Origin of the sequence: Celeribacter naphthalenivorans (genome assembly GCF_020524585.1) — a bacterium.
GTDB lineage: Bacteria > Pseudomonadota > Alphaproteobacteria > Rhodobacterales > Rhodobacteraceae > Celeribacter > Celeribacter naphthalenivorans.
This window is the reverse complement of record NZ_JAIVLK010000006.1, coordinates 113699-171369: the sequence shown is the minus strand read 5'-3', so window position 1 is coordinate 171369 and position 57671 is coordinate 113699. Positions and strand designations below refer to the sequence as shown.

The 57671-nt window shown below is 59.2% G+C and carries 53 protein-coding genes and 1 pseudogene (2 of these 54 running past the window's edge); 24 read left to right on the top strand and 30 right to left on the bottom strand.

What is annotated here, in order from left to right:
* Window positions 1-457 carry the beginning of a cytochrome b/b6 domain-containing protein gene (locus LC094_RS14235; protein WP_226553461.1) on the bottom strand. 710 nt of this gene lie to the left of the window's left edge, so 457 of the gene's 1167 nt are visible here — the first part of the coding sequence; the start codon lies at window positions 455-457; its stop codon lies off the left edge, out of view.
* A 318-nt stretch (window positions 458-775) separates the two neighbouring features.
* Here LC094_RS14235 and LC094_RS14230 point away from each other — a divergent pair, with 318 nt between their 5' ends.
* The 4 genes from LC094_RS14230 to LC094_RS14215 all read left to right on the top strand — a co-directional run bounded on the left by LC094_RS14230 (window position 776) and on the right by LC094_RS14215 (window position 3569).
* On the top strand, window positions 776-1192 hold the full coding sequence (locus LC094_RS14230; protein ID WP_226553460.1) for a DUF7282 domain-containing protein: 417 nt from the start codon (window positions 776-778) through the stop codon (window positions 1190-1192).
* Window positions 1193-1299: 107 nt separating this feature from the next.
* Complete coding sequence (locus tag LC094_RS14225) at window positions 1300-1848, top strand: sigma-70 family RNA polymerase sigma factor (protein WP_226553459.1); 549 nt, start codon at window positions 1300-1302, stop codon at window positions 1846-1848.
* A gap of 27 nt (window positions 1849-1875) precedes the next feature.
* Window positions 1876-2562 carry an anti-sigma factor gene (locus LC094_RS14220; protein WP_226553458.1) on the top strand — a complete coding sequence of 229 codons (687 nt, stop codon included), beginning with the start codon at window positions 1876-1878 and terminating at the stop codon, window positions 2560-2562.
* A 65-nt stretch (window positions 2563-2627) separates the two neighbouring features.
* On the top strand, window positions 2628-3569 hold the full coding sequence (locus tag LC094_RS14215) for an NAD(P)-dependent oxidoreductase (RefSeq protein WP_226553457.1): 942 nt from the start codon (window positions 2628-2630) through the stop codon (window positions 3567-3569).
* 3 nt (window positions 3570-3572) lie between these two features.
* On the opposite strand, the gene LC094_RS14210 is transcribed toward LC094_RS14215, so the two are convergent.
* From LC094_RS14210 to LC094_RS14200, 3 genes are all read right to left on the bottom strand, one after another.
* On the bottom strand, window positions 3573-3767 hold the full coding sequence (locus LC094_RS14210; protein ID WP_226553456.1) for a hypothetical protein: 195 nt from the start codon (window positions 3765-3767) through the stop codon (window positions 3573-3575).
* Between the two features lie 169 nt (window positions 3768-3936).
* A complete protein-coding gene (ade, locus tag LC094_RS14205) occupies window positions 3937-5631 on the bottom strand; it encodes an adenine deaminase (RefSeq protein WP_226553455.1) in 1695 nt (564 codons plus the stop codon).
* A gap of 23 nt (window positions 5632-5654) precedes the next feature.
* Window positions 5655-6644 carry an NAD(P)-dependent oxidoreductase gene (locus LC094_RS14200; RefSeq protein ID WP_226553454.1) on the bottom strand — a complete coding sequence of 330 codons (990 nt, stop codon included), beginning with the start codon at window positions 6642-6644 and terminating at the stop codon, window positions 5655-5657.
* 233 nt (window positions 6645-6877) lie between these two features.
* Here LC094_RS14200 and glpD point away from each other — a divergent pair, with 233 nt between their 5' ends.
* Entirely contained in the window at window positions 6878-8461 is a 1584-nt protein-coding gene (gene glpD, locus LC094_RS14195; RefSeq protein ID WP_226553453.1) for a glycerol-3-phosphate dehydrogenase, read from the top strand.
* A 135-nt stretch (window positions 8462-8596) separates the two neighbouring features.
* Here glpD and xylA read toward each other — a convergent pair whose 3' ends face one another.
* The 5 genes from xylA to xylF all read right to left on the bottom strand — a co-directional run bounded on the left by xylA (window position 8597) and on the right by xylF (window position 14546).
* Complete coding sequence (xylA, locus tag LC094_RS14190) at window positions 8597-9901, bottom strand: xylose isomerase (RefSeq protein WP_226553452.1); 1305 nt, start codon at window positions 9899-9901, stop codon at window positions 8597-8599.
* Window positions 9898-11337: a xylulokinase gene (xylB, locus tag LC094_RS14185; RefSeq protein ID WP_226553451.1), complete on the bottom strand. Its 1440-nt coding sequence runs from the start codon at window positions 11335-11337 to the stop codon at window positions 9898-9900. The genes xylA and xylB overlap by 4 nt, the downstream gene beginning before the upstream one ends.
* Window positions 11338-11349: 12 nt before the next feature.
* A complete protein-coding gene (locus tag LC094_RS14180; protein WP_226553450.1) occupies window positions 11350-12117 on the bottom strand; it encodes an ATP-binding cassette domain-containing protein in 768 nt (255 codons plus the stop codon).
* Between the two features lie 12 nt (window positions 12118-12129).
* A complete protein-coding gene (locus LC094_RS14175) occupies window positions 12130-13437 on the bottom strand; it encodes a sugar ABC transporter permease (RefSeq protein WP_226553449.1) in 1308 nt (435 codons plus the stop codon).
* Window positions 13438-13517: 80 nt separating this feature from the next.
* On the bottom strand, window positions 13518-14546 hold the full coding sequence (gene xylF, locus LC094_RS14170; protein WP_226553448.1) for a D-xylose ABC transporter substrate-binding protein: 1029 nt from the start codon (window positions 14544-14546) through the stop codon (window positions 13518-13520).
* Between xylF and LC094_RS14165 the strand changes: the two genes are divergently transcribed.
* The 3 genes from LC094_RS14165 to LC094_RS14155 all read left to right on the top strand — a co-directional run bounded on the left by LC094_RS14165 (window position 14545) and on the right by LC094_RS14155 (window position 17564).
* Window positions 14545-14721: a hypothetical protein gene (locus LC094_RS14165; protein ID WP_226553447.1), complete on the top strand. Its 177-nt coding sequence runs from the start codon at window positions 14545-14547 to the stop codon at window positions 14719-14721. The two genes, xylF and LC094_RS14165, sit on opposite strands and share 2 nt — an antisense overlap.
* A gap of 78 nt (window positions 14722-14799) precedes the next feature.
* Window positions 14800-16038, top strand: a complete 1239-nt coding sequence (locus tag LC094_RS14160) for an ROK family transcriptional regulator (protein WP_226553446.1) — start codon at window positions 14800-14802, stop codon at window positions 16036-16038.
* Entirely contained in the window at window positions 16035-17564 is a 1530-nt protein-coding gene (locus LC094_RS14155) for a CRTAC1 family protein (RefSeq protein ID WP_226553445.1), read from the top strand. The genes LC094_RS14160 and LC094_RS14155 overlap by 4 nt, the downstream gene beginning before the upstream one ends.
* Window positions 17565-17566: 2 nt before the next feature.
* Here LC094_RS14155 and LC094_RS14150 read toward each other — a convergent pair whose 3' ends face one another.
* The 3 genes from LC094_RS14150 to LC094_RS14140 all read right to left on the bottom strand — a co-directional run bounded on the left by LC094_RS14150 (window position 17567) and on the right by LC094_RS14140 (window position 19933).
* The gene (locus tag LC094_RS14150) at window positions 17567-18928 is read right to left on the bottom strand and encodes a cytochrome-c peroxidase (protein ID WP_226553444.1); all 1362 of its coding nucleotides are present in this window, start codon (window positions 18926-18928) and stop codon (window positions 17567-17569) included.
* Complete coding sequence (locus tag LC094_RS14145) at window positions 18909-19742, bottom strand: TolB family protein (protein ID WP_226553443.1); 834 nt, start codon at window positions 19740-19742, stop codon at window positions 18909-18911. The genes LC094_RS14150 and LC094_RS14145 overlap by 20 nt, the downstream gene beginning before the upstream one ends.
* Window positions 19743-19819: 77 nt before the next feature.
* Window positions 19820-19933, bottom strand: coding sequence for a D-lyxose/D-mannose family sugar isomerase (locus LC094_RS14140; RefSeq protein ID WP_226553442.1), 114 nt, complete (start codon window positions 19931-19933; stop codon window positions 19820-19822).
* 179 nt (window positions 19934-20112) lie between these two features.
* On the opposite strand from LC094_RS14140, the gene LC094_RS14135 reads away from it, so the two are divergent.
* Genes LC094_RS14135 through LC094_RS14125 form a run of 3 tightly spaced genes read left to right on the top strand, consistent with a single transcriptional unit; the run spans window position 20113 to window position 22669 of the window.
* On the top strand, window positions 20113-20637 hold the full coding sequence (locus tag LC094_RS14135) for a TRAP transporter small permease (protein ID WP_226553441.1): 525 nt from the start codon (window positions 20113-20115) through the stop codon (window positions 20635-20637).
* Window positions 20634-21956, top strand: coding sequence for a TRAP transporter large permease (locus LC094_RS14130; protein ID WP_226553440.1), 1323 nt, complete (start codon window positions 20634-20636; stop codon window positions 21954-21956). The genes LC094_RS14135 and LC094_RS14130 overlap by 4 nt, the downstream gene beginning before the upstream one ends.
* Window positions 21956-22669, top strand: a complete 714-nt coding sequence (locus LC094_RS14125; protein ID WP_226553439.1) for a phosphotransferase — start codon at window positions 21956-21958, stop codon at window positions 22667-22669. The genes LC094_RS14130 and LC094_RS14125 overlap by 1 nt, the downstream gene beginning before the upstream one ends.
* Window positions 22670-22674: 5 nt before the next feature.
* Here LC094_RS14125 and LC094_RS14120 read toward each other — a convergent pair whose 3' ends face one another.
* Window positions 22675-23166, bottom strand: a complete 492-nt coding sequence (locus tag LC094_RS14120) for a MarR family winged helix-turn-helix transcriptional regulator (RefSeq protein ID WP_226553438.1) — start codon at window positions 23164-23166, stop codon at window positions 22675-22677.
* 81 nt (window positions 23167-23247) lie between these two features.
* Here LC094_RS14120 and LC094_RS14115 point away from each other — a divergent pair, with 81 nt between their 5' ends.
* Complete coding sequence (locus LC094_RS14115; RefSeq protein WP_226553437.1) at window positions 23248-24141, top strand: DMT family transporter; 894 nt, start codon at window positions 23248-23250, stop codon at window positions 24139-24141.
* A gap of 34 nt (window positions 24142-24175) precedes the next feature.
* Here LC094_RS14115 and LC094_RS14110 read toward each other — a convergent pair whose 3' ends face one another.
* From LC094_RS14110 to prfB, 7 genes are all read right to left on the bottom strand, one after another.
* Complete coding sequence (locus tag LC094_RS14110; RefSeq protein WP_226553436.1) at window positions 24176-25942, bottom strand: SulP family inorganic anion transporter; 1767 nt, start codon at window positions 25940-25942, stop codon at window positions 24176-24178.
* A 56-nt stretch (window positions 25943-25998) separates the two neighbouring features.
* A complete protein-coding gene (locus LC094_RS14105; RefSeq protein ID WP_226553435.1) occupies window positions 25999-27675 on the bottom strand; it encodes a bifunctional protein tyrosine phosphatase family protein/NAD(P)/FAD-dependent oxidoreductase in 1677 nt (558 codons plus the stop codon).
* 98 nt (window positions 27676-27773) lie between these two features.
* Window positions 27774-28187: a TIGR01244 family sulfur transferase gene (locus LC094_RS14100; RefSeq protein ID WP_226553434.1), complete on the bottom strand. Its 414-nt coding sequence runs from the start codon at window positions 28185-28187 to the stop codon at window positions 27774-27776.
* A gap of 54 nt (window positions 28188-28241) precedes the next feature.
* Window positions 28242-29132: an MBL fold metallo-hydrolase gene (locus LC094_RS14095; RefSeq protein WP_226553433.1), complete on the bottom strand. Its 891-nt coding sequence runs from the start codon at window positions 29130-29132 to the stop codon at window positions 28242-28244.
* Window positions 29133-29166: 34 nt separating this feature from the next.
* A complete protein-coding gene (locus tag LC094_RS14090) occupies window positions 29167-29610 on the bottom strand; it encodes a DUF6691 family protein (RefSeq protein ID WP_226553432.1) in 444 nt (147 codons plus the stop codon).
* A gap of 1 nt (window position 29611) precedes the next feature.
* Window positions 29612-30061 carry a YeeE/YedE family protein gene (locus LC094_RS14085; protein ID WP_226553431.1) on the bottom strand — a complete coding sequence of 150 codons (450 nt, stop codon included), beginning with the start codon at window positions 30059-30061 and terminating at the stop codon, window positions 29612-29614.
* A 271-nt stretch (window positions 30062-30332) separates the two neighbouring features.
* Window positions 30333-31454 (bottom strand): peptide chain release factor 2, encoded by a 1122-nt coding sequence (gene prfB / locus LC094_RS14080; RefSeq protein ID WP_226553430.1) that lies wholly within the window; start codon window positions 31452-31454, stop codon window positions 30333-30335.
* Window positions 31455-31592: 138 nt separating this feature from the next.
* Between prfB and LC094_RS14075 the strand changes: the two genes are divergently transcribed.
* Window positions 31593-32069: a GNAT family N-acetyltransferase gene (locus tag LC094_RS14075; protein WP_226553429.1), complete on the top strand. Its 477-nt coding sequence runs from the start codon at window positions 31593-31595 to the stop codon at window positions 32067-32069.
* 62 nt (window positions 32070-32131) lie between these two features.
* On the opposite strand, the gene LC094_RS14070 is transcribed toward LC094_RS14075, so the two are convergent.
* The gene (locus tag LC094_RS14070; RefSeq protein ID WP_226553428.1) at window positions 32132-34639 is read right to left on the bottom strand and encodes a penicillin-binding protein 1A; all 2508 of its coding nucleotides are present in this window, start codon (window positions 34637-34639) and stop codon (window positions 32132-32134) included.
* 203 nt (window positions 34640-34842) lie between these two features.
* On the opposite strand from LC094_RS14070, the gene LC094_RS14065 reads away from it, so the two are divergent.
* A complete protein-coding gene (locus tag LC094_RS14065; protein WP_226553427.1) occupies window positions 34843-35451 on the top strand; it encodes a class I SAM-dependent methyltransferase in 609 nt (202 codons plus the stop codon).
* Window positions 35452-35614: 163 nt separating this feature from the next.
* Complete coding sequence (locus LC094_RS14060; RefSeq protein ID WP_226553426.1) at window positions 35615-36286, top strand: ZinT family metal-binding protein; 672 nt, start codon at window positions 35615-35617, stop codon at window positions 36284-36286.
* A 36-nt stretch (window positions 36287-36322) separates the two neighbouring features.
* Here LC094_RS14060 and LC094_RS14055 read toward each other — a convergent pair whose 3' ends face one another.
* Both LC094_RS14055 and LC094_RS14050 read right to left on the bottom strand, forming a co-directional pair.
* Window positions 36323-37564, bottom strand: a complete 1242-nt coding sequence (locus LC094_RS14055; RefSeq protein WP_226553425.1) for an N-acetylmuramoyl-L-alanine amidase — start codon at window positions 37562-37564, stop codon at window positions 36323-36325.
* A 93-nt stretch (window positions 37565-37657) separates the two neighbouring features.
* A complete protein-coding gene (locus LC094_RS14050; RefSeq protein ID WP_226553424.1) occupies window positions 37658-38797 on the bottom strand; it encodes a pyridoxal phosphate-dependent aminotransferase in 1140 nt (379 codons plus the stop codon).
* A 213-nt stretch (window positions 38798-39010) separates the two neighbouring features.
* Here LC094_RS14050 and LC094_RS14045 point away from each other — a divergent pair, with 213 nt between their 5' ends.
* On the top strand, window positions 39011-39805 hold the full coding sequence (locus LC094_RS14045; protein ID WP_226553423.1) for a DsbA family protein: 795 nt from the start codon (window positions 39011-39013) through the stop codon (window positions 39803-39805).
* A 204-nt stretch (window positions 39806-40009) separates the two neighbouring features.
* Here the strand turns inward: LC094_RS14045 and ispG are convergent, their stop codons facing one another.
* From ispG to hemA, 4 genes and pseudogenes are all read right to left on the bottom strand, one after another.
* Complete coding sequence (gene ispG / locus LC094_RS14040) at window positions 40010-41137, bottom strand: flavodoxin-dependent (E)-4-hydroxy-3-methylbut-2-enyl-diphosphate synthase (RefSeq protein WP_226553422.1); 1128 nt, start codon at window positions 41135-41137, stop codon at window positions 40010-40012.
* A gap of 149 nt (window positions 41138-41286) precedes the next feature.
* Window positions 41287-42063 (bottom strand): DUF4115 domain-containing protein, encoded by a 777-nt coding sequence (locus LC094_RS21705; RefSeq protein ID WP_404815025.1) that lies wholly within the window; start codon window positions 42061-42063, stop codon window positions 41287-41289.
* 177 nt (window positions 42064-42240) lie between these two features.
* A pseudogene (locus LC094_RS21700) lies at window positions 42241-42405 on the bottom strand (helix-turn-helix domain-containing protein); the annotation flags it as partial.
* Between the two features lie 202 nt (window positions 42406-42607).
* A complete protein-coding gene (gene hemA, locus LC094_RS14030; protein ID WP_226553420.1) occupies window positions 42608-43837 on the bottom strand; it encodes a 5-aminolevulinate synthase in 1230 nt (409 codons plus the stop codon).
* Window positions 43838-44122: 285 nt separating this feature from the next.
* Here hemA and LC094_RS14025 point away from each other — a divergent pair, with 285 nt between their 5' ends.
* Complete coding sequence (locus LC094_RS14025) at window positions 44123-45508, top strand: dipeptidase (RefSeq protein ID WP_226553419.1); 1386 nt, start codon at window positions 44123-44125, stop codon at window positions 45506-45508.
* Between the two features lie 287 nt (window positions 45509-45795).
* On the opposite strand, the gene LC094_RS14020 is transcribed toward LC094_RS14025, so the two are convergent.
* The 3 genes from LC094_RS14020 to LC094_RS14010 are packed head-to-tail and all read right to left on the bottom strand — an operon-like array spanning window position 45796 to window position 50570.
* Window positions 45796-46329 carry a chemotaxis protein CheD gene (locus LC094_RS14020; RefSeq protein WP_226553418.1) on the bottom strand — a complete coding sequence of 178 codons (534 nt, stop codon included), beginning with the start codon at window positions 46327-46329 and terminating at the stop codon, window positions 45796-45798.
* Window positions 46326-47360, bottom strand: coding sequence for a protein-glutamate methylesterase/protein-glutamine glutaminase (locus LC094_RS14015; RefSeq protein WP_226553417.1), 1035 nt, complete (start codon window positions 47358-47360; stop codon window positions 46326-46328). The genes LC094_RS14020 and LC094_RS14015 overlap by 4 nt, the downstream gene beginning before the upstream one ends.
* Window positions 47361-47420: 60 nt before the next feature.
* Window positions 47421-50570 (bottom strand): methyl-accepting chemotaxis protein, encoded by a 3150-nt coding sequence (locus LC094_RS14010; protein ID WP_226553416.1) that lies wholly within the window; start codon window positions 50568-50570, stop codon window positions 47421-47423.
* A gap of 513 nt (window positions 50571-51083) precedes the next feature.
* Here LC094_RS14010 and LC094_RS14005 point away from each other — a divergent pair.
* From LC094_RS14005 to qatC, 7 genes are all read left to right on the top strand, one after another.
* Complete coding sequence (locus LC094_RS14005; protein ID WP_226553415.1) at window positions 51084-51563, top strand: hypothetical protein; 480 nt, start codon at window positions 51084-51086, stop codon at window positions 51561-51563.
* Window positions 51526-51975, top strand: coding sequence for a hypothetical protein (locus tag LC094_RS14000; protein ID WP_226553414.1), 450 nt, complete (start codon window positions 51526-51528; stop codon window positions 51973-51975). Before LC094_RS14005 ends, LC094_RS14000 begins: the two co-directional genes overlap by 38 nt.
* A 563-nt stretch (window positions 51976-52538) precedes the next feature.
* Complete coding sequence (locus LC094_RS13995) at window positions 52539-53609, top strand: AAA family ATPase (protein ID WP_226553413.1); 1071 nt, start codon at window positions 52539-52541, stop codon at window positions 53607-53609.
* 453 nt (window positions 53610-54062) lie between these two features.
* Window positions 54063-54605, top strand: a complete 543-nt coding sequence (locus LC094_RS13990) for a recombinase family protein (RefSeq protein ID WP_226553412.1) — start codon at window positions 54063-54065, stop codon at window positions 54603-54605.
* Between the two features lie 317 nt (window positions 54606-54922).
* A complete protein-coding gene (locus LC094_RS13985) occupies window positions 54923-56683 on the top strand; it encodes a KAP family P-loop NTPase fold protein (protein ID WP_226553411.1) in 1761 nt (586 codons plus the stop codon).
* Window positions 56680-57441: a hypothetical protein gene (locus tag LC094_RS13980; RefSeq protein WP_226553410.1), complete on the top strand. Its 762-nt coding sequence runs from the start codon at window positions 56680-56682 to the stop codon at window positions 57439-57441. Before LC094_RS13985 ends, LC094_RS13980 begins: the two co-directional genes overlap by 4 nt.
* Window positions 57407-57671, top strand: the 5' portion of a protein-coding gene (gene qatC / locus LC094_RS13975) for a Qat anti-phage system QueC-like protein QatC (RefSeq protein ID WP_226553409.1). 1079 nt of this gene lie beyond the right edge of the window; only the first 265 of its 1344 coding nucleotides appear in the window; the start codon lies at window positions 57407-57409; its stop codon lies off the right edge, out of view. Before LC094_RS13980 ends, qatC begins: the two co-directional genes overlap by 35 nt.

Here is a 57671-nt window from a genome sequence, read left to right as displayed (position 1 = left end):
GCCGTGGCCGATGACGCCCTGCCGTGGACCAGTCCCAATAGGTCTTAGTCGCCACGCCACCGCGCGCGAACTCCGGGATGTGACAGGTCTGACAGGCAACTTTATCGACGTGATCATTGAGCTTGATCGCCATGAGATCGCCCTCATGCGGGTTGTCGCTGTGACAGCTTTCGCAAGAGGCCGAGAACCGCTCCTCTCCCGGATGACCGAGGCCCACTGTGTCCTTCGCGTCCATAAGGTAACGCGATCCGGCCCAGCTGTGGCTCTCTTCCCGGTGGCAATCGGAGCAGACCATATTGGCGCTGTCTTTTGACATATGTACATCGGTGTGGATGTCCGGGTCATAAAGCACAGAACTCAGATCGCCGTGTTTCACATTGTCGCCGCCGCCACCGAAGAAATGGCACTGGCCGCAATTCTCGCGCGTCGGCAGGCCCACCGATTGCGCCGATTTCATGAGATCGACCGCCCAAGCGTCGGCACCTGTGATCGTCTGCCCCTTGACCGGCAGGCCGGAGATGTCGCCCAGAGGCGGGTGCCCTGCCCCGGTCGCGAGTTTCGTATATTGCCCGGATTGTCGAACCGACTTTGATTTATCGCAAATGCTTCTTTGAAATCGACTTGATGGGAGGCATTGGCCCGGCACCATTCGAAAAAATCACCCCGTCTGAATTTTTTTTGAAACTTTCCCGAAACGCCGTCGTGACTCTGGGCAAGAGCGGCTCACGAGCTGGCTCGAAACGCGAAACAAACGCACTTTATACGGAGACGACCCATGAAATTTCTGATGACCGCCGCCGCCATGACGATGAGCCTGACCGCCACCGCCGCTTTCGCAAGCGACGACATGATGCAAAAGGTCGAGGCCGCCGATCAGTCCGTCGCCAACGGCATCGTCAGCGCCGACAGCATCACCGCTGCGCAAAACGGCTGGCTCGTCGTGCATCGCACCGATGAGACCATGAAACCGGGCCCGGTCGTCGCCTATGCGCCGCTGCGTGCGGGCGAAACGAAAGACGTCGCCGCGATCCTGACCGAAGAGGTCAAGCCGGGCGAGATGCTTATGCTGATGATCCACGCCGAAGAAGGCGGCATGCATACCGGCGTGTTCGAATACACGCTGGGCGCCAAGGAAGACGGCCCGATCCGCGTCGACGACAAGCTGGTGATGACCACCATCACCGCGATGTAATCCGCGCCAAACGGTGACAACACCCGGCGCGTGATCCGTGCCGGGTGTTTTTATGTGTCCGGACGCTATATGCTTTCTGAAACTGGTGTTTGGTACAGGATTCAAAGATGCGCACACGGGCAGAGATCGAAGAGATGATCGCACGGATCGCGCTCAAGGATCGTCACGCCTTTTCAGAGCTTTATGACGCCACGAATGGCAAGCTGTTCGGCGTCGTGCTGCGCGTCTTGAACAACCGCGCAGAGGCAGAGGATGTGTTGCAGGAGGTCTATCTGCGCGTCTGGCACAAGGCGGACCGCTATGCCGTGACGGGTCACAGTCCGATCACCTGGCTCGTCACCGTGGCGCGCAATCTGGCGATCGACCGGCTCCGCGCGAAACAGCGACAGGGCCATCCGCGCGACGTGAGCGAGATGTCCGATCTCGCCGATCCCGGCCCGAGCCCTGAGGCGCAAAGCATCGCAGCCTCGGAAAATGCCCGGCTGAACGTTTGCCTCGACGCGCTGGAACCCGACCGCAAAGACGCCGTGCGCGGCGCCTATCTTGAGGGCCATAGCTACGCCGATCTGGCCGAGAAATTTCGCGTGCCGCTGAACACCATGCGCACTTGGCTGCGGCGCAGCCTGATCTCCTTGCGCGACTGCCTGAATGCTTAACCTGAACCTCTAACCGAGGATGGCCCAATGACCGATGAGAGCGATCACATGGATCACACGGAAAGCAACGACCCAGCACTTGCCGGGGAATATGTGCTGCGCCTGCTCGATGCGGTCGAGGAGGCCCGGTTCAAAGCGCGTCTGAAAGACGACCCGGAGCTTCAGCGCATGGTGCATGAATGGGAGCGCGAATTGGCGGTTTTCGCGGGCGATCTGGCCGAAGTGCGGCCTTCGAAAGCGCTGAAATCCCGGATCATGGCCCAGATCGCCCCCGCGCCCACTGGCCCGAAACGCTCGATCTTCGGGCTTTGGGTCTCGGGGGCGGCCGCCGTCGCCATGATCGGTTTTCTCGCCTTCGCCCCAGTGCTGAACGCTCCCGGTCCGAAATTCCACGTCGATCTGGTGAGCGGCGATCTGGTGGTCGCCGCAGGGTTTATCCCTGAAACCGATGTGATGATCGTGCAGTTGAACCAAGGCGCGCCGCGCCCCGGTCGAGTGCTCGAACTTTGGCTCATCGCAGATGGGTCTGAGACGCCCGTCTCCTTGGGCCTCGTGCCCTCAGAGATCGGCGAGATTCGTGTGACCATCCCGCCCGCGCTTTTGGCACAGGTCGAAGGCGCCACCATGGCCGTCTCGGATGAGCCTCCGGGCGGCTCGCCCACAGGCCAACCGACAGGCGACATTTTGGCCTCTGCGGCGGTGTTTGAACTCTGAGAGGCTGGAAATCTGGGGCAAGGCTCGCTACCAAGGCTTTGAAACCTCGACAGAAAGAGCCTCGCATGTCCTCCCCCGTGATCGTCAACCAAATCGACGAAGACTTTGGCCGCATCCTCGCCGCGCATCCAAGCGCGCCGCGGGTGATCGATCATTTCGACCGCGAGCGCCCTTGGGAGTTGCCGCAGGAGGCGGAGGTCTTGGTGACGCGGGCGTTTCGCACTTGGGCCGAGGCGCCGCAAATGGCGTATCCGCATCTCAAATGGGTGCAAACCTTTTCCGCCGGGATCGAGATCTATCCCGAGTGGCTGATGCGCGCCCCGATCGTCACCAACGGTCGCGGCCTGACCGCGCCGCAGATTGCCGAATATGTCTTGGCGGCGATGCTCTTGGTGGAAAAGGATATTTTCGCGGCGCGCACCACCTCTCTTGCGGATTGGGGGGCCCGGGAATTTGGCACTCTAGAGGGCAAGACGCTGGGCCTCATCGGCTATGGCGCCATCGGCGATGCGGTGGCAAAGCGCGCGCGGGCTTTTGATATGCGGGTGCTGGCCGCGCGGCGTGGCGTTTGGGAGGCGGTGCCAGAAGAGATCACCCCCTGTGCCAGCGCCGAGGAGGTCATGGCGGGCTCCGATCACGTCGTTTTGGCGATGCCGCACACGCCGGAAACCGAGGCGATGGTCAATGACGCTCTGTTGTCCCACGCAAAGCCGGGGCTGCATCTGATCAATGTGGCGCGCGGGGCGTTGGTGGATCAGCCAGCACTATTGCGGGCGTTGGATGCGGGGCAGCTGAGCAAGGCGACGCTCGACGTCACCCATCCCGAACCGCCCGAGGCCGATGATCCAATATGGACCCATCCGAAGGTGCTTTTGACCCCGCATGAATCCTACAAAGGCGGCACGGCGGAACGCGGACGCTTCGAGCAAAAGACGCTCAACAATCTGAGCGCCCTGCTCGCCGGCGCGCCGCTGTCAGATGTGGTCAATCTGGCACGCGGCTATTGAGGCCTAAGCGCCTGTAAAAGCGGGCACTTGCATCGGTTCGAGATCGGCCGGGCTTTCACCCTCTTCGATGTTTTGGCAGGCCACCGGATAATGGTCGGCGGTGGTGCATTGCGACACCGGGTATTTGCCGTCTGCGCAGCCCGAAAGCGTCAGCAGGACCACCACGGGAAGCAGTGCGGGCAGTATCAGCTTTTTCATGACTCTCTCCTTTCGAAAGCGTTCTGTCTTGCCTCTAATGCGGTCGTTTTGACGGCTTCGTCAATATGTAGAATGCCTAAAAGTGAACTGATTAGTTCACTTATTGTGACAAAGCCAAAACCCGCCCCTCTTTGCAAAGGGCGGGCTGTTTTTCAGGCATCAAACAGTGTCAGGCAATGATCTCGAATTTCGTCACATCGACCATACCCCGGTCGGTGATTTTGAGCGCCGGAATGACCGGAAGCGCCAGAAAGGCCAGTTGCAAAAACGGCTCTTCCAGCGTGACCCCAAGAGAGGCCGCCGCCGCGCGCAGATCGACCAGATCATCGCGCACCACCTCAAAAGGCTCAAGGCTCATCAGCCCCGCGACCGGCAGCGCCAACTCGGCGAGAACCTGGCCGTCTTTCACCACGACAAAGCCGCCTTCGATCTCCGACAGGCGGTTCGCGGCCAGCGCCATATCGGCGTAATCGACCCCAACGCAGGCGATATTGTGGTGATCGTGACAAACGGTCGAGGCAATCGCGCCTGCTTTGAGGCCAAAGCCTTTGACAAAACCGCTCGCGATATTGCCGTTCTTGCCGTGGCGTTCGATGACGGTGATCCGCGACAGATCGCGCGCGGGGTCCGGCGCCTTATCGCCATCGACGATGGGCACGGTCTCGCGCAGGTGTTCGGTGATGATTTTGCCCTCGATGATGCCGATCACATCAACCTCTTCGCGGTTGCCGGAGGTGCGGAACTGCTCCGGCGTGACCTTGGGCGCTTTGACCGAACCACGCCCCACGGGCGCCACATGACCACGCGCGGCGAAGGCCGCGTCCGTCACCTCAACTCCGCCCGCGAAGACCATGGATGCATTGCAGTTTTCCAGACTGTCGAGCACCACAATATCGGCGCGTTTGCCCGGCGCGATCATGCCGCGATCCTTGAGCCCAAAGGCCTCAGCCGCCGACAAAGTGGCCGCGCGGTAAACCGCCAGAGCCGGGCTTCCAAGCGCAATCAATGTGCGGATCACGTAATCCAGATGACCATGCTCGCCGATGTCCAGCGGGTTGCGATCATCGGTGCAGAGGCACATGTAGGGCGCGCTCAGTTGGGTCAAAAGCGGTTGCAACGCGTGCATGTCTTTGGACACAGAGCCTTCGCGGATCAGCACCCGCATGCCTTTGCGCAATTTCTCACGCGCTTCCTCGACGGTGGTCGCCTCATGTTCGGTGCGAATGCCGGCGGCGATATAGGCGTTCAAATCCATGCCGGAGAGCTGCGGACAGTGGCCGTCGATATGGGCGTCCTCAAAAAGGCGAAGTTTCTTCATCGCCTCCGGGTCGCGGAAAATCACGCCGGGATAATTCATGAATTCCGCCAGACCGATGCCCGAGGGATGCCCCATAACCTCTTGCAAATCCTCCGCCAAAAGCTCGGCCCCTGCCGTCTCCATATGCGTGGACGGCACACAGGACGACAGCTGCACGCGGATCGACATCAGCGTATGCTCGGAGGCCTGTTGGAAATAACGAATGCCCGGCAGGCCGATCACATTGGCAATCTCATGCGGGTCGCAGATCGCCGTCGTCACGCCGCGCGGCAAGACGCAGCGGTCGAACTCAAAGGGCGTCACCAGAGAGCTTTCGATATGAAGATGTGTGTCGATAAAGCCGGGCACGATCACCTTGCCGGTCACGTCGATCTCGCGTTTCCCCTCGTAACGCTCGTAAACGCCCGCGATCCTGTCCCCCACGATGGCGACATCGCCGACGATCAACTCACCGGTCATGAGATCAAAGATCGAGCCGTTCTTGAGCACAATATCCGCAGGCGCCTCGCCGCGCGCCACGGCAATTCGATGTTCCAAATCGCTCATGATCTTCTCCTTAAACTCACGCCTTAAACCCGGACTGCGGGAACGCGTTCAATGTCTTCCGGCAGGCCCAAAGCCGCGCGTTCAGCGTCCCGGCGACTGACCAGCCAGACCACGCGCCCGCCCGCCTCGCATTTCGCCGTGATCACCTTGCGCTGATCCGACAAAAGCCAATCTTCTGTGCCGTAACTTTGGCCCACGATGACCCGCTCCGCATCGCGGCGGGCAAGCTCCAGCATGGGCGCAAACTCGGCCTCGGCGCAGATCACCAGATCGGCCTCTTGAAGCCGCTGCACGGCCCGCAACGTCATCAGGTCGGGCTCGAGGCTTCCGACCGGCAAAAGCGTAATGGCGCCCTGCCCGCCCTTTGTGCCACTCTCCGGCGCACCGCCCTCGGCAATCGCGGCCTTGATCACTTTTGCGGCCTCGCGCTCGGCGCCTTTGGCAAAGAGCCGTCGCGGCGTCTCTGCATAGACCCAGCGCCAAAACGCCCGACGTTTGGCGCGCGGCACTTCTTCGGCCACATGGTCCCGCAGTCGCCCGCCAAGCGCCACGAGATCGCCCAAACGCGGCTCGAGCATCTCCTCCAGACGGGTCTTGATCTGACGCGCCAAAACCGGCGCGGCCCCTTCGGTGCCGATCGCCACCACCAAGGGATCGCGGTCCACCAGAGAGGGCGTGTTCGCCTCGCAGAGATCCGGCCTGTCGACGACATTGACCAAGGCGCCCGCCGCCCGCACCACATGATAAAGCTCGGAATCGCGCGCGTCATCCTCGGTGCAAACGAACACCAGCGCGGCATTGGCAAAAAGGTCATCGGTGATCTCGCCCGCATGCTGAACGGCGCGGCCTTCGGCCACCAAAGCGGCCAGTTCCGGCTCCAGCTCCGGCGCCACCAAGACGATCCGCGCCTCGGTCTTGAGCATCAGGCGGGCCTTTTGTGCCGCCGTTTCACCGCCACCAATGATGACGACATCGCGCTCGATCATGCGCAAGAACATGGGGAAGAATTTCATAAGCACCGCCTCTTTGTGGACTTTCTCGCAGGGTCTCCGATCAGCCCGGAAATGACAACCTGAAATGACAGGACTGTCTGGCTCCCCAACCGGCGTTAACTTTGCCTTTACGCAGCCTTTTTGGGGCTCCCGCCTAAATATTTGGTCAAAAAACCTTTTCTTGACAATTTTCAGTGCAGGGTCACCGTCAACAGAAGAAAGTTTCATTTTGCAAAGCGTGACATGACCTCCCCATGACCCAAGCTCAGAAAATCGAACCTGAAAACGACGACCTCCTCGACCTGTTCATCATCGGCGGCGGGGTCAATGGCTGTGGCATCGCCCGCGATGCGGCGGGGCGCGGACTTGAGGTCGCGCTGGCTGAGATGGGCGATCTGGCGCAGGCGACTTCTTCGGCCTCCTCGAAACTCTTCCACGGCGGGCTTCGCTATCTCGAATATGGCGAAGTCCGTCTGGTGCGCGAGGCTTTGGAAGAGCGCGAAGTGCTGCTTCAGGCCATGCCGCATATCTCCTTCCCAATGCGCTTTGTCCTGCCGCTTTCGAAAGAGATGCGCTTCGACGCCGACACGCCAATCTCGAAGCTGTTGAAATACACCATGCCCTGGCTCAAAGGCCAGCGCCCCGGCTGGATCATCCGCGTCGGGCTTTGGATGTATGACCATCTGGGCAAGCGCAAAATTTTGCCCGGCACCACGGGCTATAACCTTGCCGGGCGGCCCGAGGGCGCGCCCTTGAAGGACATGTTCAAACACGCTTTTGAATATTCCGACGTCTGGGTGAATGACGCCCGCCTTGTGGTTTTAAACGCCATGGATGCGCGCGATCTGGGCGCCCGGATCATGACGCGGGCCAAGGTCACCTCGGCCCGGCGTGAGGTGGATCATTGGGTGATTGAGGTCGAGGGCCAAGGAAACTTCCGCGCCAAAGCGCTCGTGAACGCCGGTGGGCCTTGGGTCGCCGACATTGTTACCGGCGTGATCGGCATCAACTCATCCGAGCGCATCCGCCTCGTGCGCGGCTCACATATCGTCGTCAACCGCCTCTATGAGCACGACAAGGCCTATTTCCTGCAAGGCTCCGACGGGCGCATCATCTTTTTCCTGCCGTATCAGCGCGATTTCACCATGATCGGCACCACCGAAGCCCCGCATGAGGCCGATCCTCTCGTGGCCGAGGCAACCTTTGAAGAGAAACGCTACCTCCTTGATTTCGCGAACCAATATCTCAAGACACCGCTGACCCAAGCCGATGTGGTACATTCCTTCGCCGGTGTCCGCCCGCTCTATGAGGACGGCGCCTCGACGGCCACCGCCGCCACCCGCGAATACGTCCTTTCGCTCGATGAAAACGGCCCGCCTTTGCTTAATGTTTTCGGCGGCAAAATCACCACCTACCGCAAATTGGCCGAGGCCGCTCTGGACAAGCTCAGCGGGCATTTCACCATGTCCCACCCCTGGACCAAAGGCGCCGCCCTGCCCGGTGGTTTCACCTATGGTCGGGACAAAGAACAGGCGACCTCGCTCATCCTGCAATTCCCGTTTCTGAGCTTTGAGGCCGCCGAACGCCTCGTCCATCTCTACGGGCGCAATGCGGCGGGGATTTTCGAGGATGTGGTCGGCGCTTCCGACATGGGGCGGGATTTCGGCCATGGGCTGACCGAGGCGGAGCTGCGCTATCTGATCCGCGAAGAATTCGCCCGCGAGGTCGAAGATGTGATCTGGCGGCGCACCAAATTGGGTCTGCGCCTCACCGCCGCCGAGATCGCCGCCATCGACGACTGGATGCGCCAAAACGTGCCTCTGCTTGTCGAAGCATGAAAACCACGCCATCACCAAATGCGTGATGCCGGTAAGGCGGACCGCACGGTGCGCCTTTGTTTTGGACAGGGCGTTTCGCTGGTCAAATACTCAAAAAGGCGGGGAATTTCCCCGCCTTCTTTCTGATACTCTGTTTCAGACGAATGAACTGACCAGATTTTCCAACCGCTCCTGCCGCCCCGAGCGCGGCTCAGGGTTGATGTCCTCGGCCAGTACCCGCGCATGAATGCTGTCCAAATCGCCTTTTTTCAGCATTTCTGCGTTTTCCGGCTTGTCCCAATCGCCATAGCGCGCCGTCCGCGCGTCCTCCAAACGCCCGTCTTCCAGCATGGCCGCCGCCGCTTTCAGCCCCCGCGCGCACATATCCATGCCGCCGACATGGGCCAAAATAAGGTCTTCCGCGTCCAAGGATTGCCGCCGGATGCGCGCATCGAAATTGGTGCCGCCAGTGGTGAAGCCGCCCGCTTTCAGTACCTCGTAATAGGCCAGCGCCACCTCATGCGGCGCGTTCGGGAATTGATCGGTGTCCCAGCCGGATTGGTAATCGTTGCGGTTCATGTCGATGGAGCCGAGGATGCCCAAAGAGCCCGCAAGCGCCAACTCATGCTCAAACGAATGCCCGGCCAGAATGGCGTGTCCCTGTTCGATGTTCATTTTGACTTCATTCTCAAGCCCGTAACGCTTGAGAAAGCCATAAACCGTCGCCACGTCGAAATCATATTGGTGCTTCGACGGCTCCTGCGGCTTCGGCTCGACCAGAATGGCACCGTCCCAGCCCATTTTGTGCTTATACTCGACCACCATTTCGAGCATCTTCGCCGCCTGATCCGCCTCTTTGCCGAGGTCGGTATTGAGCAGCGTCTCATAGCCTTCGCGCCCGCCCCAAAGCACATAGTTCTGGCCGCCGAGTTTGATCGTCGCATCCATGCAGGATTTGATCGTCGCGGCGCTGTAGGCAAACACGTCCGGGTCCGGGTTGGTGGCCGATCCGGCCATGAACCGGCGATGGGTAAAGAGGTTCGCGGTGCCCCACAGAAGCTTGGTTTTCGAGCCTTCCATCTTTTCCGCAAAATAATCGACAATTTCCTCGAGATTGCGTTTGTTTTCGGCAAAACTCGCGCCTTCGGGCCGCACATCGAGGTCGTGGAAACAAAAGAACGGCGCTTGCAGGATGTCGAACATCTCGAAGGCCACATCGGCCTTCATTTTGGCCTTGTCCATGCCCTCGCCGAACCACGGACGATCAAAGGTCCGCCCGCCGAACGGATCGCCGCCCTCATAGGCAAAGCTGTGCCAATAGGCCACGGCAAAGCGCAGATGGTCCTCCATCCGCTTGCCCATCACCACCTCATCGGGGTTGTAATGTTTGAAAGCAAATTCATTGGCACTCGTTGGGCCTTCATATTTGATCTGCGGAATGTTTTTGAAAAACTCTGTCATGTCAGCCTCTTGAGTGCATGTTGTGCGGATTTAAAACGAGCGAACCCGTCCTCATATGCCGCCGTCAAATCGGAAATCGGGTCGATGGTGGCCTGAATGCGCGGTGCGGTGGCGATCTCTGCCCCGCCACCTGTCGCGGCCATCATGCCCAGACGCGCAGCGCCAAAGGCACCGCCAAAATCACCAGCGACCGGAAGGTCCACCGGCACGCCCAAAGCGGTGGCGATGGCCTCCAGCCAATAGTGCGATTTCGAGCCGCCGCCGACGGCCAAAAGCCGGTCGATCTTGGTGCCGGTGGCGGCCAGTGCCTCGGCGCAGTCCTTGATGGCGAAAGTGACGCCTTCGAGCACCGCGCGGGTGCCCGCCACCGTGTCTGTGGCGTGTTCGAGGCCCGTAAAGGCGCCGCGGATGGCAGCATCGTTCAAAGGCGTGCGTTCGCCGCCAAGATAAGGCAGGAATTGCGTCTTGGTGGGCGCTTTGAGTGCGCCGAGGTTGGCGGTCAGCTCCGCCGCACCCTTGCCCACGAACCGCCCGTACCAATTGAGCGCATCGGTGGCGGCCAGGATCACGCCCATCTGGTGCCAAGTCTCAGGCAGGGCGTGGCAAAAGGTGTGAACAGCCGTGTCGGCGTCGGGTTGATAGCCATCGTTGGCCGCGAACAACACGCCGGAGGTGCCGAGCGAGACAAAAGCCTGCCCTGCTTTGACGACGCCCACACCGATGGCCGAAGCGGCATTGTCGCCGCCGCCGCCCGCGATCACACAAGATGGGGACAGGCCCCATTGGGCCGCAAGCTCCGGGCGCAATTGGCCGGAGACTTCGGAGCCCTCGACCAGACGCGGCATGTAGCTACGGTCCATATCGGTGGCTGCCAAAAGCGAATCCGACCAATCCCGCGCCGATGTGTCGAACCAGGCGGTGCCCGCGCTGTCGGACATCTCACCGACGAACTCTCCGGTCAGGTAGAGGCGCAGATAATCTTTGGGAAGCAAGACCTTGGCGGTCGCTTTGAAGGTCTCCGGCTCATGATGTTTGACCCAAACGAGCTTTGGCGCAGTGAAGCCCGGAAAGACGATGTTGCCGGTAATCGCCCGGAACTGAGGATCGGCATCGAGCGCCGCCGCTTCGCGATAAGACCGCGTGTCATTCCACAGGATGCAGGGGCGCAACACCTGATCGGAAGCATCCAAAAGCGTCGCGCCATGCATCTGCCCCGACAAGCCGATGCCCGTCACGCCCGACAGATCCGCCTGCACTTTCAACGCCGCCATGACGGTGTCGCAGGCCGCAAGCCAACTGGCCGGGTCCTGTTCAGACCACCCGTCATGTGGACGCTCATTGGTGAGAGCTGCATTGGCCTCCGCAACGACGCTCTGATCCGCGTCCATCAGCAAGGCTTTGAGACCGGAGGTCCCGAGATCAAGTCCGATATACATGTGTCATCCGTTTCAATAGGCCTGAGGCGGCTTTTTTCCCATGATGATCATGCCGAGAATGTCCTCGTCCGTGACCTCATTCACGTTCACCGTCCCGACTTTCTGGCCGTTCTTCATCACCATCGCCCGGTCGCACAGCCGCATGACGTTGTGGATGTCATGCTCGATCAGGAAGATGCCAAGGCCTTGGGCTTTCAGCTCCTCGATCAGCTCCGCGACCATCTGGGTCTCATGCGGCCCCAACGCGGCGGTCGGTTCGTCCATGATCAGGATTTTGGCGTTGAAATAGACCGCGCGGGCGATGGCGACGGACTGACGCTGACCACCAGAAAGCGCGGAAACCGGCACTTTGAATTTTTTGAAGTTCGGATTGAGCCGTCCCATGATCTTGCGGGTTTCGGCCTCCATCGCGGGTTCGTCGACAAAACCAAGAGGCGTCACCAATTCGCGGCCCAGAAAGAGGTTCGAAGCCGCATCGAGATTGTCCGCCAGCGCCAGCGTCTGGTAGATCGTCTCGACATTGTAGCGCCGCGCGTCTCGGGTGTTGCGGATCTCGGCATGCTCGCCGTTGATCACGATCTCGCCCGCGTCCTTTTGATAAGCACCGGAGAGGCATTTGATCAGCGTCGACTTTCCCGCGCCATTGTGCCCCAAAAGTCCAACAACTTCGCCGGGATAGAGGTCGATGCTCACGTGATCCACCGCCTTGACGCCGCCGAAGGCGATGGAAATATCCTTGAGTTCGACAAGAGGCGTGCCGGTGTTCGGATTGCTGCTCATGATCATCTCTCCTTACACTTTGATGCCGAGGCGTTTGCGATATTGGATGTCGATCCAGACCGCGAAGACCAGAACAGACCCGACGACGATGTTCTGAAGCGGCGCATCGACGCCCACCATCGCCATGCCGGATTGCAGCGACTGCATGATCAGCGCGCCTAGAATGGCCCCGTGAATGGTGCCGATCCCGCCGGACAAAGCCGTCCCCCCGATCACCGCCGCCGCAATCACGCGCAGCTCGTCCAAAGTGCCGATGTCATTGGAGTGCACCGACAGACGCGCCGAGGCGATCACTGCAGAGAGACCAGACAGAAAGCCCATCAGCGCGAAGATTTTGACCGTCAGAAGTTTGGTGTTGATCCCCGACAATTCCGCCGCATCCGGGTTGCCCCCGGTGGCGAAGATATATTTGCCCAGCCGCGTCTTCTTGGCGACCATGGTCATGGCAATCGCCACGACGATCAGCACGAGAACCGAGATCGGCAGGCCGTAGGCTTCGGTATAGCCATCGGGCAAGACGTCACCGCGGGCTTCGAACAGGCGGCGCAGCTTGCCGGTCGGGATGTCATAGGCGTTGAGTGTCGCGACATAGCCGATGATGACGGCGACAATTAGCCCGCCGACGGTGAATTCGGCCCAGAGCGGCTTTGTCGGAAAACCGTGATTTTTCTTGGCCTTGCGGGCATTGTAGAGGGCAAAGATCGCGCCTGCGACGGCCAGTGCGCAGATGATCCAGGACAGGGTGGCGCCAATGGTGCCTTCCGCCCCACCCAAGACGAGAAAGTTCTGATCCAAAGGCGCAATCGTCTGGCCATCGGTGACATACCAGCCGACAAAGCGCCAGATCAGCAGACCGCCAAGGGTGACGATGAAGGCCGGGATGCCCTGATAGCCGATCAGCCAGCCGTTGAAGGCACCTATGAGGGTGCCGACAACAAGACAGGTCACAATCGCCAGCGGCGCAATCATCGGGTTGCCATACTCAAGACCCACCACCTGCGGTAGCCAACGCGCCTGCATCATAGCGCCCATGGCGGAGGCGATGGCCAGCACGGCGCCGACAGAAAGGTCGATGTGACGCGTGACGATGACAAAGACCATGCCGGTCGCCATGATCGCCACGGAGACGGTTTGAACCGTCAGATTGAAGGTGTTGCGCGGCGTGATGAACCGCCCGTCGGTGAAAAAGTTGAACACCAGCGCGATGGCGATGAAGGCCCCCACCATCCCCATGAGCCGCATGTCAAGTTCGAGCTGGCCAAACAGACTCTTGCCGCTTTGACCCGTTTCGATCCGGTTGCTATCTGCCTGATCTGACATGAGATTTGCCTTTTTCCTGGGGCACGACCCGCGCCCGTTGAATGGTTCGGGTCGTGCGAAAAATCCGATTTCGGATCAGATCAGTTACAGGGCGACGGACCGTCGGTGACGCCTTGGCACAGCGCATCCTTGGTGATCCAGCCGGCGTCTACCACCACGTCGAGATTGGCGGCGGTGATCGGAATGGGCCCGAGGAATTTCGCATCCATCTCCTGACCGCCCGGCGTGGTAAATTTCACCGTATCCGCGACGTCAGAGGCCATATCTCCACCGGCCAATTGCAGCGCGATCTCGGCAGCGTTTTTGCCCAGCTCGCGAGAGTCTTTCCACACCGACACGGTTTGCGTGCCAAGCGCGATACGGTTCAAAGCGGCGTGGTCGCCGTCCTGACCGGAGACCGGAATGCCCGCCATGCCCTGCGCCGCGAGTGCGGCCACAGCGCCACCGGCAGTGCCATCGTTGGAGGCCACGACCGCGTCCACATTGTTGTCATTGGCGGTCAGGATCGATTCCATGTTGCGCTGCGCATTGGCCGGAAGCCAACCGTCGGTATAGGCCTCGCCCACGATGGTGATGTCACCCGCGTCAATCGCCGCTTGCAGAACCTCTTGTTGACCGCCGCGCAGGAAATCGGCGTTCGGGTCGGTCGGCGAGCCTTTGATCATGACGTAATTTCCGGTCGGCTGGGCGTCGAACACGGCCTGCGCCTGAAGACGGCCCACTTCGACGTTGTCGAAGGTCAGATAGAAGGCGCGCGGGTCTTCGATCAGGCGGTCATAGGCGATCACCGGGATGTCTTCGTCAGCGGCCATTTGCACCGCCGGGATCACCGCCTGAGTGTCTTGGGCCAGAACGATGAGCGCATCGACGCCCTGAGCGATCAGGCTTTCGATGTCGGAAAGCTGTTTGGCGGAGGACGACTGAGCGTCCGCCGAGACATAGGTGGCGCCCGCCGCATCGAGCGCGGCCTTGATGGCGCCCTCGTCGGTTTTCCAGCGTTCTTCTTGGAAATTGGACCAGCTGACGCCGACCGTGAGACCCTCTGCCATCGCAGATGTCGTGAAACCGGCCGCCACGATCGTGGCCGCCATCAACATGGATTTACGCATGAATATCCTCCCAAATCTCCACGCCGATGCCGCCTCTCCTCCTCAAGAGCTGCGCAGGGCGGGGCCGACTCATCGTCGGCTGCTCAAATCATGGCATATTTATTTCGGCTGTCAAAAAAATAATCTCGCTTTTGCTCAAATATTGGGTGTAAATGAATCGAAAACCCATGATTAACGTCATATAATTCCTCTGATTTTATGCTGCAGGGCGGCATTTAATTAGGCAGTCAAACTATACAAAAAGGCAGGTGCCATGCCCGACACGGACCTCAAAACCGAAGATTTGGACGGCTGCGGCCCGCTGCTGCCCGAGCAGGACAGTCAGGCAAAATCCAACCGGCGCCAGGTCTTCGAGGCGGTGCGGGCCAGCGGCATCATCCCCCGCGTCGAATTGGCCCGCCAACTCGCGCTCTCGCCCGCAACGGTGACCCAGATCACCACGGAGCTGATCGAGGCAGGCCTCATTCAGGAAAGCGAATTGCCGCGCGAAGGCGACAGTCCGCGCGGGCGCCCGCCTGTGGGGCTTCGGGTGCAGGCCACGGCGGCAACGGTCGTGGGCATCAAAATCTCGGATCGGTCAAACTCCGCCGTCGTGCTGGACATGGCGGGCAATCTTTTGGGCTCAGCCACCCTGCCCGCACCGCCCACCGCGCGCAGCACGGAAGAGGTTTTGTCAGAGGCCGAAGCCATCATTCAGGCCGCTTTGGACGACGCAGGACCGGGCATCGAACCGCAGACCATCGCGCTCGGCCTGCCGGGCATGGTCGATTTCATCACCGGGCGCGTGCTTTGGTGTCCCTTTATGGAAGAGACCGACGTGCCTCTGCGCGATCTGTTGCAAAACCGGCTGCACCGGCCCGTGCGGATCGACAATGACGCCAACCTTTTGGCGCTGGCCGAGCTTTGGTTTGGCGAAGGCCGCGCGCTCGACAACTTTGCCGTGGTCTCGATTGAGCATGGCTTGGGGATGGGGTTGGTGATCCGCAATCAGCTTCATCGCGGCGGCATGGGCCACGGGATGGAATTGGGCCACACCAAGGTGCAACTCGACGGCGCGCTCTGTCGCTGTGGGCAACGTGGCTGTCTTGAGGCCTATGTGGCCGACTATGCGCTGGTGCGTGAGGCCCATACCGCGCTCAATCTCGGACATCAAAGCACCTGTGCCGATGTGATGCTGGAAACGCTCTATGCGCAGGCCAAGGACGGCAACGCGCTTGCGCGCACGATCTTTGCCCGCGCCGGACGCTATCTGGCGGCGGGGCTCGCGAATGTGGTGACGCTTTATGACCCCGCATTGATCCTTCTCTCCGGAGACCGCTTGCGCTACGACTATCTCTATGCCGAGGATGTGCTCAGCGAGACTCATGCCTTGACCTATCGCCCCGGACGCCCGCCGACCCCGGTGGAAATCCATGCCTGGGGCGATCTGGTCTGGGCGCGCGGTGCCGGGGCCTTGGCGCTTGATTTTGCGACGGAGATGCGTGTGGGATGAGCCGCCCGGTTGTGTTGAATACCAAAGCCTTGATTGCCAGTTTGAGCCTTGTGCCACTGCCGCTTTGGGCACAGTCGATCCCGCAGTTTCAGAACCGTTCCGATGCCCTGCCCGCACATATTTACGGTGGCGGCTGGGAACATTTTGTTGGCGGCGGCTTGGCGGTTTTCGACTGTAACGGCGACGGCATGCCGGAGATTTTCGCAGCCGGTGGGGAAAACCCGGCCAGCCTGATGTTGAACCGGTCTTTTCAGGGCGAAGACCTGTCCTTTGAGCCGGGCGAAATCATGGAGATGACCGGCGTCACCGGCGCCTATCCTTTGGACATTGACAGCAACGGCGTGACCGATCTGGCGGTGCTGCGCGTGGGTGAAAACCTTTTGCTGCGGGGCTTGGGCGACTGTGCGTTCGAGCGCGCCAATGAGGATTGGGGCTTTGACGGTGGCGATCGCTGGACCACGGCATTTACGGCCGGATGGGAAGACGGAGCCGCGCGCCCAACGCTGTTTTTCGGCAATTACGTGGATCGCGACAACCCGGACGGGCCGTTCGAGGCCTGTGACGTGAACGAGCTGCACCGACCTGTCGCGGGCGGCTATGAGAAGACCGTCTTGGAGCCGGGGTTTTGCACGCTCTCAGCACTGATCTCGAAAGGCGCGCGAGGCACGCAGAGCCTGCGCCTGTCGAATGATCGGCATTACTATGTCAAAGGCGGCTATGAGCAGTTGTACGACCTGCAAGAAAACCGGTTTCTGAATGATGCGGACGGTTGGGAAAAGGTTTCGCTTTGGGGCATGGGCATTGCCGAACGTGACATCGACGGCGACACCATCCCGGACGTGATGCTGACCTCCATGGGCGATCAGCTTTTGCAATTCGGCCAAGAGGACGGTCATTACAAAGCGGCGCCCTATGAGATCGGCACCTATGCGCATCGGCCGCATCTGGGCGGTGATGGGCGGCCCTCGACCGGCTGGTCGGCGGATTGGGGCGATGTCGACAATGACGCCCGCGCCGATCTGTTCATCGCCAAGGGCAATGTCGAACAGATGCCCAACAACGCCGCCCACGACCCCAACAACCTGTTGCAGCAAAAGCCCGACGGCACATTTCGCGAGGTCTCGATTGCGGCGGGTGTCGCCTCGATGGAGAAATCGCGCGGGGGGCATCTGGTCGATCTCAACGGCGACGGTTTGCTCGATTTGGTGGTGGTCAACCGGCAAAGCGCGATGGAGTTGTATCAGAACGTGACGCCGGGTGCGGGGCACTCTCTGGCCGTCAGCCTGCGCCAGCCGGGGCTGAACCCGGCGGCCGTGGGCGCCACGGTGGAGATTTTGACCAATCGCGGGTTGCAGCGGCAGGATGTTACTGTGGGCGGCGGACATGCTTCGGGTAAAGCGGTGCCTTTGCATTTCGGACTGGCGGATGCCGAAGTGGCGCAGGTCAAGGTGACATGGCCCGATGGCGAAGAAACCGGCTGGGTGGAGATCACGCAGTTCGACCGCTGGGTCGAGTTGGCCCGCTAAGGTTATTTCTCGAAGGTGAGGCCTGAGGGCACGGTGTCGGGAATACCCAACCGGCGCGGATCATCTTCAAGTGCCGCCAAAAATGCCATGAGAGCGTCGATGTCTTCGCCGGGCAGAATGCGATCTTCGACCTCGATGGCGGCCAGGATCGCCGCGCGGTCTGTCTCGCTGTTCATCACATTCCAATCGTCCTCAAGCCCCGGCACCTCCGGCAGCGTGGCGTGAAATCTCTCGTAATGCGCGAGGCTGTCGGCGGGGGCGAGATGGGCCACCACAAAAGACCGCAAATCGCTATAGGCTCCAGCGTGGCCATAGGGCGCGCTCAGGGTGACATTGCGCAGCGCGGGCGTGCGGAAGGCGTAGAGATCCTCGGCCTGCCCCGTCACCCGGTAGCGGCCTTCGTCGCGGTTGCCGCGTTCGAAATCGAGCGTCTTTCCGGGGCCAAGCTGCGGCTGTCCCATGGCGTGAAAATCGTGATCTGTCTGGAACTTACCGCTGTGACAGGTGGCGCATTCCGCCTCGCCGTAAAACAGCGCCATGCCCTTTTGCGCCGCCTCAGAGAGAGCCGCGTCATCACCGCGCAGGTAACGGTCAAAGGCACTGTCATCAGCGCGGAATTCAAACGCCATGAAGGCGGCAATGGCGTTGGAAATATCGGCAAAATGGACCCTGCGACCAAAGGCAATTTCCGGATAGACTTGCTCGAACCGGGCTTGATAGTCGGGGATCGCGGCGACTTTTTCCGCGATCATGTCCCAAGCGCCGCCCTCGCCCGAAAACCGACCCTGACGGATGGCTTTCGACAGCGGATTCTCACTCACCTGCCCGCCCATTTCATCGGGCGAGAGCACCGGGAAAGCGGCCTGCGTCGCCAGCACACCTGAGACGCGGGCAAAGAAATCGTCCTCGATGGGCACACGCAGCTCATCCCCAGTCATCTCCACGCGGCCGTCATGAAACATCACCGTGTATTCGCGCGCACCGAGATTGTAGAGCACCGGCGCGTTTCGCGGGATGCGATCCTCTGGAAGATTATCAGGGTTGGCGACACGGCTCGGGGCCAATCCCACACCGCCCTCGCCCATGCCCAATGACAGCCCATCGGAGGTTCCCAGACGCGGGTGATGACAGGTCGAACAGGAGATATTGTCGTTGCCCGACAGGATCGGATCGAAGAACAACAGCTGGCCCAATGCCGCCTCCGCCGGGTTTACAGTTACGTAATCTGCGTCCGTGATCGGATCGGGCAGCAGGGTACGATCAAACCCGTCCGCCACAGCTGGGCTCGCCAAACAGAGGGCGAGGAGGATCAGATAACGGCACATATACTCACAGGGCATATTTTCACGGTGCATATTCGACATAGGCAAAGGCCTGTCCATCGGGCGACCATGAGGGCGAATTGATCGTGCCCTGCCCACCGGTCAGCTGCACCAGAGTTTCCGTCGGCCGATCTGTCCCAGTCCAGAGCCGCAGCTCCACATGCATCCCCGGCGGATGGCCGACCGTGCCCTCGGGATAGGCAAGATAGACCACGCTGTCGCCATCCGGCGAGGGATGCGGGAACCAATTGACCATGGCGTCCTCGGTCATCCGCTCCAAACCAGAGCCATCGGGACGCACACGCCACAGCTCAGAGGCCCCAGTGCGGTCGGAATTGAACCAGATCCATTGGCCGTCGGCGGAGAAATCCGGTCCGTCGTAATGATGGGCGCCCGCGATCACGCAGGTCTCATGTCCGCCATCCGCCTGCGCCGTGTAGATGCCGAACAGCCCCTCACGCACGGCCGTGTAACAGATCGTGGCTCCGTCTGGCGAGATGCCGTGAAACCAGGACGGTTCTTTGCGGCTGACCTCGACAGGATCGTCATCCGTGTCTAGGTCCTGCCGCCAAATGCGCGCCGCGCCGCCAAAGGAATGATCGGTGAAATAAAGCGTTTCGCCGTCGGGCGACAGGCCGTGATCGTTGTTCAGATTGATGCAGAGCCCGGTGTCAATCTCGAGCAATTCCGGCTGGTCGAGATCGATCCAGAACAGGCTTCCATCGCCATTCACGATCAGCGCCGAACCGTCCGGCACCCAATTGGGCGCGGCAATTTCCATGTCGGTTTCAAGGACCGGAAAGGCCGCCTGCTCCTCGAGATCGTAAATCATCACACGTGAGACCCAGCCCGACATATCACCCCTCCCGGCACTTCTTTCAAAGCCACGCTACACCTTGGTTTGAGTGTCGACAATCACCTCAAACCATCCTCTCAAAGCCGACGCTCATATTCGCTGACCAAAAGACGCCGCTGCGCCTCCCCTTCCTCAATCTCGAAAAACCGCCCGTTGGGGTTGCGAAAGATATTGTCGGTGGCGCATTTCATTCTGGCTCTCTCATGCGAAACAGAGGGGGTCGACACCTGTTCCTCTCTCCCACGACAAGCAAATTTCACTCCCGGTCAAACCTCTTTCAAAGCGATTGGAGACGCATAAGAGCGATGATTTTCGGTTGACCGGAAAGGCGCAGCCGCTAAACCCGACATAGGTTTTGAGGGCAGGACATATGTATACCACAGTGTCGAAGCGGATCGGCCAATTGGCGCAGATCACGGCGCTTCTGGGCGGCATCGGGTTGTTCGCGGTGATCATAGTCACCTGTGTCTCCGTCGCGGGCCGGGCGCTCGATGGCTTGGGGCTGGGTCCCGTGCCGGGCGACATCGAACTCGTGGAGCTGGGCATCGGGTTTGCGGTCTTCTCCACCCTGCCCTACGCGCAGTTTTTCCGTACCCATGCCCGCGTCGATCTCTTCAAACCGGCCTTTGGTGCGCGGCCAAACCGGGTGCTCGATGTGATCGGAGAGCTGTTGATGTGCGCACTCACGCTGGGGCTGAGCTGGCGGCTTTGGTTCGGCATGCTCGACAAGGCCGCCTATCACGAGACCACTTTTATCCTGCAAATTCCGCTCGTTTGGGGCTACCGCGCTGCGATGGCGGTGATGGTGGTGGCCTGTCTCGTGGCGCTGTTTTCTGTGCTGCGCGCGATCCGTGCGCTCATCCTGCCCGAACCGCAGATGGAGGCCCCATCATGAGCCGCATCGAGATCGGCCTCTGGTCCTTCCCCGTCCTTCTCCTCTTGCTGTTCCTGCGCATTCCGATCGGGGTGTCGATGGCGGTGGTCGGCTTTGGCGGCGCCTATTTGCTCAACGGCAATTCCATCATGATGCTGAGCCAGCTCAAACATCTGACCTATGGTGAGTTCTCCTCCTATTCCTTTTCGATCATCCCGCTGTTTCTCCTGATGGGCCATTTCGCCACGTTGGGCGGCATGTCGACCGGGCTGTTTAAAGCGGCTGAGACCTGGCTTGGCCATCGCAAAGGCGGCGTCGCTATGGCGGCCGTCGGTGCCTGCGCAGGCTTTGGTGCGATTTGCGGATCTTCTCTGGCAACGGCTGCGACCATGGGCAAAACCGCGCTTCCTGAGTTGAAACGCAACGGCTACTCGGGCCGCCTCGCCACCGCCTCGCTCGCGGCGGGCGGCACTCTGGGCATCCTCATCCCGCCCTCGCTGATCCTCGTGATCTACGCCATGCTGGCCGAGGAAAACATCGCCAAACTGTTCCTCGCCGCCTTCGTTCCCGGCTTGCTCGCCGCCCTCGGTTACATGATCTGCATTTCGATCTACGTCCGCCTCCGCCCCGATTGTTGCAGTTCCCGCGCGCCTGCAAGCTGGGCGGAGCGCTTCACCGCGCTCATCAACGTCTGGCCGGTGATCGCAATTTTCGGCGCTGTCGTGGGCGGCATCTACTTGGGCATCTTCACCCCCACGGAAGGCGCCGCCGTGGGGGCCGCAGGCACCGGCCTCGTGGCCCTTTTGTCCGGCAGCCTCACCTGGCGCGGCGTCGCAGAAGCGATTTTCGAGACCGCCGCCTCGACCGGCATGATCTACCTGATCCTTCTGGGCGCCAAGATGTTCAACAATTTTCTGGCACTCTCCGGCTTGCCCATGGCCGCCGCCGGTTGGGCCGAGGGGCTGACGCTTTCGCCCTGGCTGATCCTCGCCGCGGTGCTGTTGATGTATCTCGCTTTTGGCTGTGTGATGGACAGTCTCTCGATGATTTTCCTCACCATCCCGATCCTTTACCCGATCATGGCGGGGCTTGATTTCGGCCTCACACCCGGCGAGTTCGGCCTCTGGTTCGGGGTCATCGTCTTGATCGTCGTCGAGGTCGGGTTGATCACGCCACCGGTTGGCATGAATCTCTTCATCATCAATGCTTTGGACCCCGACGTTCCGATCTCGGAAACCTTCAAAGGCACGTTGCCTTTCGTCCTCACCGACCTGATCCGGGTGGCGATCCTTGTGGCTTTTCCGGTGCTCACGCTCGGTCTCGTGCGGCTGATCTATTGATGTTGCCGCCCATTCATCTTTGGGGTCTTTCCGCCCCTCTCGAACCGCTTGGCGGCGGTCCTCGCAATGCGGTCTTTCGCACCTCCGAACTGGCGCAGGATGTGGTGTTCAAATCCACACGCCGCTCTGAGGCGCAGCTCCGATGGCTGGCCCCCGTCCATGACGCCGCCGAAGCGGCGGGCTTTACTGTGCCCCGCTTGATGCCCGCGCAGGACGGACGATTGGGACCGAATGGCTGGACCTGTGAGCCGCTGATCGATGGCCGTCCATTTCAGCCAGAAGACCTGCCGCGAATTGCCGACAAGATCGATGCCTTTCATCGAAATACCAGTAACTTACCGCAAAGACCCGACTTCCGATCGTCTTCCGATTTGCTCCATGAGACCTCCGGCGGCGATGTCGATCTTTGCGCCCTGCCCGCCGATCTGCTAGCGCTGTGCCGCAAGGCTTGGGGCGCTATGAGGGGCGAGATCGGCATCATTCATGGCGATCTGACCGCAGGCAATCTGATCCATACGGAAGAAGGCCCGGCCCTGATCGATTGGGATGAGGCGCGGGTGGATGATCTGGCGTTTGATATGCTGCGCACCCGGCCTGAGGCGGCAACGGCCGCTGAGAAAACCGCCGCACTGGCGTGGGAAGTGGCCTGTCGCTGGCAGGTCGAACCAGAGCACGCCGCCCTCGTCGCCCGCGTGTTGAAAAGCCGGCTTTAACGCCACTATAGCCTGTCTAACCAGCTCCTGAGCAAGCCATCGAGCTGCACGAATTCCTCGGCGCTCAACATTTCCGTCAGCCGTTTCTGCGTCGCAACGTGATCCTCGACCGCGCGGTCGATCACGGCAAACCCAGCCTCGGTCAGCGCCACAATCGCCCGGCGCGCATCGTTTTTGTCGCTGCGCCGCACAACCAGCCCCTGCGCCTCAAGCCGGTTGATCCGGTTTGTCACCGTACCCGAGGTGATCATCATCTGCGCCATCAAATCGCCCGCCGTGAGCGCATAGGGATCGCCCGAGCGGCGCAGGGTCGCCAAAAGATCGAAGCTTGCATAATTAAGGCCATGGCGGGCAAAGGTGGCCTCCATCGCCTCACTCAGCACACGTGCAAGCCGCCCCATCCGCCCAATGAGCGCCATGGGTTCGGTGGCCAGATCGGGGCGCTCAACGGCCCATTGCGCACGAATATCGTCGGGAGAAAGGGTCTTTTCACTCATGGTTCTGGAGTCTCAAAATTTTATCTTGACGTCAAGGCGCCTCCACCTATCTTGACGTCAAGATAAATGGAGAATCCCCAAGTGTCCCGCACGACATCCCGCACAACGGATCTGATCCTCACCGGCCTCGCCCCCGCCATCTGGGGGTCGAGCTACCTCGTCACCACGCGTTTTTTGCCTGAGGGCATCCCCGTCACCATCGCGCTGTTGCGCGCGCTTCCGGCCGGGATTTTGCTTTTGGTGATCCTGCGGCAACTGCCGCCTCTCAGCTGGGTGCCGAAACTTCTGGTGCTCGGCGCGCTGAATTTCACCCTGTTCTGGATCTGCCTCTTCGTCGCCGCCTATCGCCTGCCCGGCGGCGTGGCCGCCACTTTGGGCGCGACGCAGATGCTGATCATTCTGGGACTTTCCAGAGTGCTCCTTGGCACGCCAATGCGGCCCTTGGCGGTGCTCGCCGGGCTGATCGGCGTTGCGGGCGTGGGCGCGCTGGTGCTCTCGCCCAATGCCCAGCTTGATGGCTTTGGCCTTTTGGCCGCTTTCGGAGGCGCGGTCTCCATGGCGCTTGGCACCGTGCTCAGTCGCAAATGGACGCCGCCCGTGCCGCCGCTCACCTTCACGGCCTGGCAGTTGGTGGCGGGCGGGCTGTTGCTTGTGCCGCTGGCGATCTGGCTTGATCCGCCCACACCCGCCTTTACCGCGACGAACATGGCCGGCATCGCCTATCTCGGGCTGATCGGCGGCGCTTTGACTTATTACTTTTTCTTCCGGGGCATTGCCCGCCTTGGGCCAGCAACGGTCGCGCCTCTGGGCTTTCTCAGCCCGGTGACGGCGGTGGCTTTGGGACTGATCTTTGCGGGAGAGAGCCTGTCGCTGTTGCAAAGCCTCGGCATGGCGCTGGTGTTCTTCGCGGTCTGGCTTGGGCAATATGCGCAATCGCGCCCTGTGATGGCGGCCAAGGTCCAGCCCGCCGAATGAAAAACGCCCTCCCGATCTGGGAGGGCGCATCCGTTTAGGCCGCGTCGCTGGCGGGTGTGGGAGAGGTCACATCGCCTAGAGCCTTCATCGCCGCGAACTGGCTGAGGAAGACCTGCCCCGTCAGATCGTGCAGGAAATGCGATTTCTGCAGGCGGTCCATCACCGGGCCTTTGACCTCCGAGAGATGCAGCTGAATGCCGCCGTCGGCCAGGCGCCGGTTGATTTCTTCGAGCGCTTCCAAGGCCGAGGTGTCGATCTCGTTGACCGCAGGACACATCAGCACGATATGTTTGAGCGCTTCATCGCCAGCAACCCGATCGAGGATATAGTCTTCAAGGAACCGCGCATTGGCAAAATACAGGCTCTCATCGACCCGGATCGTCACCACCTCAGGGGTCGTCAACACGTCATGCCGGTTGATGTTGCGGAAATGCTCGGTGCCCGGAACAAGGCCGACTTCTGCAATATGCGGTTTCGAGGTCTTATAGAGATGCAGCGCGATCGACAGGATCACCCCCGCAGACACACCCACCTCTACACCTGAGACCAGTGTCAGAACGATGGTTGCCATCACGGCGGTGAAATCGGCTTTCGAGTAGTCCCAAGTGGTCTTTAGGATTTTGAAATCCACCAGCGAGAGTACGGCGACGATGATGGTTGCGGCCAATGTGGCCTGCGGCAGAAAATAGATCAGGGGCGTCAAAAACAGCGCTGCGATGGCGAGACCGATGGCTGTGAAGGCGCCAGCGGCAGGCGTCTCGGCGCCCGCATCAAAGTTCACGACAGAGCGCGAGAACCCGCCCGTGACCGGAAAACCACCGGTGAAGGCCGCACCAAGGTTGGCGGCGCCCAGACCGATCAATTCCTGATCGGGATCGACGCGTTGACGTTTTTTGGCGGCCAAGGTTTGCGCGACCGAGATGGATTCCACGAAACCGATGATCGAAATCAGAAGCGCCGGGATGAAAAGCTGTTTCAACAGCGCCAAAGAGCTGATCGGCCAGGTGAAGGGCGGCAGGCTTTGCGGCACCTCGCCGACGATGCGCACGCCGTGTTCGTCGAGGCGGAAGACCCCGACCACAAGCGTGGTGACGAAAACCGCCGCGACGGGGCCAGCTTTGGTGATCACATCGGCCAGTCGCGGGCCGAGGCCGAGTTTTTTCAACAGGGGTTTCAATCCCTTGCGGACCCAGAACAGGAAAGCGGTGGCCAGAACACCAATCACCAAAGTGATGAAATTCATCTCGGAGAGATGCGCCCAGAGGCTCTCCAACAGGTGCAAAAGCGTGTGCCCGCCCGCGCTGACGCCGAAGATGTGTTTGAGCTGAGAGGCGGCGATCAGGATACCCGAGGCGGTGATGAACCCCGCGATGACCGGATGCGACAGGAAATTCGCCAGAAAGCCCAGCCGGAACACGCCCAAGGTCACCAACATCGCGCCCGACATGAAGGCCAGCGTGATGGCGGCGGTGGCATAGCCCGCCGTGCCCTGTTCGGCCACCTGCCCGACAGCCGCGGCGGTCATCAAAGAGACCACGGCAACAGGCCCGACCGCCAAAGCGCGCGAGGTGCCGAACACCGTATAGAGCATGATCGGCACGATGGAGGCATAAAGCCCCGCCTCGGGCGGCAGGCCCGCGAGCAGAGCGTAGGCCAGAGATTGCGGGATCAGCATGATGGTCACGATGATCGCGGCCACCCCGTCATTGGCAAAGGCGTTGGCGTTATACTTCGAGCCCCAGTCAAGAATGGGGAGGTAGCGCTTCAAAAGACGCGGGTCGAACGACAGTTTAGATGACACGGGCGGTGTCCTTTCAGATTGGTCATAAAGGGCGGACCACGGCCCGCCCTTCGCACTTATTTCGCCGAGACTTTCTCAGGCTTGATCATCCATTCCTTGCCGCGCAGCATGGCCTTCCAATAGATGGGCGGCAGGATCTGTTCCTTGAGCCACCAGGCCTTGCGCGTCGGTTTTGTGCCGTCGAGCACCCATTTCGGGAAAGAGGGCAACAGCACCCCGCCGTAGCCGAATTCCGCGAGAACGATCTTGCCCTTCTCCACCGTCAGCGGACAGGAGCCGTAGCCGTTGTACCCCGCCTGCGGGCCTTTGCCGTCGATGTCGGCGGCGACGTTCATCGCCACGATCGGCGCCTGCATCCGGGCGGCGGCGGCAGTTTTCGCATTGGGCGCGTTCATCACATCGCCCAGAGACCAGATGTTGTCGAACTCCTTGTGGCGCAGCGTGACCTGATCCACATCGACCCAGCCGCTCGCGTCAGACAAGGGCGAGACCTTGATGAAATCTGGCGCGCTTTGCGGCGGCACCACATGGATCATGTCGAAATCGACGGTCACCTCGGTGGGCGCGCCGTCGGGTTTCGCGACGGTGAAGGTGGCTTTCTTCGCCGCACCGTCGATGGATTTGAGGGTGTGGAAGAAGTTCAGATTGGCGCCGTAGCGTTCGACATAGCTTTCCAGCGCCGGGACGTAATCTTTGACGCCAAAGAGCACCCCGCCCGCGTTCATGAACTGAATGTCGATGTTGCCGAGAACTCCGACCTCTTCCCAAGTGTTGGCCGAGAGATACATCGCCTTTTGCGGCGCTCCGGCGCATTTGATCGGCATCGGAGGCTGGGTGAAGACGGCCTTTCCGCCTTTCAGCCCTTTGACCAACTCCCACGTGTAAGGGGCCAGATCGTAACGATAATTCGAGGTCACGCCGTTCTTGCCGAGCGTCTCCACGAGGCCCTCGATCTTATCCCAATCAAGCTTTAACCCCGGACAGACGATCAGACGGTCGTATTTCACCACCCGGCAACCGTCGAGGATCACCGCGTTGTTCTTTGGTTCAAAAGCCGCGACTGCGGATTTGAGCCAATGCACCCCGCGCGGAATGAGCGACCCCATGGTTTTCGCCGTGGTGGAAGGTTCAAACACGCCTGCGCCGACCATCGTCCAGCCGGGTTGGTAATAGTGGATGTCCGCCGGGTCGATGATCGCGATGTCGAGGTCCGGTTTGCGCGTCTTCAGAGACGCCGCGACGGCCACACCAGCCGCGCCCCCGCCGACGATCACCACGTCATGTTTCGCGTCTTCGACGCTATCAGTGGGCGTCACGCCGCCATTGGCGATGCGGCGCGCCACGCCGGTCATGTCGTAGCCTGCGGCATTGGTGGCGGCCAAAATGTCGACCACGGATTTCTCCTTGGCCATCGCCAGGGACCAAAGCGTCGTGGTGCGCGTGCCTGTGCGGCAATAGCCAAAGACCGGCCCCGGAAGTTCCGTCAAAGCTTGGCGAAAGGCGGTGGCGGTCTCTTCGGTCACCATGCCGGGCGTCACCGGCAGGTAGAGAAACTCAAGGCCCTCGGCCTCGGCGGCGCGCGCCATTTCCTCATGCGTCGGCTGGTCGGCGGCCTCGCCGTCGGGGCGATTGCAGACCACTGCGCGAAAGCCGCGGCGTTTGAGTTTGGCCATGTCTTCGGGCTGAACCTGCCCAGAGACGGACAGGCCGTCCGTGATCCGTTTGATCTCCATTGCGTGCGTCTCCTCGCTCATGTGGGGACGTGTCCGCCCCCTCAGGCGAGATGTCCCGAAAACCGTTGTGGTTGACGGGACAGGCACGAGTTGGCTTGTTATCCCGCCAGATAGGGTCTCAGACCCGTCATGTCATAGCCCGCCTCTGCGGCCTGGCTAATGATCGTCTCCGGCTCCATCTGACCGGATTGCGCCAAGGCCCAAGCGGTGGTCGAGCGGGTGCCGGAGCGGCAATAGGCGTAGACCGGAGCGGGCAGCTCAGACAGCGCCCGGGCGGTCTCAGAAATCAGCTCCTCGGTGAACTGGCCGGGGAAGATTGGCAGATAGGCAAAGCTCAGCCCCGCCTCTTTCGCCGCCTGTTCCAGAACGTCTGACGCCAGACCCGGCTCCACCTCCATGTCCGGGCGATTGCAGATCAGCGTCTTGAACCCCTTCTCCTTGAGGATCGTCACCTCCTCGGGGGTGATTTGGCCGCTGACCGTGATCTGATCGTTGATCTTGTTGAATTCCATTGTCGCGTCTCCTGTGCGTGGAACCGGTCTGGCCCCACGCAACAAGAGATGCGATCAGAGGCCGTTCACCGGAACTTTGAGGAAAGTCTTACCGTCCTGATCCGCTGGCGGCAATTCACCTGCGCGCATATTCACCTGCAAAGAGGGAATAATCAGACGCGGCATGGCCAGTTGAGCATCGCGCTCCTCGCGGAATTTGACGAATTCCTCTTTGGATTTGCCGCCGCCGACGTGGATGTTGTGTTGCTTCTCGGCGCCCACGGTGGTTTCCCACGCGATGTCGCGCCCGTTCGGACCGTAGTCGTGGCACATGAAGAGACGCATGTCGTCCGGCAGAGCCAGCACTTTCTGGATCGAGTCGTACAGGACGCCCGCGTCACCCCCCGGGAAGTCGGCGCGCGCAGAGCCACCATCGGGCATGAACAGCGTGTCGCCGGTAAAGGTCGCATCGCCCATCACATGCACCATACAGGCGGGCGTGTGGCCCGGCGTGTGCATGGCGAAACAGTGCATCGAGCCGACGGAATATGTGTCGCCATCCTTGAACAATCGGTCGAATTGCGAGCCGTCGCGCTGGAATTCGGTGCCTTCGTTGAAGACCTTGCCAAAGGTTTCCTGCACCGTGACGATATGCTCGCCGATGCCGATTTTACCGCCGAGCGCATCTTGGATATAGGGCGCGGCAGAGAGGTGGTCGGCGTGGACATGGGTCTCGATCAGCCATTCGACCTTAAGCCCCTGCTCTTTCACATAGGCGATGATCTCGTCGGCGGATTCGTAGGTGATACGACCGGCGGCGTAGTCGATGTCCATCACACTGTCGACGATGGCGCAGGCGTCCGAGGCCGGGTCTTTCACCACATAGGAAATCGTCCATGTGGCCGGATCGAAAAAGGCTTTGACCTCAGGTTTGACCGACAGATCGACGGGGTAGTTGGATGCCATGTTATGTTCTCCTCTCATCTCTGGCGCGGACCTGTCAGGCCGCACGCCTTGCGGCACGGGCCGCGGTGTATTTCATCAGGACTTTGGCCGCGAAGATGCCTGCCACGAGGGCCACAAAGAACAGCCAGACCTGCGGGTTGAACGTGCCCAAAGCCGGCAAAGCGCCGCCCGGACAAAAGCCCGCGATGCCCCAGCCGACGCCAAACACCAAAGAGCCGCCCACCAGCTTGGCGTCGATGACGCGCGAGGTCGGCACGGTGAATTTCGGCTCGAAGGCCGGGGTCTCGTAGCGTTTGAAAACGAAGCGGTAACCAAAGAAGGACACCACCACTGCGCCGCCCATCACAAACATCAAGGATGGATCCCAAACGCCGAAAAAGTCGAAGAAATTCAGAACTTTTGCCGGATTGGCCATGCCAGACATCGAGATGCCGAGGCCAAAGATCAGCCCGATCACATAGGTCACGATCAGCTTCATCTTATGCCCCTCCAAAGATGTGGCGAATGACGAAGACCGTCACTGCGGTCGAAGCCATGAAGGACAGCGTTGCCACGATGGAGCGCGGCGACAAACGCGCCATGCCGCAGACCCCGTGGCCGGAGGTGCAGCCGGAGCCATAGCTCACGCCGATGCCGACAATGAAGCCGCCAATCAAAAGCGCGCCTTTGGTCACGGGCACATCCACTGCGGGAAAATGGCCGGTGAACAGCGCGTAGACGAGCGGACCGGTAACCATGCCTGCCAAAAGCACGGCGCGCCAGGCCCAATCAGACGAGTTCACAGGCGTCAGAAATCCCGCAAGAATGCCGGTGGCGCCAAAGATACGCCCCTGAAAGGCCATCAAGAGTACAGCGGCGGTGCCGATCAGCATGCCACCGATGAGCGAGACAAAGGGGGTGAACTCCGTGGGCGCGATTTCGGTCATCATGTCGCCTGCCCTCCGCGAAAAGCCTGAGGAAGCTCCCGAGCTTGGGTCCGATTTGTCATGTGCGTTTCCTTGTTTTGTGCAGGTTGCCCCGCTTGGCCCTCACTTTATGCCAGCATGCGCGGGCCTGTCGGTGAGTTTGTCACATTGGCGCAAAGCGACCTTACGGCAAGTCTTACACGAAGAGCGGATCACCTCATGAAAAAAGGCCCCGATCAGGGGCCTTTGATGTCTTTTCCGATCCCGAATGATACACCCGGAATACTCTTCCGGATCACTCGCCTTGCGCATCTGCGCGCGATTTGCCCGCGACATTCATCGCCAGCGTCGCCGCCATGAATTTGTCGAGATCGCCATCAAGTACGCCTTGGGTGTCGGAGGTCTCGTAATTGGTGCGCAGGTCTTTGACCATCTGATAGGGCTGCATCACGTAAGAGCGGATCTGGTTGCCCCAACCTGCCGAGCCTTTGCTTTCATGCGCCTCGTTGATCGCCGCGTTGCGACGGTCCAGCTCCAACTGGTAAAGCCGCGATTTCAGCGCCTTCATGGCGATGTCACGGTTTTGGTGCTGCGACTTCTCGGAGCTGGTCACCACGATGCCCGTCGGCGCGTGGGTGATCCGCACGGCGGAGTCGGTGGTGTTCACGTGCTGCCCGCCCGCGCCAGACGAGCGATAGGTGTCGATGCGGATGTCGGCGGGGTTCACCTCGATCTCGATGTTGTCATCGACCACCGGATAGACCCAGACGGAAGCAAAAGAGGTCTCGCGCGTGCCCTTGCCGAAGGGCGAGATGCGCACCAGACGGTGAACGCCGCTCTCAGACTTCAGCCAGCCATAGGCATTGTGGCCGGAGATCTTATAGGAGACGGATTTGATCCCCGCCTCGGAGCCCGCTTCTTCGGATTGCAATTCGACGGTGTAGCCTTTCTTCTCAGCCCACCGCACATACATGCGCTGCAACATCGAGGCCCAGTCGCAGGCCTCCGTGCCGCCCGCGCCCGCGTTGATCTCGAGGAAGGTGTCGTTGGAGTCCGCTTCGCCATCCAGCAAAGCCTCAAGCTCTTTCGCCGCCGCCGTTTCCGCCAGCGCCTTGAGCGTGTCTTCGGCCTCGGTGACGACCTCTTCGTCCTCTTCCATCTCGCCCAATTCGATCAGCTCGATGTTGTCCTTCATGTCCTGCTCAATGGAGGTCGCGGTTTTGAACGCATCCATCAACATCTGGCGATCGCGCATGAGTTTCTGGGCGCGCTCCGGGTCGTCCCAAAGCGTCGGGTCCTCGATCATCGCGTTGAACTCTTCGAGGCGATGCGGCGCGGTGTCCCAATCCATGCGCTGTTTGAGCAGGGCCACGGATTTTTCGATTTTCGCAACGGTATTCTGAATTTCAGCGCGCACGGCAGGTCACCTTATCGGTCTTTTGAACGTTTGCCGAGAGATACGCGTTGCAGCGCCCGGAGGCAAGGGGCGTCACTCTTCCGTGTTCTGCCTCTTGTTGCCTTGACCGTGGCGCGGCGTTCTGGCCCTTTTCGCGTCATGACAGCACATAATATCCAATTTGCCCGCCTGAGCGACATTCCCACCGAACGCCTCACCGCCCATATGAGCGATCCTTTTGTGGCCGCGCATATGCCGCTTTTGACCGGCACCTGGACCGATGCGATGACACGGGACTGGGTGGCCGCCAAAGAGGCGCATTGGGCGACGCATGGCCTTGGGCATTGGGCGTTTCTCGACCACGGCACCTATGTCGGCTGGGGCGGGTTCGAGCGCGAAGGCGAAGACTGGGATTTCGGTCTGGTCCTCACCCGCGAGGCGGTCGGCCTCGGGCGCGCCATCACAAAGCTGGCTCTGGACACCGCGCGACAAGACCCGCGCATCGACAGTGTGACCTTTCTCTTGCCCCCCACCCGACGTCACACGGGCGCGCTCCTCCGTCTGGGGGCGGTGCAAGAAGGGGATGTGGAGCTTCACGGGGAGCGGTTTCAGAAATTTCGGCTTCGTCTGTCCTGACGCATGGACACATAAAAAGAGGCCCATCTCTGGGCCTCTTTTTTTTCGATCCGATCTGAACCTTAGTACAAGCCGCCCGACGAGAGCGAGTTGATCGTCGCTTTCTCGGGCACCCTGATCGTTCGACCTGTCGAGGTTTGCACCTCACGCTCGCCCGATGAGCTGGTTTGACCTTCGAACAATGGCAGGTCGGCGCCCATGGCAAAGCCACCGTCATACATCAGGCCAAAGATCGGCTCTTCGCCATCGCGAAAATATTCCGCCACGACATTCGGACCAGAGGCGCTGTCGTTCAGACGCGCGCCGGTATAGCGGTCGATTTTGATGAAATGGCCGCCCGGGGGCACTTTGAATTTGCCGCCGCCGTATTTCTTCACCGCGTCCTGCATGAAATCGTTGAACACCGGACCGCAGAAACCGCCGCCCGAGGCGCCCCGCATTGCGCGCGGCGTGTCGTAGCCGATGTAACAGCCCGCGACGATGTTCGAGGTAAAGCCCATGAACCATGCGTCTTTACCGTCGTTCGTGGTGCCCGTCTTGCCCGCCACCGGCACCGGCAGGTTGACCTGACCGGCGGCCGTACCGCGTTGGACCACGCCCTGCATCATCGACGTCAGCTGATAGGCGGTGATCGCGTTGATCATGCGCTCGCGGTTCGTCACGATTTTGGGCGCGACGCCGGGGGCCAGAGAGGCCACTTCGCATTCTTCGCAGACCCGCTGGTCATGGCGATAGATCGTCCGCCCGTAACGGTCCTGCACCCGGTCAACGAGCGTCGGCTCGACGCGTTCGCCGCCATTGGCGAACATGGCGTAGGCAGAGACCATTTTGAACACGGTGGTTTCCTCGGCGCCGAGAGAGGAGGCGAGATATTGCCCCATGTGGTCATAGACGCCAAAGCGTTCGGCATAGCGCGCCACCGTGTCCATGCCGACCTCTTGCGCGAGGCGGATGGTCATCAGGTTTCGCGATTGCTCGATCCCGGTCCGCAAGGGCGTCGGGCCGTAGAATTGACGCGAGGCGTTTTTCGGGCGCCAGACGCCTTGGGGCGTGTTGATCTCGATCGGCGCGTCGACGACGATGGTCGCGGGGGTAAACCCACTGTCGAGCGCTGCGGCGTAGACGAAGGGCTTGAAGCTTGAGCCCGGCTGGCGCGTGGCCTGCGTGGCGCGGTTGAAGACCGAGTTCTGATAGGAGAACCCGCCCTGCATCGCGATCACACGGCCGGTGTTGACGTCCATCGCCATGAAAGCGCCCTGCACTTCCGGCACCTGACGCAGCGACCAGCGGATCAGATCACCCTCACCATTGTTGCCCGTGGTCATGCGGCGGATGTGCACCACGTCGCCGCGGGTGAAATTGTCCCTAAACGAGCCGCGCATCCATTTGATGTCCTCGCGCGGCACGGAGACCTCGCCGACGCCGTCCTCGACCATCACCGAAATGGCGCTGTCGCCCACCTCGTTCACCGCGCCGACATACCATTTGCCGTCGAGCGTCACGTCGCGCGCCACACGGATCTCAGAGAGCGCCGTCTCCCATGTGCCATTGTCCAATGTGGCCGCGTCGATGGTTTTGCCGGTGCCGCGCCATTGGCCCATACCGCGATCCAGAGCTTCGAGCCGCTTTTGCAGCGCATGTGCCGCGTTGGTCTGCATCTCGGGATCGATGGTGGCACGGATCGACAGACCGCCTTCGAAGAACTCCTCTTCGCCGAAGTTCTTCGACAGTTGGCGACGGATTTCGTCGGTGAAGTAATCGCGCGTCGGCAGGCTCTCGCGGTAGCTCGGATAATCCCCGGTCTGCACCGATTTGATCGGCTTTTCGCGGGCCGTTTCATAGGCCTCCTGCGTCAGATAGCCGTTCTCATACATCTCGCGCAGCACGTAGTTGCGGCGCGTCAGTGCGGCGTCGTAATTCTTCGCCGGGTTGTAGGAATAAGGCGCCTTCGGGTGGATCGCGAGAAACGCCGCCTCTTCCGGCGCAAGTTCCGACAGGCTTTTGTTGAAATAGCTCTGCGCCGCCGCCGTCACCCCGAAAGAGCGCACACCCAAATCGATCTCGTTGAGATAAAGCCCGAGGATTTCGTCTTTGGTCAGGGTCTGTTCGAGACGCGTCGCCAGGATCAATTCCTTGATCTTGCGCTCGGCGGAGCGCGAACCGTCGAGCAGGAAGTTCTTCATCACCTGCTGGGTGATCGTCGAGGCGCCGCGCAGAGGACCACCCTGTGCTGCGGTCAAAGCCGCCGCCACCATGCCGCGCAGGTCATAGCCCCTGTGGTGGTAAAAGTTCTTATCCTCGGCGGAAATAAAGGCGTTTTTCACCAGATCGGGGATTTCCTCGGGCGGTGTGTAGAGGCGACGCTCTCTGGCGAATTCGTCGATGATACGGCCTTCGTTGGAATAAATCCGCGAAATCGTCGGCGGTTGATATTGGGCCAGAGCTTCGTGATTGGGCAAATCGCGACCGTACATCCAGAAGATGCCGCCAACGACAAGCGCCAGCAAAAACAGCCCCGTGGTGATCCACGAGAAGATTGTGCCAAAAAACGAAAAGATAAATCTGAGCACTGAAGAGCCTTTCCCACACCACAACACCCGCGCTGACTCGCATCGGAACCGCCCGGGTTTGCCCCTCCTTATACAGCGTGGAGGCCGTGGTCAAAACATCCCCGGCCAGTTCGCGCGCAAATGTGAGCAGAAAGGCGCCGCTCGTGAGGTGGATGTGAACAGAGCCGCTTGCTCTAGGTGCGCGTCCCGCCTATCTGCGAGGCATGAGACCTGAAGACATCCTTCCGACCTATGAACGTCAGGCCCGCGCTTTCGACATCGCGCGGTCCAAGACCCTGTTCGAGCGCCCCTGGCTTGACCGGATGCTGGGCTATACGCCGCAGACCGAGGGCAAGCGCCATGTGCTTGATCTGGGGTGCGGCTCGGGTCGGCCGATTGCACAGTATCTTTATGACCGCCGCTGCGAGGTGACGGGTGTGGATGGTGCCGCCGCCATGGTCGCGCTGTTCCAACAAAACCTGCCCCGCGCGCGCGCCATTCGCGCCGACATGCGGGGGCTTGATCTGGGCGAGACCTTCGATGCGGTCGTGGCCTGGGACAGTTTTTTTCACCTCACCGCCGAAGACCAGCGGGCGATGTTTACGACCTTCGCCAAACACCTCGCCCCGCGTGGCGTGTTGCTCTTCACCTCCGGCCCCGACGCGGGCGAAGCCATCGGCAATGTCGAACATGAGACCGTCTACCACGCCTCGCTTGCGCCCGAAGAATACCGCCAGTTGATGGCAAATGAGGGCATCGAGGTGATCGCGTTTACCCCCGAAGACCCCGGTTGCACCGGGCATTCCGTCTGGTTGGCGCGCAAGAGCGGCTGAACGGCCCTCCCCTGAGGTGATCCCTGAGGCGAAGTGGTTTTCAAAAATTTTCAGGCTTGCCAATTCGGCGTCATTTTTCTAAGTCCGTTTTGTTATGTTATTTCATAACGTATCCATATGAGGATCACAGATCCACAGGACGGAACAACAAGGAAAGACCCGGATGCAAAAAACATCTCTCGCCCTCGCGACCGCCCTCGCCGCCACGCTGAGCTTTACGGCTCAGGCGCAAGCCGAGTCCCATGATCACGACCACGATCATGCCGAAGAGCACGCACATAATCATGACCACGATCATGACAACTCTATCTACGAAGGCTATTTCGAAGACAGCCAAATCGCCCCGCGCCCGCTCTCCGATTGGGCCGGCGACTGGCAATCCGTCTACCCGCTGCTGAACGACGGCAAACTCGACGCGGTGATGGAATATAAGGCCGAACATGGCGACAAATCCGCCGCGGCCTATACCGCCTATTACGCCACCGGCTATGCCACCGATGTCGACCGGATCGAGATCACGGGCGACACCGTCACCTTCCATCAGCCGGACGGCGCTATCTCCGGTGTCTACGAAGACGATGGCTATGAGGTTCTGACCTACGCACGAGGCAACCGTGGTGTGCGCTTTGTGTTTGAAAAGGTCTCAGGCGACGACGCGGCGCCGCAGTTCATCCAATTCAGCGACCACCGCATCTTCCCGTCGAAATCGGATCACTACCATCTCTATTGGGGCAACGACCGCGCCGCCGTGCTCGAAGAGCTGACCAACTGGCCGACCTATTTCCCGGTCGATCTGACGGCGGAGCAAATCGCCGAGGATATGATCGCGCATTAAGCGCTTTCCGGGGCGGCCAGAGACCCTAGGCCGCCCTCACTTTCTAAGCTTATCCCGAAGCGAGATTTCCTCGTCTTCCCAAGCAGATAAAGCATCTCGGATCGCCCAGGCGGCTTTGGTCCGCCAGGCCGGATCGGCAAGCTTTGCACGGTCCTTGGCCGAGGACAGGAAGCCCAATTCGATCAGAACAGAGGGCATGTCAGGCGCTTTCAGGACCGAAAACCCGGCCTCCAGACGCGGACGTTTGTGCATGCCGACGCTCTCGTCGAGCTGTTCCACCAAGGCATCCGCCAGACGATCCGTGCGCGGCGTGGTTTCCGTGCGCGCCATATCCATGAGCACGGTGGCGATCACGTCATCCTGCCCGGTCAAATCGACACCAGACAGCAAATCCGACCGATCGTGACGCTCCGCAAGCTTTTGCGACGCCGTATCCGAGGCGCGTGCCGCCAAAGTGTAGATCGTCGCGCCTTCGGCCCGGCCCTCGGCAATCGCGTCGGCGTGGATCGACAGGAACACATCGGCCCCCGCCTCCCGCGCCAGCGTCAGTCGGGTTTCCAGCGGCACAAAGAGGTCCTCGGCGCGGGTCAGAGTGACCTCGAACCCGCCCGCACGATTGAGCACGTCCTGCAATTCGCGGGCGAAGGTCAGGGTCAGCTCTTTTTCCACCACCCCGTCCCGTTCCGCGCCCGGATCGATGCCGCCATGGCCGGGATCGAGCACCACGCGCAGCGGCCCCTCCCCCAATTTGCGCGCAGGCGCGGCTTTGGGCGCATCGTCCGTGGAGGGGCGCACAAGCTGCGCATCTGGCGGCGTGCCCGCCCCCAAAGCGAATTCGTCCGAGGCCGTGGGATCGAGCGTCAGCGTCAGGACCGCGCCTTTGTCGTCGCGCGACATCTGGGCGTGGACCAGACGGAAAGGTCCTGCCAAATCCAACACCATCCGCGACCAGCCGGGAACGAACCCGCCCACGCGCAGGCCGGTGATGCCCTCGGCAGTGTCGAATTGCTCGGTGTCAAAGCCGGTCCAATCGACCTCGGCGAAATCGATGACCATGCGACGCGGCTCGTCGAGGGTGAAAATGCGAAACGGCACCGGCTGGCTCAGGCGCAGCATCATCTCGACGCGCTCGCCCTGATCCACAAGCGCCGACGCCCCGCTGTCGGCCCGCGCAAGCGCCGTCAGACCGCTCTGCGCCGAGGCGGAACCGCCCACAGGCAAGCTCGCAGACAGGCCCAGAAGAGTGGCGAAAACCAGCGGTTTGAAAAGCTTGACCATGACATCCTCAAAAACATTTCACCGATACCTACCCTGCCCCGCCCGCTTTGCCCATGACGGATCGCCGGTTTGACCAAAGCGTGAAGCGATACGTTACCGATTGGCCATAAACGCCTTGAGCCGCACCAGACCTTCGCGAATGTCCTCGGTCGAGCGCGCGTAGGAAAACCGCAATGTTTGCGCGCCGCGCAGCGGATCGAAATCCAGCCCCGGCGTCACGGCGACGCCCGCTTCGGCGAGGATTTCATTGCAGAACGCCTTGCTGTCCTCGGTATACTCCGACACATCGGCGTAGATGTAAAACGCCCCGTCCGGCGGCGCGATTTTGTCAAAGCCGATTTTCGGCAGCTCTTCGAGCATGAGACAACGGTTCTCGGCATAGACATCGACCATTTCCTGGCATTCCTGCCGGGCCTCCAATGCGCCCAAAGCCGCGACCTGCGAGGCATGCGGCGGGCAGAGGAAAAAGTTTTGCGCGATGCGTTCGATCACCCGCACATGATCTTCGGGCACCACCATCCAGCCGATGCGCCAGCCGGTCATCGAGAAGAATTTCGAGAACGAATTGATGACATAGACATCGTCGGAGAGTTCCAGCGCGGTCACCGCCCGGCCCTCATATTGGATGCCGTGGTAAATCTCGTCGGAGATATAGGCGATGCCTTTGTCCTGACAGGTTTTGATCAGCGCGCCCATGGCCTCATGGTCCAACATGGTGCCGGAGGGGTTGCCGGGAGAGGCCACGATCAAACCATCCAGCCCATCGGGAATGTCGGAGGGCACCGGTTGCAGGCGGTTCTCCATCTTGGTCGGCAGGCCCACGGGGGTGATGTCCAACCCGCTCAAAATTTGGCGATAAGACGGGTAGCCCGGCTCGCCCATACCCACCTTGGCGCCCGCGTCAAACAGCGCAGTAAACGCGAGGATGAAAGCGCCCGAAGAGCCGGGCGTGATCACCACGCGGTGCCAGTCGAGATCGACCCCGTACCAATCCTTATAAAGCGCCGCGATGCCTTTGCGCAGCTCCGGCAGGCCAAGCGCGACCGTATAGCCCAAAGGGTCGGCCTCCATCGCCTGTTCCACCCGTGCACGCGCCTTGGCGGGTGCGCCGGTCGAGGGCTGGCCGACCTCCATATGAATGATGTGCCGCCCCGCCTCCTCGGCCGCACGCGCCGCCTCCATGACATCCATCACGATGAAGGGATCGACCACGGATCGTTTCGAGGTTTTCATGGGGAGGCTCCTGTCCTGAAAGTCTGCCCTCCCATGCCAGCGAGACGGGGGAAATGCAATGCGGTGAAGTGGCTGCATATGGCCTGTGCATAGAACTTGTGCGGCGCCACGCCACGCCGGGGGATGCGGCCTTGGGTCACGCAACTGTTGGGTGGCCCCGGCACGAAGATGTGATACATGCGACGGAACAGGTTTGAGACGGAGAGACACCCGATGAATTTTGCCAAAGCCCTCGCGCGCCCCCTTATCCGATCCGGCACGCGTATCGGCACCGCAGCCCTTTTGACCGCGACCACCACGCTGGCCGCGCAGGCCTTTGACATCACCAACATGTCGGACGCCGAACGCGAGGCATTTCGCGCCGAGGTCCGGGCGTTCATCATGGAAAACCCCGAGATGATCATGGAAGAGGCCTATGAGGTCTATCAGCAGCAACAAAGCGAGGCGCAGGTCGCCAATGACGCCGATCTGATCGCGGCCTATTCCGAAGTGATCTACAATGACGAAAACGACGCGGTTTACGGCAACCCGGACGGTGACATCGTGCTGGTCGAGTTCTCCGACTATCGTTGTGGCTATTGCAAAAAAGCCTATCCGGACGTGCAGGCTTTGCTGGAAAAAGATGGCAATATCAAGCTGATCGTCAAGGAGTTCCCCATTCTGGGCGAGGCCTCCGTTCTGGCCTCTCGTTTTGCCGTGGCGACGAAAATTGTGGCGGGCAATGAGGCCTATCTCAAACTGCACGACGAATTGATGCAGGCCCGTGGCGACGTCTCCGAGGGCATGCTGCGCCGTTTGGCCAAGGATCTTGAGATTGACGCCGATGCGGTGGTCGCGGAGATGGAGAGCGATGAGGTCACGGCCATTCTGGCGCTGAACCATCAGCTGGCGCAGGAGTTGCAAATCTCCGGCACGCCGGGGTTCATCTTGGGCGACCAGATGCTGCGCGGCTATGTGCCCTATGACGGTATGGTGGAGATCGTCGCCGAGGTGCGTGCGAACCGCTGAGGCCATTTGAAGGCCTGAAACGACAAACCCCGCCCAATCGGCGGGGTTTTTATTTGAGTATTTAAAGCGTTTCTCAAAAATTTGAGGCACTCAATTTTGAGAAGCGTCGCAACACCGAATAGATGTAGTAACGTTTTTCACTCAATCTGTGGCAGATTCAGTGAAAAACGTTGTGGCAGCAAAGGAAACGCACGCCGGTCGCGTTTATTCCGCGGCATCCTGAGCGGCGGCGGCTTCGATCTCGGCGGCTTTCTTTTCGACCTGTTCGACGATGTGCTCGACCATGTGGTCGTTTGACATTTTATGGTCCTGTTTGCCGCCCAGATAGACCATACCGTGCCCCGCACCGCCGCCGGTCCAGCCGACATCGGTCATCAAGGCCTCGCCCGGCCCGTTCACCACGCAGCCAATAATGGAGAGGCTCATCGGCGTCTTGATATGCTCAAGACGTTTTTCCAATTCCTCCACTGTTTTGATCACATCAAAGCCCTGACGCGCACAGGAGGGACAGGAAATGATATTCACGCCGCGGTGGCGCAGGCCGAGGGATTTGAGGATTTCATAGCCCACTTTGACCTCTTCGACCGGATCGGCGGAGAGAGACACGCGCAGAGTGTCGCCGATGCCCATCCACAGAAGCTGGCCCATGCCAATCGCCGATTTGATCGTGCCGGACATCAGCCCGCCCGCCTCGGTGATGCCGAGGTGAATGGGGGCGTCGGTGGCCTCCGCGAGTTGCTGATAGGCGGCGGAGGCCATGAAGACGTCGGAGGCCTTCACCGAGATTTTGAAATTGTGGAAGTCGTTATCTTCGAGAATTTTGATGTGATCCATGCCGCTCTCGACCATCGCGTCGGGGCACGGTTCGCCGTATTTCTCCAAGAGGTGCTTTTCCAAAGAGCCGGCATTCACGCCGATGCGGATCGAACAATTGTGATCGCGCGCCGCCTTGAGCACCTCTTTGACCCGCGTCTCATCGCCGATGTTGCCGGGGTTGATGCGCAGGCAGGCAGCGCCCGCCTCTGCCGCCTCGATGCCGCGCATGTAGTGGAAATGGATGTCGGCGACAATCGGCACCGGGCTTTCACGGCAGATTTCTTTCAGGGCCGCAGAGCTTTCCTTGTCCGGCACGGACACCCGTACGATGTCGGCACCGGCCTCGGCGGCGCGGATGATCTGATCCAGCGTGCCCTTCACGTCATGGGTCAGCGTGTTGGTCATCGTCTGCACGGAGATCGGTGCGTCGCCGCCCACGGGCACATTCCCGACCCAAATCTTGCGGCTCACACGACGGTCGATGTTGCGCCAGGGACGGATGGGATTGTGGGACATGGGAGCCTCTTTGGTGCGATACGCGGTCCTGCCCTAGATAGGCCTATGGTGCGCGCGGGGCAAGCGGTCAGACCCCGCTTGCGTCAAACGAAGCCCGCGTGAGCCAAAAGGGGCCTGTGACAAGATCACGCGCGATCTTCTCAACCGAATTATTCGGTGTTTTGCGCCACACGGAACAATTCCGCCACCGAGGTGTTCGCGGCCAGATCGACCGGCGCAAAGACGTCAGAGACATCGGCCACGGACAGCGCCACGTTTTTCACCACGGAGCCGGAAGACCCGACCGGGCCATAGGCCTGACCGTTCACAGCGAAATAGACGCCGCCCGCATTGCCGGTGCGCAGCACGGGGGCCTTGTCCATCGCGGGCACGACATAGCGTTCGCCCGCATCGAGAATTTTCTCAAACAAAACGGAGCCATCAGCGGCCTGCACCCGGACCCAAGACGGCAGCACAGCGACAACAGCCAGTTCCGGCGCGCCCTCTGCGGTCACCTGAATGGGCGAGTCGCCATCCTCGGAGAGCGCAGCCTGGGCGATCAGGTTGGACATATCGTTGAGAATATCTTCGCGATCCTCGGCCTGACTTTCCGCCGTCAAGGCGCCGACCGTGCGCGGATCGAGGGTCGCAATCGGACCATCGCGCGGCACGAGCACAGGCACATCGAGGGCCTGCGGACGATAGAGACGGTCCAGAGCTTCGGCAGAGGGCGTGGCAAGGCCGACGCTCTCGTCCAAGGCGGCCATTGTGGTGGTCTCACTCTCAAGCGGCGACACTTCGGAGATCATGCCGGGCGCCTGATCGATGGGCGCCAGTTTGACCTTTTGCACCTCTTGCAACACCGACCAACCGCCATAGCCAATCACACCCAAAAGCGCGAGCAACACCGCCGTCGAGCCCAGAGCGCCGGGTTCGATGCGGGTCATAAAACCTTGGCCGCGCGGCACAAAAGAGGCGTTCGGATCGGCAAAGGGGTCTTTGACGGGGGATTGCTTTTGCGCGGTCGCCGGGCTGCGTTTGGTCGAGGCCTGCGGCGACATGCCGTGAGCCACGGCAAAGCCGCTTTCCTGACAAAAGCGCGAAAACGCCCAATCGGGATCGAGATCGAGGTAGCGCGCATAGGAGCGCACATAACCGGCAATAAAGCCTTGGGTTTCGAACACGGCAGGATCGGCATTCTCGATCGCGGCGATGTAGGTCGCCTTGATCTTCAGCTCGCGCTGGACATCCAAAAGGGATTTGCCGATGGTCGCACGTTCACCACGCATGACATCTCCGAGCCGCAACTCAAAGTCATCAAACCCGCGAGGTTGTTCCTGTTCCTCGACGGGTGGTTTGCTCCACCGCCTGATCATGCCTGTGTGCCGCCCTAAGTTGGTCCTGTCCCCATGAGCTTATAGACGATTCGTCTTAAGCTCTTGGAAACAGTGTTACCACATGCTCAAACCGGGCGCACAGGGGTTATGCGCGTCATCCGGCCATTTCGGCACGATTCAGCGCACAATGGCTCCAGAGCGCGTCCAGCGCCTTGATCAGGTGGTCCATTTCATTGGGCCCGTGCACCGGCGACGGTGTAAACCGCAAACGCTCGGTGCCACGCGGCACGGTCGGGAAATTCACCGGCTGCACGTAGATACCATAGTGCTCCAGCATCATGTCCGACATCAATTTCGTGTGTTTCGGATCGCCCACGATCAGCGGCACGATGTGCGAGCCGTTGTCGGTGATCGGCAGACCGAGACCTTTGAGCCGGGTTTTGAGGATTTTCGCCTGAGTCTGATGCTGTTCGCGCAGCGTCACGCCGCCCTCGCCTTTCAGGAATGCGATGGAGGCCGCAGCGCCCGCAGCCACCGCCGGCGGGATCGAGGTCGTGAAGATGAAGCCCGGCGCGTAAGAACGCACGGCGTCACACATTTTCGCGCTTGCCGCGATATAGCCGCCGAACACGCCGAAGGCTTTGCCCAAAGTGCCGTTGATGATGTCGATCCGGCCCATCAGACCGTCACGCTCGGCCACACCGCCGCCGCGCGGGCCGTACATGCCGACCGCGTGCACCTCGTCGAGATAGGTCAGCGCGTTGAATTCCTCGGCAAGGTCGCACAATTCCTTGATCGGGCCGAAATCACCGTCCATCGAATAGACGGATTCAAAAGCGATCAGCTTTGGCGCCTCAGGATCGTCGGCGGCCAAAAGCTCGCGCAGGTGATCGAGATCGTTGTGGCGGAAGATGCGCTTGGAGCCGCCATTGCGACGGATGCCTTCGATCATGGAGGCGTGGTTCAACTCGTCGGAGTAGATGATCAGCCCCGGAAACAGCGTCGGCAGGGTCGAAAGCGTGGCGTCATTGGCGATATAGGCCGAGGAGAACACCAGCGCGCCTTCTTTGCCGTGCAGATCGGCCAGCTCGGCTTCGAGACGTTTGTGGTACACGGTCGTGCCTGAGATATTGCGCGTCCCGCCCGAACCGGCGCCCGTCGCATCGACAGCCTCTTTCATGGCGGCCAGAACAACCGGGTTCTGCCCCATGCCGAGATAGTCGTTGCCGCACCAGACCGTCACGGGTTGCTCTGTGCCGTCCGGGCGCGTCCATGTGGCGTGGGGGAATTGCCCGCGCTTACGCTCGATGTCGATGAAGGTGCGGTAGCGGCCTTCGTCATGCAAACGTTGGATCGCCTCGTCAAGCTTCGCCGTGTAGTCCACTTTTTGTCCTTTCGCGCGTCTCAGGTCTGCCTGTTTTAGCGGCATCAAACGAAAATTGCGACTCATATTCACAATTCGCAAGATAATACCTTTTGGCTAGACCACCTTTCGCAAGAGCCCGGGGGTGACCACCTCTGTGATCGCGAGCATTATGCCCTGCCCTTTTAGAATGACTAAAAACCCTTTCAGTATGATCTATGTCAACCCGCCAACAGGCTCTGGACACCAGATGTGATCGGCGTAAGCTGCGACAAAACATCCCTCTACGATCAAAGGTTTCCTATAATGAACTCCCGCCTCGCCCCGGTGCTGTCGCGCATCGATGCCGATCTCGACGCGTCACTCGACCGTTTGATGGACCTGCTGCGCATTCCGTCGATCTCCACCGACCCTGCCCATAAGGACGATTGTTTGAAGGCGGCCGCGTGGCTTGTGGAGGATCTGAAATCTCTGGGCGCCGAGGCCGAACTTTGCGAGACCCCAGGACATCCGATGGTCTATGGCAAGATCGGCTCCGGTGGTCCGCATCTGTTGTTTTACGGCCATTACGATGTGCAACCGGTCGATCCGCTGTCGCTGTGGGACCACGATCCCTTTGCGCCTTTCATTGAAGACCGCGAAAGCGGCAAGGTGATCCGTGGCCGCGGCGCCTCTGATGACAAGGGCCAGCTCATGACCTTTGTCGAGGCCTGTCGCGCCTGGATTGCCGAACATGGCACCCTGCCCTGCACCATCACCTTCTTCTTCGAGGGCGAAGAGGAAAGCGGGTCGCCCTCGCTCATCCCCTTCATGGAGGCCAATAAGGACAAGCTCTCCGCCGATCTGGCCTTGATCTGCGACACGTCCATGGTGGCGCCCGGCGTGCCGTCGATCTGTTCGCAACTGCGCGGCATGTTGAAGGACGAATTCACGCTGACCGGCCCGACGATGGACTTGCACTCTGGTCACTATGGTGGCCCGGCGCTCAACCCGCTGCGCGAAATCTCTAAAATTGTCGCGAGTTTTCACAACGAGCAAGGCCGCGTGACGATCAAGGATTTCTACGACGGTGTCCAAGACGTGCCTGCCGATATCCTCGAACAGTGGAAGGGCTGCGGCTTTGACGAGGAGGACTATCTCTCCGGCGTCGGCATGACGGAGTCGCACGGCGAAGCGGGCTATTCCACCTTGGAACAGCAATGGGCCCGCCCGACCTTGGAGATCAACGGCATGTGGGGCGGCTATCAGGGCCCCGGCACGAAAACCGTGATCCCGTCGGAGGCGCATTGCAAAATCACCTGCCGTCTGGTCGGCACGCAAGACCCGGATGCGATCCGCGAAAACCTGCGCGCCCATGTCGAAAGCCGTCTGCCGGTGGATGCGAAAGTCACTTGGAACCAGGATCTGGACGGCTCCCCCGCCGCCGTGATGAACACCGCGCGCCCGGAATTCGAAGCCGCGCGTCAGGCGCTCTCTGCCGAATGGGACCGTGAGGCGGTGTTTGCCGGCATGGGCGGCTCGATCCCGATTGCCGGGTTCTTCACCACCATCTTGGGGCTGGATTCCATGCTGGTCGGCTATGCCGATGACGACGACCGCATCCATTCGCCCAACGAGAAATACGGCCTTAAGAATTTCCACAAAGGCATCCGCTCCTGGGCCCGCATTTTGGATGCGGTCTCTAAAGCCTGAGTTCCGTTTTTTCAGAATTCTGATGCCCCGTGCGGTCTCGCGCGGGGCTTTTCGTGAGACCTTTTCGACTGATCAAATCACTGAGTGCCTTTCTTTTCCGCCAGCGGAGACCAAGGATTTCATCCAGAGATTTTCCCCTCAGAGGCGCCCGCATCGAAACGAGGCTGGCGCCCAAAAGTCGGCATCACTTCGGCCGCATATGCCGACCGCTTTGCCACCCCTGAATGGCACTTTGGAAAAAGCCCAGAGCCTGCCACAGGATCGCATACAGGAATGATCACAACGGACTAAAACAGCTCGAGATCGCTGGTCTTTTCCGGAACCGGCCGTTTTTCAACGATATGCGGATCCTCCACAAGTTTCTGACGTGCTTTGCCCTGCGCCGGAAAAAACTCAACCCGCCGTGCCTGACCGCCGCCAAGACTTTGACCATCGCAGGGAATGTTCTCACGTTCGAGATAGGACAGCACGAACAACCCGTTTTGATTGCCGGCGTTGGTCAGCCCTTTGTACATTTCCGCACCGCCAAAAACTTTGGCCCGCAAACGTTCCCGAACCGCGCCCGATCGAATGAGCGCATTGATCAAAAGCTCCATGGCATTGGCCCCGAAAGAACTCACATCGCTTCGAGATGGCGGCCCTTCCGGCAAGAGGAAATGGTTCATACCACCAATTTTCGCCACGGGATCCCAAAGGCAAGTTGCCACACATGACCCGAGGATGGTCGAGATCACGGCCTCTTCCACATTGGCAATCGCATATTCGCCCTGAGCGATATAGGTGCGCAGTCCGCCGCTGCGTTGTTGAAGCATGGCTGTCATGTGACCCTCATTTGTACAGGCGCTTCACAGAGACGCAGCAATTCTTCGCCGACCTTATCCAAATCCGCCCATTGTTCGACGCCGCCCATCTCTGCGGCCACGCGCGGCATGCCAAAAACAACGCAGGTTTGTTGACTCTGGCCTAGTGTTTTCGCACCGGCATCCCGAAGGGCCTTCATGCCCGCCGCGCCGTCGCCCCCCATCCCGGTCAAAATTCCAGCCACAATCTTGGGAGCATGCTCCACTGCGGAAAGAAACATCGAATCCACGGAGGGGCGATGCCCGGAGACGAGAGGCCCTTTGTACAACTTGGCCCTGAGCTCAGTTTTGCCCGTCACATTGAGATGATACTCCCCTCCGGGGGCGATCATCACCAGCCCTGGGCGCAAAACCGCACCGTCCTGAGCCAGACACACTTTTGGCTGCACCAGAGGATCCAGACGGGCCGCGAAGCTGACCAAGAAAGGTTCCGGCATATGCTGTGTGATCAAAGTGGGCGGGCAATCGACCGGAAAGCTCTGCAAAATGCGTTCGATCGCATCCACGGCTCCAGTCGATCCCCCGATCAAACAAATGCGGCGGAATCTTCTGTTCTGTTGCGGGGCAATGCTGCTTCGCACGGGGCGGGCGACAGTGACGCGCGCGCGCGCCGCCAAAGCAACCGTATCGGCCAATTTGGCGAAATTGTCGGTTCCGCCGCCCAGTTTTGGCTTTTCGACACAATCCACGGCCCCCAGCGCCATGGCCTCGACCGCCACATCGCTGCCTTTTTGGGTGAGCGTCGACACCATCACCACAGGCATCGGGCGATGTTTCATGAGCCTCTTCAGAAACTCAAGACCGCTCATATTGGGCATTTCCACATCGAGCGTCATCACATCCGGACGATGGGTATTCACAGCATCGCGGGCGTCGCGCGCGGTGCCGGCTTCGGCCACCACCTCCAAGCGGTGATCCGCATCCAGAATGGACCGGATAAGTCGTCGCATCGTGGCGGAGTCGTCAACAATCAAAACACGTAACGGGTTCACACCGAGCTCCCTTTCCTAAACATCCCCTTCCGAAGTCTTGGTCGCGTTGCCATGCCCACTTCAGAAATCTTCCCAATCATCTTCAGCTGCACTCAAAACAGGCAGTGGCGCATTCACAACCTTTTTGACAGGCGCTTGGGGCTCAGGTTTGGGAGGACTGGTTTTGATGGGCGCCTTGGGCGCGGCTGCGGGTGCTTTGCGTGCCTCTTTGAAATCGACCGGCGCAACGGATGCGGGCGCTTTTGCAGACTGAACAGCACCGATCGAGAACCTTGAGGTCGTGACATTCAGGTTTTCCGCTTCGCGTGTCAGGGCGTGGCTGGCTGCCGTGGTCTGTTCGAACATGGCGGCGTTTTGCTGTGTGACTTGATCCAGCTGATTGACCGCTGCGTTGATCTCGGCGAGACCCGAGGACTGCTCACGCGCCGACACGGCAATTTCGGAGACATTGTGAGAAATCTCTGACACAGAGCCCACGATGCCACGCAGAGCCTCGCCCGTTTCCCCAACCAGACTCACGCCCCGCTTCACCAGAGTGCCCGATTTCGAGATCAGATCATTGATCTCACGAGCCGCCTCCGAAGAACGCTGTGCCAAGGCACGCACTTCAGAGGCCACGACAGCAAAACCACGCCCCGCTTCGCCCGCACGTGCGGCTTCCACCCCGGCGTTCAAGGCCAGCAAATTGGTCTGGAAGGCGATGTCATCAATGACAGAGGTGATCTTGGAGATCTGGTTCGAAGAGGTTTCAATCTGACTCATGGCTTCGACGGCTTCTTGCACAACTTTACCAGAAGCTTCGGCGTTGGCCTTTGCGGTTTCCACCATATCGGACGCTTGATTGGCCCCATCTGCCGCAGAGCGAACCGAGGAGGTCAATTGATCCAAAGCCGTTGCGGTTTCCTCAAGCGTGGCGGCCTGTTTTTCCGTGCGGCGGGACAAATCATCTGCCGCATTGGAGATTTCAGAGGCTTCGCCACGGATCATATCCGCATTCTCGACCACGTTGCGCATTGCAGACAGCAAGTTGTCGATCGCCTGGTTGAAGTCCCCGCGCAGGGTTTCGTATTCGTCAGAGAAGGCAACGTCCAGACGCGAGGTGAGATCGCCAGACGCGAGCTTCTTGAGACCCACGCGAAGCCCTTCGACCACGCGGTCCTGTTCAGCCTTCATCCGTTCTCGCTCAGCCTCCGCGGTGACGAGTGCTGCCTGATTTTCGGTGATGTCGGTGCCAAGCAGAATGATCCGGAAGGGGCGCCCCGAGGCATCTTTGACGGGGCTAAACGTGCCTTCGAGAAGCGACGTGTTACCTTCTTTGTCCAAGAGCTTGAACCGACCAAGAACACTTTCCCCGCGTCCGAGGCGATCCCAAATTGCGCCGCGTTCCTGAGCGAGTTGCGGGTCGAAAACAAAGAGTTCGTCATACCGCTTGCCGACAAGTTCCGCTTTGTCCACACCGAGCATATTGGAGAAGTTGGTATTGGCCTTGAGCAAATGGCCATTCACATCGAATTCAACCTTGGCCTGATGGCTGTCCAAAGCCTCAATGACGGCTTCGTTGGTGCGAATACTCGTCACGTCTTTCCATTCCATGACGCAACCGATTTGGGTCCCGTCGAGATCCGCCACGGCATTGACGTCCAGCGCAAAATGCACGCTGCCCACTTTCATATCGGTCGAAAACGGCATCTTGCTGGTGTCGGACAGAATAGCCCGGATGCGTCCCGGATCATGATGGAAGATATCGATATTTTTGCCGACAATTTCATCTGCACTGAAGCTGCCAAACATTTCACGAAAATCTTTTTCGTGACCTTTCAAAAGACTATGGACGGCAGAGTTCATGTAAGTGATGTTGAAATCCTGGTCGATCATCATCAAGGCCGCCGAGGAGCCCTCGAAGGCAGCACCTTTGAACAGACCATCGCGTGTTGCTTGTTCTGCACGTCCCAAAGCATGGCGGAAATCGTCCAGAGCTTGCGCAATCTGACCGATTTCGTCCCCGCGTTCCGTGCCCGGAACAGTCGCCGCATAATTGCCGTCGGAAACCGTCCGCATCGCCCCTTCCACCTGCGTCAGCGGGCGAGAGATTGCACGTGCAATCAGGAACGCAATCAGAGCAACGAGTGCGGTCATCAAAGCGCCTTGCCACAGCATCGTGTTGGCCAATTCTGTCGCAGGTTCGAGAATTTCTTCGATGCTCTGCTCTGCAATGAGACCCCACTGCGCACCGTGATAATGGATCGGGGAATAGGCTGCGAGGTGTTCGTGCATATGGCCGGTGCCCTCTTCGGACTCCGCTTCTCGCAGGAACCCGCTTTCGCCGGCGATGGCTCTTTTTGCGGATTCAGTCGTGATTTCGACCTGCAGCACCTCATCATCCGTGCCGTGAATACGATCAGAGCGCAGTTTCAGATCCTGACCGACAAGATAGGAATCCCCGGTTCGACCAAGTCCTGTCCCCCGGGTCGTGATCGCGTCGATTTTGCCGATGGGCATCTGGAACGCAATCACGCCGCGCAACGTGCCGCTGCGATCAAAAACTGGCGCACCGATAAAGGCGGCGGGCGCTCCGTGAGACGGCGCATAAGTTTCGAAGTCCGCAAAAGAAACCTCGCCACTTTGTGTGGCTTCCAAAGAGTGGCGCAGCACTTGTCCCAGACCGGTTTGGGCATATTCGCCCTCAAGGAAATTGGTGGCGTAATCCTGTTCCTTGAACACGGAGTAAATTAGATCGCCTTCGAGGGAGAACACAAAGACATCGTAATAGCCCTTTTCATCCACAAGTTTGCGGAAATAGCTATGGTAGAGTTTGTGAACCTGACTGTAGGCCGAGCCATCGAGCGCATAATCGAGATCTTGCTTGCTGCCCAACTCATTGGGATTGTCATCGATATACCACTTTTTCAGATAGCGGGTCTTGTCGGTGTTGATCATCTCCCAGGCTTCGCCAAAGCCACGAAGAGCGGAAAGCACCGTCGGGTTTTCCGCCTGACTGCGCAGATCGATGTCTACACCTTCAAGCCAGCCCTCAAGCTCAAGCGACCGCGCTTCAGCGACAGTCATCAAGGCCTCTTCCGCCTCGACCAGCAATGATTGCGACGCATTTCGGTAAGAAACAAGGTTTGCAATCGCGATGGTGACGATTGTCAAACCGATCATGATCACGGGCAGTTTCTTTGCCAGCTTAATCCTGCTAAAAAAGTTCATTTGTCTCTCCTGGCCTCTCGGTCAAGTCGCAGTCTGGAAACGCGGCTCCGGGCGATGATCAGCATTCGGGTGAAAACCCAGTACGCATTGATCCATGCCGCCAAGGAATGAAGATTCGTTTAAGTCGGTTCGAAATGGTCTCAGGTTGAGGCGTCGGATAGCTAAAATTTGAGCCATACCTTACGCAAGCCGTGCCACGCGCCTCTCTTCCGCCGTTGCTCTTGCCCTGCTCGCGCCCGGATGGATGCCGTTATGTCAGGCAAAACGCGCAAGTTTTCGCATCCCCCTCAATTATGAACCGTTTCGCTGTGGCGTTAACCATTCTGAAAGACATTAACCATTTTCATGAGCCGATGACCCCGCCTTCACGGACCGCACAAAATGACCGGCCTGACATAGGATTTGGCACGAAAAACAAGCAGACATTCACATTGAAAGGGTCAAAAAAACCGCGTGACAGGTTCGAGATGGAAGACCAAAGCACAGCAAGCTCTCTGGGGGAATATTGCCCTGATGGGGATGCTTTTACTGATCCAGGCCCTGTCCCTTGTGCCAAATTTTCCTGCGCCGCCTCCGAGTCGCGGGCGCGTGCATCCGATTGTGTTGATCGTCACGACCGCGATCGCGATTGATCTGTTGCAACGGCTCCTGAACCTAAGAAACGCACGCCTCCGCCATACGTCATATTTCTCCTATGGCGCGCCTCTGCTCGTTGTTTTCATCATTCTGCGGCTGGCCGAACCCCATGGAAAACCGATTGGCCATGCTCTCACTCTTGTGGATGCCAGAAGGGTCACACTTTCGATCAGCCTCATGACATTGAGCGGCTTTCTGCTTTTGTCTCTGGTGCCGATACTCGGTCGACTTCGCCCCGCCGGGGCCTGGATCCACGTGTTGATCTTTGCGGCGCTCGGTGCTGCACATGCCCTCCGGGCCCGTCTCGCGCACGATCTCGGTGGGCCTGACGCAGCTGAACCGTTCGGACCGGCTTGAAACGGCAGTCAAATGGGCCGATTGGACGATACGTTCGGCCAAGGAAAACGGCCGCAACACAGTGGTCATGGCCGATGAGCGCTTTTCCGAGAACCTGCGCCTTAAAGGCGAGCTCACACGCCACCAAGACATCGTGCAGGCTTTGGAGAAGAACGAAATCAAGAAATATGTGCAGCCGATTTTTGATGCAGCACAGCACCGGGTGATTGGCTTTGATGCGCTGGGAACGGGAGGATGGGCAAATCGTGGTGCTGTGCTGAAATTACTGCGCAGTTTCGGAGCGTTGGCGGTATATCAACACGACATCGTCATCGATATTTGCGAGGCTGCGATCACCGAGCGGATCGACATGGATCAGTCCAACAGATTGTATGCACAGCGCATTTCGGATGTCATGCTGTCCGGCACCTGAGACCAGTCCCCCGATCACCATAGAAAAAGGGCGTCTCTGAAGAGACGCCCTCGGAAACTGGATGGTGGGTGATACGAGATTTGAACTCCTGACATCTTCGATATGTATTTTAATAACTAGATATAGCTAGTTTAGGAAATCCATATGAAATGAAATCAAAGACTTAGTGACTTCCTGTTTCGCACCACCATACCAAAAACACAGTATGTAGTGCGACAAAATTGCGACAGCCCCTCATTTTTGGCACAAACTTGGCACACTGCATTGAAGCTAAATCTGATTGAAAATGCACGTCCTCTCGAGGCCCACGTGGAACACCTCATCAGACAGTGTAGGACATGAAAACAGACGATCACCTATGGCTTGTACTCCGGCAGTGCATCCCTCATGGTGATGGAAGATGTCATCACAAAAATGGACTATCCGATCATGAGCTAAACCGCTTCATCACATCAAAGACTGACGGGTCTTCGTCATTAGCAGAGCGCACCGGCGGCCTCCTTGAGGCTCCGCCTACGCCCTACCGTGGGGCATCACGCATCATCTAATGAAGAGAAAATGTGATGAAGAATGCCACGACCAAAGGCACCTCAGCCAAAGATCGACTTGAAAATCTCAAATCCACAACGGCACAGGCCCTTTTTGAAAGGGACTTCAAACCACGCCAAATAATCATAGAGCCTTGGCTTCGCACCGAAGAAACAGCCGTGATTTGGGCCGACACAGGCGTTGGCAAGACCATGCTGTGCCTTAGCGTTGCCTTAGCCGTGGCTGGAGGAGGCAGTGTCGCAGACTGGACCACCTCAGAGCCACGGAAAGTACTCTACATTGACGGCGAGATGCATCTCCAAGACATGAAAGAGCGCCTCGAAATACTGTTTGACAGCCCAAACATTCTGCAACGCGAGAAACAGAAGAAGGATGCGCTTGCGAACCTCGAAATCCTAGCTCGTCAAGACCAAACCATAGGAGCTCCATTCTTCGACCTGACATCCAAAGAGAGCCAGAAGGTCCTCATCAACCGGGTGGTGCGTGACAAAGTGGAGTTGCTTATCTTGGACAACTTCACAACCCTTTCAGAAGGGCTGGACGACGAAAATGACTCTACCAGCTTCAAACAGGTCCAAGACTTTTTCCTGCAACTGAAACGAGCGGGCATCGCCACCGTTCTGGTTCATCACTCGAACAAACAGGGAAAGGCAATGAGAGGCTCAACCGCCCTAGCGGCGACCTTTGAGGCCATCATCGGGTTGGAAAAACCACGCATTTCGTCGCCCGGACAAGCCAAGTTCGTTGCCAAATTCAACAAATTTCGAGGGAAAGGCGATGAACGCCTAGCCGACCGAACGTGGTCCTTGGGAGACGATGGCTGGTTGGTGTCTGAGGCCAATCCTGAGGACCCCTCTGACGACCCAACTCTTGCAGCCCTGAAGTCCCTTCAGTTCACCTCCCGAGCACAGATTGCGGAAGAACTCGGCGTCAACAAATCCACCGTAACACGACGCATCCAGCAATGGGAGAAACTTGGTATTCTCAAGGAAGGAGAAGCGGACGAACTCTTTTCCAAAGCAAGCGAGCTTGAAACGGAATGGCAAAGAAGTGACCTGTACGGGGATGAAGACGAAGCGTTCTAGACGCCCAACGAGAGAGAAACACTGGGGTGCCCTTAGGGGCATCTCTCCTTTTGCCTAGAGGATACGAGAGAGCCATCGGCTCTCGTATAGGACATTAGAGTTGCACCGTTGCATTTCTTAGGCGCAACGCAACATGCAACGACCTAGGAGAATGACCTAAGGCCCGTAAGCTCCGCTTGGCAAACAGCCGACATCGCCCCCCAAACAACAATAAGAACAATATTAACCCCCTCTTTTTGAGTTCGCTTTCCGCATCCCCCCACCCCTTCTGAAACCACACCAAAAACGATCTGCCTTGTTTTCACGGCCCAACCTAGCCTGCCAATAGACCGTGCCCCTATGGCGTGTCGGTTTTGTGGCGGAATGGCCTGAATATGGAGTGGGTTTCGACTTTTGGCAGACACCCTGCCCCCGCTCCTAAGATTTCATTGGCAGATATAGGAGGGCAGACACATGCTCATCGGATACGCTCGCACATCGACACTAGAACAGAAGGCAGGCCTAGAGGCTCAGAGAGAGTCCCTAACGGCCATTGGATGCGAAAGGCTATGGGAGGAACAAACAAGCTCTGTGGGCCTCAGGGACGCCCTCAGGGCCGCTCTGGACTATGCACGAGAGGGAGACACCATTGTCGTTACAAAGCTGGACCGTTTGGCCCGCTCTGTGCGCCACCTTGGGGAAATCGTAGAGGAACTGGAGGCGAAAAACGTAGGGCTTCGAATTCTGAACTTGGGCTTGGACACCACCAACGCCACAGGGAAACTCATGCTCAACGTCTTAGGGTCTGTAGCGCAGTTCGAACGAGAGATGATGCTGGAGCGGCAACGTGAAGGCATCCGAAAGGCGAAAGAGGAAGGCAAGTACCGAGGGAGGAAGCCCACAGCCCGCCTCAAGGCCAAAGAGGCTCAACGCCTACTGGCTCAGGGTATGACCAAGAGGGACATCGCCAAGGAGATAGGGGTTTCGGAAAGGTCCGTGTATCGGATTCTAGAGTGACCCCAAACGGTGACTTGAGGCGGTCCAAAGAGTTGGGCTGCCAGACTTCTATACTGGTAGAGTTTTGAAAAGCCCTATTTCGGCCCAAACCGGACCTTGCTGGTGTCGTCAAGTGCTACGCCGCAGCTTTCCTGCAGCAGCCACTGACACCAGTTCACCCGGGACATCTTTTTCGCGATCCGTACACACATGTAGCCTAGGTCTCCTGGAGGGGCTATTGATACATCTCCTCAGAAATAACTGCATCTCACAATATTCCCACTTTCATAGGCACAATTTTTAAGCGAACGTTCGGAGAGTTTAAAAAAGGTATTTCCATGTGGTCCGACAACGAAACTGACATCGATTATTTGAACCATTCTGAAGTCGCCGAAATGATCTGCGACATGATCTCAGATGATACGTTGCTACCATTATCCGTTGGGGTTTACGGCGGATGGGGTGTTGGAAAATCCAGCATTTTACAGTTGGTAAACAAACGTCTTACCGACGATGGGAATACAATCGTAATCGAGTTCGACGCATGGTTGTACCAAGGTTTTGACGAAGCAAAATCGGCCTTAATGACCGTCATTTCTCAAGCCCTGATAACGGAAGCGCCCGAAGACCTGAAAGAGCAAGCAAAAGGGCTTTTCCGACGAGTGAACAAACTCAGACTCCTAGGCCTTGGCGCAGAAGCAGGGATGGCAGCTCTCGGTTTGCCCACGTTCGGTTTTGTGTCAAAAGCTATTGAATCTGGCGGTGATGCAATTGCCGGCAAAGGAGACGCGGAGGATTTAAAAGCCATTCAGGATGGCGTAGATACTGCAACCGGGAAGTTGAAAGGACTGATTGATCCCAAAGAGGTTCAATCTCCGCCAGAAGAAATCGCCGCATTTAAGGCAGAGTTTTCGGCTCTGTTGGATGGCCTAGATAAACGTTTGGTTGTCTTTGTAGATAACCTTGACCGCTGCCTTCCGAAAACTGCAATCGAAAACCTAGAGGCAATGCGACTGTTCCTTTCCCTCCCGAACACCGCATTCGTCGTTGCCGCAGATGTAGATATGGTTCGCCACGCTGTCGCCACCCATTTTTCGGGAGCCTCGAAGAAGCATGTCGAAGACTATCTGGATAAACTGGTCCAATTCCCCGTGGCTGTTCCGAGGCTTGGCCTACAAGAAGTGCAAGCTTTCCTTTGTATGTTAGTCTTATCTCGCTCCTCGGCTGTGAATGCAGCGGCTTTGGAAAGTGCCCGCACTTACTTACTGGAGACAATTCAAAACTCTTGGTCAGAAAGCGGAGAGTTCTCGCTGGATGAACTGTCTAAGATAGTTTCTGCGAATGCAGATCTGAAAACGCAGCTCGAAAACGTCCTGCGAATAGCACCAACGCTTGCTCAATCAAAAGCGGTCTTAGGGAACCCTCGGATAATTAAAAGGATGATGAACACCGTTCGTATGCGTCATGGTCTTGCTAAAAGACGAAAGATGAACTTGGACGAGGCTGTGATCGCAAAAATTTCGCTGTTCGAAAGGTGCACAAGCGACCGAGCTTTCGGTGATCTGCTAAAGATGGTGAATGCTTCTCCGAAAGGAAAGGTCAAGAAACTTTCATCGACCGACTTGGAAAAAATTGGCACATCCACAACTGGATTTCCTGAGAGTTGGCATGACCACAGAGAATTTATCGCCGAGTGGGGACAGTTATCTCCAGAGCTTTCAAAAGTAGACTTGCGCGCGGCAGTTTACTTGGCACGGGAAACTTTACCCCTTCAAATTAAGAATGCGACCCTTTCCCCAGAAACGATCAAGGCAATTGCAGCGCTTCTCCAGATTTCCACTCGAGTATCTAAGGCTGCGGGGAATGCAATAGATACAATACCGGCGGACGAAAGGTCGGCGGCGATGAGTGAGCTAATCAATACACTGCGCCAAGACGGTGATTGGTCTCGCAAGCGGGCAGATGTCAACGGCGCTGTCATCCTTGCAACCAAGCACCCGGAAACAAAAGATGATCTGTTGCGCTTCCTATCAAGTGTTCAACAGCCTGCGGCATGGCTCAGAAGCCTGATCGAGACATTGCAGAAAGGAGGTCAATGATGGGAACTTCTGCATCTTCCAAAGGCGGCCGTGGCCGCAATTCATTGGTTCCTGACTGGGCAGACGATCAACCTAGAGCTCCACTTCCTCCATCTGATCCCAACCGATACCGATCCTTTCGAAAAAGCTTTGGTGACTATGTTTCTGGCGGCGGCGGAAAAGCCCCTCTTCAGAAATCTTTAGGTAAATTCGCACGGCAAGCTTCGGGAGGAGCTGCGGTTGGCCCGAGACGTCTTGGTCAAGTTATTACATCAGGTGGCACATTCGGGGAGACCCTGAAAGCAATTGCCGATGGCAACGACGTCGCAGGACTTGATACCGATCGCTACACAGGCAAAACAGTAGATCAATTTGCTCAAGCTATCGCCGAACACGTAAGTGGGGATAGTCCGGACGCCGACGCCATCAACGTGGCAGTTCAGGAAGCTATTGAACATGTGCTTGATTTTGATGCCAACTTTGACCCGAACTCGCTAACCGACGATAACATTTCACAAATCATGATTGAGTACCTCGCTCAGTCGATATTTCAGATTATTGTCAATGAAGCCGGAAACTCGTGGAACCGATCTGATGATGTGGTGACGACTGCCAAATGTGAGACTGAGATTTTGGACCTGACAAGAGAGCATGTTGAGCAGTCATTTGCATCACAAGTGCAGCAAGCGGGCATCAAACTTGGCTCAGATGCAGTCGAAAGATACATGCGCACAGCAGCTCGACATGTTTGGCAAACTTGGGAGCGCTTTGATGACTAAGTGCATTCTTCACTTTCAAACCGAAGAAATCTCGCCAACAGTGACCATTGCGAACAACTGCCGCATAGTCAGGCTTTATGGAACTTGCCACAATATTGATAGGGCAGGCTACATTGGCAAAACCCTACCGGACAGGGTCGAACGTTTAGGGGCACCGACCAGCACCGCCGCGTTCGATTTTCTCACGATTTCGATGGCCGTCACTGCTGCGGATACTTTCTTCCGCAGAG

Coding starts and splice junctions, on each gene's coding strand:
- LC094_RS14140 (WP_226553442.1), bottom strand. CDS start 19,933: ATGAAATGCGCCACCGACAATATCTTTCGCAACCCCAACGGGCGGTTT.
- LC094_RS14050 (WP_226553424.1), bottom strand. CDS start 38,797: ATGAAAACCTCGAAACGATCCGTGGTCGATCCCTTCATCGTGATGGAT.
- LC094_RS13985 (WP_226553411.1), top strand. CDS start 54,923: ATGTGGTCCGACAACGAAACTGACATCGATTATTTGAACCATTCTGAA.
- LC094_RS14065 (WP_226553427.1), top strand. CDS start 34,843: ATGAGACCTGAAGACATCCTTCCGACCTATGAACGTCAGGCCCGCGCT.
- LC094_RS14085 (WP_226553431.1), bottom strand. CDS start 30,061: ATGATGACCGAAATCGCGCCCACGGAGTTCACCCCCTTTGTCTCGCTC.
- LC094_RS14220 (WP_226553458.1), top strand. CDS start 1,876: ATGACCGATGAGAGCGATCACATGGATCACACGGAAAGCAACGACCCA.
- LC094_RS14150 (WP_226553444.1), bottom strand. CDS start 18,928: ATGTCGAATATGCACCGTGAAAATATGCCCTGTGAGTATATGTGCCGT.
- LC094_RS14120 (WP_226553438.1), bottom strand. CDS start 23,166: ATGAGTGAAAAGACCCTTTCTCCCGACGATATTCGTGCGCAATGGGCC.
- LC094_RS14055 (WP_226553425.1), bottom strand. CDS start 37,564: ATGGTCAAGCTTTTCAAACCGCTGGTTTTCGCCACTCTTCTGGGCCTG.
- xylB (WP_226553451.1), bottom strand. CDS start 11,337: ATGTATATCGGACTTGATCTCGGGACCTCCGGTCTCAAAGCCTTGCTG.
- LC094_RS14010 (WP_226553416.1), bottom strand. CDS start 50,570: ATGAACTTTTTTAGCAGGATTAAGCTGGCAAAGAAACTGCCCGTGATC.
- LC094_RS14060 (WP_226553426.1), top strand. CDS start 35,615: ATGCAAAAAACATCTCTCGCCCTCGCGACCGCCCTCGCCGCCACGCTG.
- LC094_RS14020 (WP_226553418.1), bottom strand. CDS start 46,329: ATGACAGCCATGCTTCAACAACGCAGCGGCGGACTGCGCACCTATATC.
- LC094_RS14225 (WP_226553459.1), top strand. CDS start 1,300: ATGCGCACACGGGCAGAGATCGAAGAGATGATCGCACGGATCGCGCTC.
- LC094_RS14135 (WP_226553441.1), top strand. CDS start 20,113: ATGTATACCACAGTGTCGAAGCGGATCGGCCAATTGGCGCAGATCACG.
- ispG (WP_226553422.1), bottom strand. CDS start 41,137: ATGTCCCACAATCCCATCCGTCCCTGGCGCAACATCGACCGTCGTGTG.
- LC094_RS14095 (WP_226553433.1), bottom strand. CDS start 29,132: ATGGCATCCAACTACCCCGTCGATCTGTCGGTCAAACCTGAGGTCAAA.
- LC094_RS14005 (WP_226553415.1), top strand. CDS start 51,084: ATGGGGATGCTTTTACTGATCCAGGCCCTGTCCCTTGTGCCAAATTTT.
- LC094_RS14200 (WP_226553454.1), bottom strand. CDS start 6,644: ATGAAATTCTTCCCCATGTTCTTGCGCATGATCGAGCGCGATGTCGTC.
- LC094_RS13995 (WP_226553413.1), top strand. CDS start 52,539: ATGAAGAATGCCACGACCAAAGGCACCTCAGCCAAAGATCGACTTGAA.
- LC094_RS14165 (WP_226553447.1), top strand. CDS start 14,545: ATGAATATCCTCCCAAATCTCCACGCCGATGCCGCCTCTCCTCCTCAA.
- xylF (WP_226553448.1), bottom strand. CDS start 14,546: ATGCGTAAATCCATGTTGATGGCGGCCACGATCGTGGCGGCCGGTTTC.
- LC094_RS14215 (WP_226553457.1), top strand. CDS start 2,628: ATGTCCTCCCCCGTGATCGTCAACCAAATCGACGAAGACTTTGGCCGC.
- LC094_RS14100 (WP_226553434.1), bottom strand. CDS start 28,187: ATGGAATTCAACAAGATCAACGATCAGATCACGGTCAGCGGCCAAATC.
- ade (WP_226553455.1), bottom strand. CDS start 5,631: ATGAGCGATTTGGAACATCGAATTGCCGTGGCGCGCGGCGAGGCGCCT.
- LC094_RS14075 (WP_226553429.1), top strand. CDS start 31,593: ATGACAGCACATAATATCCAATTTGCCCGCCTGAGCGACATTCCCACC.
- LC094_RS14045 (WP_226553423.1), top strand. CDS start 39,011: ATGAATTTTGCCAAAGCCCTCGCGCGCCCCCTTATCCGATCCGGCACG.
- LC094_RS14210 (WP_226553456.1), bottom strand. CDS start 3,767: ATGAAAAAGCTGATACTGCCCGCACTGCTTCCCGTGGTGGTCCTGCTG.
- LC094_RS14230 (WP_226553460.1), top strand. CDS start 776: ATGAAATTTCTGATGACCGCCGCCGCCATGACGATGAGCCTGACCGCC.
- LC094_RS14175 (WP_226553449.1), bottom strand. CDS start 13,437: ATGTCAGATCAGGCAGATAGCAACCGGATCGAAACGGGTCAAAGCGGC.
- xylA (WP_226553452.1), bottom strand. CDS start 9,901: ATGACAGAGTTTTTCAAAAACATTCCGCAGATCAAATATGAAGGCCCA.
- LC094_RS14130 (WP_226553440.1), top strand. CDS start 20,634: ATGAGCCGCATCGAGATCGGCCTCTGGTCCTTCCCCGTCCTTCTCCTC.
- LC094_RS14090 (WP_226553432.1), bottom strand. CDS start 29,610: ATGAAGCTGATCGTGACCTATGTGATCGGGCTGATCTTTGGCCTCGGC.
- LC094_RS14155 (WP_226553445.1), top strand. CDS start 16,035: ATGAGCCGCCCGGTTGTGTTGAATACCAAAGCCTTGATTGCCAGTTTG.
- LC094_RS14025 (WP_226553419.1), top strand. CDS start 44,123: ATGAACTCCCGCCTCGCCCCGGTGCTGTCGCGCATCGATGCCGATCTC.
- LC094_RS21705 (WP_404815025.1), bottom strand. CDS start 42,063: ATGACCCGCATCGAACCCGGCGCTCTGGGCTCGACGGCGGTGTTGCTC.
- LC094_RS14160 (WP_226553446.1), top strand. CDS start 14,800: ATGCCCGACACGGACCTCAAAACCGAAGATTTGGACGGCTGCGGCCCG.
- LC094_RS14125 (WP_226553439.1), top strand. CDS start 21,956: ATGTTGCCGCCCATTCATCTTTGGGGTCTTTCCGCCCCTCTCGAACCG.
- LC094_RS13980 (WP_226553410.1), top strand. CDS start 56,680: ATGATGGGAACTTCTGCATCTTCCAAAGGCGGCCGTGGCCGCAATTCA.
- LC094_RS14105 (WP_226553435.1), bottom strand. CDS start 27,675: ATGGAGATCAAACGGATCACGGACGGCCTGTCCGTCTCTGGGCAGGTT.
- LC094_RS14180 (WP_226553450.1), bottom strand. CDS start 12,117: ATGAGCAGCAATCCGAACACCGGCACGCCTCTTGTCGAACTCAAGGAT.
- glpD (WP_226553453.1), top strand. CDS start 6,878: ATGACCCAAGCTCAGAAAATCGAACCTGAAAACGACGACCTCCTCGAC.
- LC094_RS13990 (WP_226553412.1), top strand. CDS start 54,063: ATGCTCATCGGATACGCTCGCACATCGACACTAGAACAGAAGGCAGGC.
- LC094_RS14145 (WP_226553443.1), bottom strand. CDS start 19,742: ATGTCGGGCTGGGTCTCACGTGTGATGATTTACGATCTCGAGGAGCAG.